General features: G+C 68.8%; 46 protein-coding genes and 10 pseudogenes. 26 read left to right on the top strand and 30 right to left on the bottom strand.

Translation table 11 applies throughout. The features are described 5' to 3' along the window. Positions 1 to 719: 719 nt before the first annotated feature. The 3 genes from ACFYY7_RS40410 (at position 720) to ACFYY7_RS40400 (ending at position 1,963) form a co-directional block, all read left to right on the top strand. Positions 720 to 995, top strand: a complete 276-nt coding sequence (locus ACFYY7_RS40410; RefSeq protein WP_388669839.1) for a hypothetical protein — start codon at positions 720 to 722, stop codon at positions 993 to 995. 235 nt (positions 996 to 1,230) lie between these two features. Beyond that, entirely contained in the window at positions 1,231 to 1,788 is a 558-nt protein-coding gene (locus ACFYY7_RS40405) for a DUF6193 family natural product biosynthesis protein (RefSeq protein ID WP_388669836.1), read from the top strand. Position 1,789: 1 nt separating this feature from the next. Then, complete coding sequence (locus ACFYY7_RS40400) at positions 1,790 to 1,963, top strand: DUF6193 family natural product biosynthesis protein (protein ID WP_388669833.1); 174 nt, start codon at positions 1,790 to 1,792, stop codon at positions 1,961 to 1,963. A 1,171-nt stretch (positions 1,964 to 3,134) separates the two neighbouring features. Here ACFYY7_RS40400 and ACFYY7_RS40395 read toward each other — a convergent pair. Genes ACFYY7_RS40395 through ACFYY7_RS40375 form a run of 5 tightly spaced genes read right to left on the bottom strand, consistent with a single transcriptional unit; the run spans position 3,135 to position 7,402 of the window. Next, entirely contained in the window at positions 3,135 to 3,983 is an 849-nt protein-coding gene (locus ACFYY7_RS40395; protein ID WP_388669830.1) for an MFS transporter, read from the bottom strand. Then, positions 3,920 to 4,309: a hypothetical protein gene (locus tag ACFYY7_RS40390; protein WP_388669827.1), complete on the bottom strand. Its 390-nt coding sequence runs from the start codon at positions 4,307 to 4,309 to the stop codon at positions 3,920 to 3,922. The genes ACFYY7_RS40395 and ACFYY7_RS40390 overlap by 64 nt, the downstream gene beginning before the upstream one ends. 44 nt (positions 4,310 to 4,353) lie before the next feature. After that, positions 4,354 to 5,247, bottom strand: a complete 894-nt coding sequence (locus tag ACFYY7_RS40385) for an ABC transporter ATP-binding protein (RefSeq protein ID WP_388669824.1) — start codon at positions 5,245 to 5,247, stop codon at positions 4,354 to 4,356. Then, positions 5,244 to 6,332, bottom strand: a complete 1,089-nt coding sequence (locus ACFYY7_RS40380; RefSeq protein ID WP_388669845.1) for a FecCD family ABC transporter permease — start codon at positions 6,330 to 6,332, stop codon at positions 5,244 to 5,246. The genes ACFYY7_RS40385 and ACFYY7_RS40380 overlap by 4 nt, the downstream gene beginning before the upstream one ends. Further along, entirely contained in the window at positions 6,329 to 7,402 is a 1,074-nt protein-coding gene (locus ACFYY7_RS40375) for an ABC transporter substrate-binding protein (RefSeq protein ID WP_388669821.1), read from the bottom strand. The genes ACFYY7_RS40380 and ACFYY7_RS40375 overlap by 4 nt, the downstream gene beginning before the upstream one ends. A gap of 1,057 nt (positions 7,403 to 8,459) precedes the next feature. Here ACFYY7_RS40375 and ACFYY7_RS40370 point away from each other — a divergent pair. Then, entirely contained in the window at positions 8,460 to 8,741 is a 282-nt protein-coding gene (locus ACFYY7_RS40370) for a hypothetical protein (protein WP_388669818.1), read from the top strand. Further along, positions 8,738 to 9,177: pseudogene (locus tag ACFYY7_RS40365) on the top strand (IS5 family transposase); the annotation flags it as partial. The gene ACFYY7_RS40370 and the pseudogene ACFYY7_RS40365, both read left to right, overlap by 4 nt. A gap of 51 nt (positions 9,178 to 9,228) precedes the next feature. Here the strand turns inward: ACFYY7_RS40365 and ACFYY7_RS40360 are convergent. The 3 genes and pseudogenes from ACFYY7_RS40360 to ACFYY7_RS40350 form a co-directional block, all read right to left on the bottom strand. After that, positions 9,229 to 9,831, bottom strand: coding sequence for a hypothetical protein (locus tag ACFYY7_RS40360; RefSeq protein WP_388669847.1), 603 nt, complete (start codon positions 9,829 to 9,831; stop codon positions 9,229 to 9,231). Positions 9,832 to 10,171: 340 nt separating this feature from the next. Then, positions 10,172 to 10,417, bottom strand: a pseudogene (locus ACFYY7_RS40355) (ISL3 family transposase); the annotation flags it as partial. 367 nt (positions 10,418 to 10,784) lie between these two features. Beyond that, positions 10,785 to 11,708 (bottom strand): AraC family transcriptional regulator, encoded by a 924-nt coding sequence (locus ACFYY7_RS40350; protein WP_388669815.1) that lies wholly within the window; start codon positions 11,706 to 11,708, stop codon positions 10,785 to 10,787. A gap of 80 nt (positions 11,709 to 11,788) precedes the next feature. Between ACFYY7_RS40350 and ACFYY7_RS40345 the strand changes: the two genes are divergently transcribed. Then, complete coding sequence (locus ACFYY7_RS40345) at positions 11,789 to 12,628, top strand: NAD(P)H-binding protein (RefSeq protein ID WP_388669812.1); 840 nt, start codon at positions 11,789 to 11,791, stop codon at positions 12,626 to 12,628. A 149-nt stretch (positions 12,629 to 12,777) separates the two neighbouring features. On the opposite strand, the gene ACFYY7_RS40340 is transcribed toward ACFYY7_RS40345, so the two are convergent. From ACFYY7_RS40340 to ACFYY7_RS40325, 4 genes and pseudogenes are all read right to left on the bottom strand, one after another. After that, complete coding sequence (locus tag ACFYY7_RS40340) at positions 12,778 to 13,968, bottom strand: ISAs1 family transposase (RefSeq protein WP_388669809.1); 1,191 nt, start codon at positions 13,966 to 13,968, stop codon at positions 12,778 to 12,780. A 497-nt stretch (positions 13,969 to 14,465) separates the two neighbouring features. Next, positions 14,466 to 14,903 (bottom strand): annotated as a pseudogene (locus ACFYY7_RS40335) (ATP-binding protein); the annotation flags it as partial. Positions 14,904 to 14,928: 25 nt separating this feature from the next. Beyond that, positions 14,929 to 15,492, bottom strand: a pseudogene (locus ACFYY7_RS40330) (transposase); the annotation flags it as partial. After that, on the bottom strand, positions 15,420 to 16,004 hold the full coding sequence (locus ACFYY7_RS40325) for a winged helix-turn-helix domain-containing protein (protein ID WP_388669806.1): 585 nt from the start codon (positions 16,002 to 16,004) through the stop codon (positions 15,420 to 15,422). The pseudogene ACFYY7_RS40330 and the gene ACFYY7_RS40325, both read right to left, overlap by 73 nt. Positions 16,005 to 16,199: 195 nt before the next feature. Between ACFYY7_RS40325 and ACFYY7_RS40320 the strand changes: the two genes are divergently transcribed. Beyond that, positions 16,200 to 16,817 (top strand): GNAT family N-acetyltransferase, encoded by a 618-nt coding sequence (locus ACFYY7_RS40320; protein ID WP_388669803.1) that lies wholly within the window; start codon positions 16,200 to 16,202, stop codon positions 16,815 to 16,817. A gap of 287 nt (positions 16,818 to 17,104) precedes the next feature. Here ACFYY7_RS40320 and ACFYY7_RS40315 read toward each other — a convergent pair whose 3' ends face one another. Next, positions 17,105 to 17,275, bottom strand: coding sequence for a hypothetical protein (locus ACFYY7_RS40315; RefSeq protein WP_388669800.1), 171 nt, complete (start codon positions 17,273 to 17,275; stop codon positions 17,105 to 17,107). A gap of 359 nt (positions 17,276 to 17,634) precedes the next feature. On the opposite strand from ACFYY7_RS40315, the pseudogene ACFYY7_RS40310 reads away from it, so the two are divergent. Continuing rightward, positions 17,635 to 17,883: pseudogene (locus tag ACFYY7_RS40310) on the top strand (hypothetical protein); the annotation flags it as partial. Positions 17,884 to 17,893: 10 nt separating this feature from the next. On the opposite strand, the gene ACFYY7_RS40305 reads toward ACFYY7_RS40310, so the two are convergent. The 4 genes from ACFYY7_RS40305 to ACFYY7_RS40290 all read right to left on the bottom strand — a co-directional run bounded on the left by ACFYY7_RS40305 (position 17,894) and on the right by ACFYY7_RS40290 (position 20,036). Further along, positions 17,894 to 18,268 (bottom strand): hypothetical protein, encoded by a 375-nt coding sequence (locus ACFYY7_RS40305; RefSeq protein WP_266501900.1) that lies wholly within the window; start codon positions 18,266 to 18,268, stop codon positions 17,894 to 17,896. Positions 18,269 to 18,337: 69 nt separating this feature from the next. Further along, on the bottom strand, positions 18,338 to 18,802 hold the full coding sequence (locus ACFYY7_RS40300) for a roadblock/LC7 domain-containing protein (protein WP_388669796.1): 465 nt from the start codon (positions 18,800 to 18,802) through the stop codon (positions 18,338 to 18,340). Between the two features lie 38 nt (positions 18,803 to 18,840). Then, entirely contained in the window at positions 18,841 to 19,617 is a 777-nt protein-coding gene (locus ACFYY7_RS40295) for a transcriptional regulator (protein WP_388669793.1), read from the bottom strand. Beyond that, positions 19,614 to 20,036, bottom strand: a complete 423-nt coding sequence (locus tag ACFYY7_RS40290; protein WP_266501908.1) for a hypothetical protein — start codon at positions 20,034 to 20,036, stop codon at positions 19,614 to 19,616. The genes ACFYY7_RS40295 and ACFYY7_RS40290 overlap by 4 nt, the downstream gene beginning before the upstream one ends. Before the next feature lie 56 nt (positions 20,037 to 20,092). Here ACFYY7_RS40290 and ACFYY7_RS40285 point away from each other — a divergent pair, with 56 nt between their 5' ends. Together ACFYY7_RS40285 and ACFYY7_RS40280 are read left to right on the top strand one after the other, a co-directional pair. Then, entirely contained in the window at positions 20,093 to 20,533 is a 441-nt protein-coding gene (locus ACFYY7_RS40285) for a hypothetical protein (RefSeq protein ID WP_388669790.1), read from the top strand. A 769-nt stretch (positions 20,534 to 21,302) separates the two neighbouring features. Continuing rightward, positions 21,303 to 21,800 (top strand): tyrosine-type recombinase/integrase, encoded by a 498-nt coding sequence (locus tag ACFYY7_RS40280; RefSeq protein WP_388669787.1) that lies wholly within the window; start codon positions 21,303 to 21,305, stop codon positions 21,798 to 21,800. 395 nt (positions 21,801 to 22,195) lie between these two features. Here ACFYY7_RS40280 and ACFYY7_RS40275 read toward each other — a convergent pair whose 3' ends face one another. Next, positions 22,196 to 22,948, bottom strand: coding sequence for a helicase associated domain-containing protein (locus ACFYY7_RS40275; protein WP_388669784.1), 753 nt, complete (start codon positions 22,946 to 22,948; stop codon positions 22,196 to 22,198). 411 nt (positions 22,949 to 23,359) lie between these two features. Between ACFYY7_RS40275 and ACFYY7_RS40270 the strand changes: the two genes are divergently transcribed. Continuing rightward, positions 23,360 to 24,517, top strand: a complete 1,158-nt coding sequence (locus ACFYY7_RS40270) for an MFS transporter (protein WP_388669781.1) — start codon at positions 23,360 to 23,362, stop codon at positions 24,515 to 24,517. Positions 24,518 to 24,618: 101 nt separating this feature from the next. On the opposite strand, the gene ACFYY7_RS40265 is transcribed toward ACFYY7_RS40270, so the two are convergent. Further along, positions 24,619 to 25,518: a LysR family transcriptional regulator gene (locus ACFYY7_RS40265; RefSeq protein WP_388669778.1), complete on the bottom strand. Its 900-nt coding sequence runs from the start codon at positions 25,516 to 25,518 to the stop codon at positions 24,619 to 24,621. Between the two features lie 404 nt (positions 25,519 to 25,922). After that, on the bottom strand, positions 25,923 to 26,312 hold the full coding sequence (locus ACFYY7_RS40260) for a hypothetical protein (RefSeq protein ID WP_388669775.1): 390 nt from the start codon (positions 26,310 to 26,312) through the stop codon (positions 25,923 to 25,925). Positions 26,313 to 26,382: 70 nt separating this feature from the next. On the opposite strand from ACFYY7_RS40260, the gene ACFYY7_RS40255 reads away from it, so the two are divergent. Then, entirely contained in the window at positions 26,383 to 27,297 is a 915-nt protein-coding gene (locus tag ACFYY7_RS40255; RefSeq protein ID WP_388669772.1) for an IS982 family transposase, read from the top strand. 105 nt (positions 27,298 to 27,402) lie between these two features. After that, positions 27,403 to 27,780: a nuclear transport factor 2 family protein gene (locus tag ACFYY7_RS40250; protein WP_279569481.1), complete on the top strand. Its 378-nt coding sequence runs from the start codon at positions 27,403 to 27,405 to the stop codon at positions 27,778 to 27,780. Between the two features lie 153 nt (positions 27,781 to 27,933). On the opposite strand, the gene ACFYY7_RS40245 is transcribed toward ACFYY7_RS40250, so the two are convergent. The 4 genes from ACFYY7_RS40245 to ACFYY7_RS40230 all read right to left on the bottom strand — a co-directional run bounded on the left by ACFYY7_RS40245 (position 27,934) and on the right by ACFYY7_RS40230 (position 31,354). Then, the gene (locus tag ACFYY7_RS40245) at positions 27,934 to 29,055 is read right to left on the bottom strand and encodes an IS630 family transposase (RefSeq protein WP_388669769.1); all 1,122 of its coding nucleotides are present in this window, start codon (positions 29,053 to 29,055) and stop codon (positions 27,934 to 27,936) included. Positions 29,056 to 29,218: 163 nt separating this feature from the next. Beyond that, a complete protein-coding gene (locus ACFYY7_RS40240) occupies positions 29,219 to 29,713 on the bottom strand; it encodes a hypothetical protein (RefSeq protein ID WP_388669766.1) in 495 nt (164 codons plus the stop codon). Between the two features lie 970 nt (positions 29,714 to 30,683). Beyond that, positions 30,684 to 31,238 (bottom strand): hypothetical protein, encoded by a 555-nt coding sequence (locus ACFYY7_RS40235; RefSeq protein ID WP_388669763.1) that lies wholly within the window; start codon positions 31,236 to 31,238, stop codon positions 30,684 to 30,686. 14 nt (positions 31,239 to 31,252) lie between these two features. Next, positions 31,253 to 31,354, bottom strand: coding sequence for a hypothetical protein (locus tag ACFYY7_RS40230; RefSeq protein WP_388669842.1), 102 nt, complete (start codon positions 31,352 to 31,354; stop codon positions 31,253 to 31,255). A 613-nt stretch (positions 31,355 to 31,967) separates the two neighbouring features. Between ACFYY7_RS40230 and ACFYY7_RS40225 the strand changes: the two genes are divergently transcribed. Continuing rightward, positions 31,968 to 33,593 carry an FGGY family carbohydrate kinase gene (locus ACFYY7_RS40225; protein WP_388669760.1) on the top strand — a complete coding sequence of 542 codons (1,626 nt, stop codon included), beginning with the start codon at positions 31,968 to 31,970 and terminating at the stop codon, positions 33,591 to 33,593. Then, positions 33,590 to 34,597: an NAD(P)-dependent oxidoreductase gene (locus ACFYY7_RS40220; RefSeq protein WP_388669757.1), complete on the top strand. Its 1,008-nt coding sequence runs from the start codon at positions 33,590 to 33,592 to the stop codon at positions 34,595 to 34,597. Before ACFYY7_RS40225 ends, ACFYY7_RS40220 begins: the two co-directional genes overlap by 4 nt. A 79-nt stretch (positions 34,598 to 34,676) precedes the next feature. Here the strand turns inward: ACFYY7_RS40220 and ACFYY7_RS40215 are convergent, their stop codons facing one another. Together ACFYY7_RS40215 and ACFYY7_RS40210 are read right to left on the bottom strand one after the other, a co-directional pair. After that, entirely contained in the window at positions 34,677 to 35,312 is a 636-nt protein-coding gene (locus ACFYY7_RS40215) for a class II aldolase/adducin family protein (RefSeq protein WP_388669754.1), read from the bottom strand. Between the two features lie 67 nt (positions 35,313 to 35,379). Continuing rightward, positions 35,380 to 36,351, bottom strand: a complete 972-nt coding sequence (locus ACFYY7_RS40210; protein ID WP_388669751.1) for a sugar-binding transcriptional regulator — start codon at positions 36,349 to 36,351, stop codon at positions 35,380 to 35,382. Positions 36,352 to 36,527: 176 nt separating this feature from the next. On the opposite strand from ACFYY7_RS40210, the gene ACFYY7_RS40205 reads away from it, so the two are divergent. From ACFYY7_RS40205 to ACFYY7_RS40175, 7 genes and pseudogenes are all read left to right on the top strand, one after another. Continuing rightward, on the top strand, positions 36,528 to 37,877 hold the full coding sequence (locus tag ACFYY7_RS40205) for an MFS transporter (RefSeq protein ID WP_388669748.1): 1,350 nt from the start codon (positions 36,528 to 36,530) through the stop codon (positions 37,875 to 37,877). A gap of 258 nt (positions 37,878 to 38,135) precedes the next feature. Further along, positions 38,136 to 38,660 carry a DUF1877 domain-containing protein gene (locus tag ACFYY7_RS40200; RefSeq protein ID WP_388669745.1) on the top strand — a complete coding sequence of 175 codons (525 nt, stop codon included), beginning with the start codon at positions 38,136 to 38,138 and terminating at the stop codon, positions 38,658 to 38,660. Between the two features lie 146 nt (positions 38,661 to 38,806). After that, positions 38,807 to 39,316: pseudogene (locus ACFYY7_RS40195) on the top strand (transposase); the annotation flags it as partial. A 90-nt stretch (positions 39,317 to 39,406) separates the two neighbouring features. Further along, positions 39,407 to 40,015 (top strand): annotated as a pseudogene (locus ACFYY7_RS40190) (IS3 family transposase); the annotation flags it as partial. Between the two features lie 198 nt (positions 40,016 to 40,213). After that, positions 40,214 to 42,451: pseudogene (locus ACFYY7_RS40185) on the top strand (hypothetical protein); the annotation flags it as partial. 334 nt (positions 42,452 to 42,785) lie between these two features. Then, on the top strand, positions 42,786 to 43,334 hold the full coding sequence (locus ACFYY7_RS40180) for a DUF2690 domain-containing protein (protein WP_388669742.1): 549 nt from the start codon (positions 42,786 to 42,788) through the stop codon (positions 43,332 to 43,334). Between the two features lie 181 nt (positions 43,335 to 43,515). Further along, positions 43,516 to 43,748, top strand: a pseudogene (locus ACFYY7_RS40175) (transposase); the annotation flags it as partial. 421 nt (positions 43,749 to 44,169) lie between these two features. On the opposite strand, the gene ACFYY7_RS40170 reads toward ACFYY7_RS40175, so the two are convergent. The 4 genes from ACFYY7_RS40170 to ACFYY7_RS40155 all read right to left on the bottom strand — a co-directional run bounded on the left by ACFYY7_RS40170 (position 44,170) and on the right by ACFYY7_RS40155 (position 48,578). Further along, on the bottom strand, positions 44,170 to 44,445 hold the full coding sequence (locus tag ACFYY7_RS40170; RefSeq protein WP_388669739.1) for a hypothetical protein: 276 nt from the start codon (positions 44,443 to 44,445) through the stop codon (positions 44,170 to 44,172). A 184-nt stretch (positions 44,446 to 44,629) separates the two neighbouring features. Continuing rightward, positions 44,630 to 45,571 (bottom strand): GNAT family N-acetyltransferase, encoded by a 942-nt coding sequence (locus ACFYY7_RS40165; protein ID WP_388669736.1) that lies wholly within the window; start codon positions 45,569 to 45,571, stop codon positions 44,630 to 44,632. A 4-nt stretch (positions 45,572 to 45,575) separates the two neighbouring features. Then, a complete protein-coding gene (locus ACFYY7_RS40160; protein WP_388669733.1) occupies positions 45,576 to 45,776 on the bottom strand; it encodes a hypothetical protein in 201 nt (66 codons plus the stop codon). 219 nt (positions 45,777 to 45,995) lie between these two features. After that, the gene (locus ACFYY7_RS40155; protein ID WP_388669730.1) at positions 45,996 to 48,578 is read right to left on the bottom strand and encodes a hypothetical protein; all 2,583 of its coding nucleotides are present in this window, start codon (positions 48,576 to 48,578) and stop codon (positions 45,996 to 45,998) included. A gap of 155 nt (positions 48,579 to 48,733) precedes the next feature. Between ACFYY7_RS40155 and ACFYY7_RS40150 the strand changes: the two genes are divergently transcribed. The 4 genes and pseudogenes from ACFYY7_RS40150 to ACFYY7_RS40135 all read left to right on the top strand — a co-directional run. Continuing rightward, complete coding sequence (locus tag ACFYY7_RS40150; protein ID WP_388669727.1) at positions 48,734 to 49,897, top strand: ROK family protein; 1,164 nt, start codon at positions 48,734 to 48,736, stop codon at positions 49,895 to 49,897. Between the two features lie 258 nt (positions 49,898 to 50,155). Then, complete coding sequence (locus ACFYY7_RS40145; RefSeq protein ID WP_388669724.1) at positions 50,156 to 51,415, top strand: Gfo/Idh/MocA family protein; 1,260 nt, start codon at positions 50,156 to 50,158, stop codon at positions 51,413 to 51,415. A 53-nt stretch (positions 51,416 to 51,468) separates the two neighbouring features. Continuing rightward, on the top strand, positions 51,469 to 52,722 hold the full coding sequence (locus tag ACFYY7_RS40140; protein ID WP_388669721.1) for an extracellular solute-binding protein: 1,254 nt from the start codon (positions 51,469 to 51,471) through the stop codon (positions 52,720 to 52,722). A gap of 93 nt (positions 52,723 to 52,815) precedes the next feature. Then, positions 52,816 to 53,135, top strand: a pseudogene (locus tag ACFYY7_RS40135) (sugar ABC transporter permease); the annotation flags it as partial.

Genomic DNA, 53,135 nt, shown 5'->3' with positions numbered 1-53,135 from the left:
GGCTGGTTTGCCCGGCAGCAGTAGCCGGCCGCGTGGCCAGCACCCCTACCCCAAGCCTCACTTCGAAACGGACATCAACCCACGAACCGCCCACTCAGACCGGTTTCGGGTGTGTCTCAGGCCGCCGAAGTAACCAGCGGTACCACGGGAGCGAGTTGGGCAGAATGCTCGGCATGGATCAAGCGTTAGCAGCCCTGCTTGGCGCCGTGGTCGGATCTGCCGGAACCGCTGCGGCAGCGGCCCTTACCGGAATCTCTGCCCGGTGGCAGGTGCGGACGCAGGGCGCCCTGCAGCACAGGCAGACGCAGCGACACCCGCCGGGAGGCGTACAGCGCTCTCCTGGCAGACGCGTCGTGTGCTCGGGACGATCTGTCGGCCGTTTGGCACCAGTTGCGTGACGAACCTGTCGACCTCACCGAGACCCAGCGACTGCTTGCCACCGCCAAGACCTCCGTTCATGCGGCACAACGGGCCAGTGCGACGGTGACAGTCGAAGGGCCTCCAGCCGTGGTCGAGGCCGCACGGGAGACACTGCTCAACCTAGCGGTGCTCTATGCCGCCCTAGGCGCCTACAGACGATGCCGGACCGAAGACGGGGACGCCTCCGAGCACATCGCGACCTGCGCCGAGCAGCGCCACCAAGTGCGCCTGGACATGGACGCCTTCGCCACAGCTGCACAAGCCGCGCTCAGCGACCCAGGACTGGAAGGACGAAGGCTATGACCCACGACCCAATTCTGGAGCATATGGCCTGGCTCCAGCGCGTCTTCATGGCAAAGCTCTACACGGAGGTTCAGGCCAGTGAAAGGCCCCGTGGGCATGGCATGGATTCCATCACGGCTGCAGCCGTGGGTGAGGAAATAAGCCGACACTACGAAATCCCGCTACGCGTTTCCTGGGAATGGCTCATGACCCTCACTGCAGGAGAAATTGCAGCCAAGCTTGCTTCGGCATCTGAAGAATCAGGAAAAGGATCGAATAACGCTGGAAATTGAGAGAGGCAGCCCAAGCCACGCTTGCTGCGTCTGGCCGATGCCGTAGGTGGTTTCACCGCTGGATTTGTTCGCGAGAACGGGTTCTGGCCCACTTTCCGTGGAGGGCTGACTGAGCGTGATGTCAATGGCTCGCCAGACCGTGAGCAACGGACATTCGGAGTCACGTGCCCACGGGCCCTCGCTGCGACGCCTGATCGCCGTTCTCTTGGTGGCGTCGCGACGGCAGACTATGGAGGTGGACTCTGACCTTTACCCTGATCTGGTTGCTGCGGGCAGCCTGGCCGCAGCGCTGGAACAGCTGGCGGCCGAACTCGGTGTCGATCTCACAGTGGTGCCCGGCGATTGGGGCCCGCTCGTTTCGGCCGGCATCGCCTCGTCGGTCCCTGAGTGCAAGCCGCTATCCGTTCACATCGGGGCCGAGAGCCGCTGGTTCGGTGTCTCTGGCTGGAGTCGCGGAGTCGGACTCATCACTGGAGCCACGCCCGACTTGGCGGATGTCGTCAGGGCCGGAGCGGCGTGGGGGCGGGGCAGGAGCCTGCGGGAGCTGCGGGCGGAGCTGTCGTTTCTGCGCTCCAGCGAGCGCGCCGAAGCTCACGAACGCGGGTCGGCCGCGGTGGTGGAGCTGCAGTGGCGCACGATGCGGGAGCAGGCGGCCGAGGAACCGGATTTCACAGGGCTCGGCGAACTCGTGGAAGCGGCTCATGCTGAAACCGCGGCTGCGACAGCTCTATGTATTCTCCAGCCACTGGACGCTCGGCTTCAGCTCCTGAACTGGATACCCGTTCCGCAATGAGGTGGCCATCGTCCCGTCACACAATGGCAGCCCATTCCGCCTGAAGAAGTATCCTCTCTCCGACGACGTTCTTGGCGAGGCTGCCACAGCCGAGGAAGCCGTCGCCCTGGTGGTGTGTCACCTCTCCACCGATCTCGGTCCGTCCGTCGCGGGAACCGCCGAACAAGATGGATGACGAGCGCGAACCAAGTCGTTGACCGTCACCGATCCCGTGCCCAGTTGGCTTCCCATCAGACGGCCGTGGACGGGGAAATCCAACTGGCTCCCCACAGTGGTCTGACCTCCGCTTCACGGGTAGAGCAGGACGCGCTTGCGGAGGAGATGAAAGCCGGCCCGGCCGAACATCTGGCGTTTGGTGTGTCCTGAACGTTGAGGGGAGTCGATGTAGGTCGAGTTCTTGATGCGGTGCTGCACGGATGATGAAGGTTTTGGCCCTTCGGAGTCGCCCTGCGGAGGGAGGCTCCAAACCACCTCATGCTGCGTTGGCTGAAGACCGTCGTGGTGAGCGATGAGGAAAAGGCGCCCGTGAGGCGTCAGGTGGGGATCAGGAAGACGAACGCAAGTGAATCGTTGCTGACGTGTCGAAACAGATACAGACGACATCAAAACCGGGGTGTCAAACGGATCCCGGGAAAAGTCTGGCGGGTGCTCCGCTTACTGGCCAGGCGGTGTCCGGCATGTAGACGACGTGAGCCTGATCTGCGGCTTCCGTGTGGAACAGGAGAAGGCGTGCCCGGACAATCCCTGCCTGTGCGGGCAGGGGAGAGGGAGTGTCCCAAGCGGTGACCCCGTGAGGGATTGAGTACCGTCGCCGGGCACGCCGGCGGACCGGCTCGTAGTAGCGGCGATGCCCCTGTAATGGCGGCGGAGCGAAGGGGCCGGGTTGTCCGTGGCTGGTTTGTTCGATCAACCGGAAGTGCTCCGGGAGGAGTCGCGTGAGCGAGCTGAAAGCGAACGCGGGCGGTGAGGTCGCACGGACGTGATGGGGCTGTGCTGCAGTCCCGCGTTCACGCACCCGTCCGCTGTCCACAGGCCTGCGCCCGCAGAGTGCTGAGCCATGACGACTCATACCCCAGCCACCGCCAGGCGCAAGGCCAAGAATGCCCACTGCATCGTGCACTGTCGATTCCTCACCCCTGCCCAGCAGGAAACGCTGATCACCCGCTACCCACACGGCCCCGGACCCAGATCAGGTTCCTCCTGGACCACTACGAAGAACGCCCCGACATCCTCGCGTCCCTGCTCGGCATGCGCCGCTGGGCCGTCCGCCGGCTCGCCCACGGCTGGGCGATCCCATTCAGCTACGCCCGGCGCGACCGGCTGCGCTCGCGAGTCCTGCGCCTGATCTACCCCCTGTGCCAGAAGCCGGCCACCGCCAGCCGCCAGGCCACGTCAGCCGACGACCAGCCGTCGCCCAGCGGGGCGAGCAGCAGCAGGCCGACGGCGGTGAGCGCGGCGCCGGTGAGGGCGACGGGCCTGGCCCCGTACCGGTCCGCGAGCCGTCCGCCGAGGGGGCCGGCCACCCCCATACCGAGCGGGAAGGCGAGCACCGCCAGACCGGTCGCGGTCGCGCTGATGCCCTCGTCCCGCTGGAGGTGCAGGGTGATCACGTAATGCGCGGCGGCGAAGCCCGCGGCCAGTGCCAGCACCGCGCCGTGCGCGCGCAGCAGGCCCGCCGCCCGCAGCACACCGGCCACGGGCCGGCCGCCCGCTCTGCGCAGCCACCACCACAGCGGCACCGCGGCGGCCGGGGCGAGCGCCAGCCACGCGGAGGTGTCGGCGGCCAGCGTCAGCGACAGCAGCAGGACCGCCACACCGGCGGCGACGAGCAGGGCGTCGGGGGCGTCGGCGAGCGCCCGCCGGCCGGCGGTGGACGCACGGCAGGCCGGACGCGGCGCCGGCACCCGGGCTCCCGTCGTCCCGCCGCGGGGCACCCGCGCCGCCACGACCAGAACGACCAGCAGGCAGAACGGGACCTTGACGAGGAAGATCCAGCGCCAGCCCAGATGGTCGAGAAGCAGTCCGCCGACCGCCGGGCCGGTGACCGCGCCCAGCGGGCCGAGGGTGGCGGGCACGCTCATGGCCCGACCGCGCAGTTCGGGCCGTACCGAACGGACGGCCCATACCGGCATCAGGACGAACAGCACGGCGCCGCAGGCACCCTGCGCGATCCGGGCGGCGACCAGCCAGGACATCCACGGGGAGACGGCGGCCAGCGCGCTGCACAACGCGAAGCCGCCGTGGCCAACAGCAGCGCCGTCCGGGTGTCCGTCGCGTCCAGTCGGCGGCCGGCCGGAAGCAGGAGCGCGACCACCGGGAGCTGGTAGCCGAGTACCGCCCACTGGGCCGTCTCGGCCGGCATACCCAGCCCCGCGGAGATGTCCGCGACAGCCACGTTCACGATGTTCATGTCGAGCATCGCCACGAACGACAGCACGCCCGCCACGGCCACCAGCAGCCAGCGGTCCCGCACCTCGGGTATGTCCCCAGGTCCCTCCGAACCGGAGCCATGGTCCGTCACTCGTTCCCTCCCCCACTCGGTGGCCGCCGGTGAGCGGTCTCGCATCAGGAGTCGGGGGACTCGGCGGCTGAGTTCCCGGGGTCTGCGTCACGGGCCGGGACACACGGTCGCTTTCCGGGAGCCGGTTCCCCGTCCCCCGCGTCCGGCGCCCGGAGTTCCTCCGGCCCCGCCGGCCGGCGGTGGTCGAAGGCGATCAGCGGGTCGCCGGTCAGCGGATGCTCCGTCACCGCCGCGCGCACGCCGAACACCTCGGCCAGCAGACCGGGGGTCAGGACGTCGCGGGGCGCACCGGAGGAGACCACGCGGCCGTCGTGCAGGACGTGCAACCGGTCGCACACGGAGGCGGCTGCGTTGAGGTCGTGCAGGGAGACCAGGGTCGTGCAGTTTTGGCCGCTCAGCAGGGCGAGGAGTTCGGCCTGATGACGTATGTCGAGGTGGTTGGTCGGCTCGTCCAGGACCAGGACGTCCGACCGCTGGGCGAACGCGCGGGCGAGCAGGACGCGTTGCCGCTCGCCGCCGGACAGCTCCGTGAAGCCGCGTCCGGCGTGGTCCGTCATGCCGACGTCGGCGAGAGCCCGGGCCACGATGTCCCGGTCGCCGGCGTCCTCGCCCGCGAAGGCCCGCTTGTAGGGCGTACGGCCCATCGTGACGACCTCGCGCACCGTCAGCTCGAAGTCCCCGCCGCGCTCCTGCGGGAGGGCGGCGATGTGCCGGGCGGACCGCGCCGGGCGCAGCCCGCTCAGGTCCGTGCCGTCGAGCAGGACGCGCCCGGCGACGGGCTTGAGATGCCGGTACACGGTCCGCAGCAGCGTGGACTTGCCACTGCCGTTGGGGCCGACCAGGCCGGTGATCTCGCCCTCGGCCGCGATCAGGTGCGCGCCGGCCACAACCGTGCGTCCGCTGTAGGCGACGTGCAGGTTCTCGATGTCGATCCTCAACTGCCACTCCCCAGACGTTTGTTCAGCAGATACAGCAGTGCTGGGGCGCCGATCAGCGAGGTGACGACGCCGACCGGCAGTTCTTGCGCGTCCATGGCCGTGCGGCACACGATGTCGACGACCACCAGCAGCAGCGCGCCGAACAGTGCCGACACCGGCAGCAGGCGGCGGTGGTCGCCGCCGACGACAAGTCGGCAGGCGTGCGGGACCATGAGCGCGACGAAGCCGATGGCGCCGGAGACCGCGACCAGGACGCCGGTGAGCAGGCTGGTGACCGCGAACAGTTCCCGGCGCAGCCGTGCGACATCGATGCCGAGGCCGGCGGCGGTCTCGTCGCCCATCAGCAGGGCGTTGAGTCCCCGCGCCCGTGCCTGGAGCAGCAGCCAGACCGCCGGAACCGTCACCGCGGGAGCGGCCAGCAGCGGCCAGCTCGCGCCGCTGAGGCTGCCCATGAGCCAGAACAGCACGCTGTGGGTCTGCTGTTCGTCCCCTGCCTGCAGCACGAGATAGCTGGTGAACCCGGACAGGAACTGCCCGATCGCCACTCCGGCGAGAACCAGTCTGAGCGGGGCGAAGCCGCCGCCGCGCCGGGCGACCGCCCAGACGAGGGCGAAGGTGGCCAAGGCGCCCGCGAACGCGGCGCCGGACAGGCCGAGGCCCAGCGCGCCCCCGCTGCCGAGCCCCAGCACGATGGCGACCACGGCCCCGAGGGAGGCACCGTTGGAGACACCGAGGAGGTACGGGTCGGCCAGCGGGTTGCGGACCAGGGCCTGCACCGCCGTGCCGACCAGGCCGAGTCCCGCGCCCACCAGGGCCGCCAGCAGCGCCCGGGGCAGGCGCAGTTGCCACACGATCAGGTCGTCGGTGCCGGGTCTGGGGGCCTCGCCGGTCAGTCTGCGCCAGACCACGCTCCACACCTCGCCCGGCGGGATCGGCGTGGAGCCCCGGGCGACCGCCGCCGTGACGGCCGCGACGAGCACGACGGCGAGGAGCAGCGACAGGGGACCGGCGGGTACGGAACGCCGCGACCGCGCGGGGGCGGCGTCCGTGCCCTTCCGGCTCACAGGTGCGTCGAGCACAGTCAGTCGACCTCGCCCGGGTAGAGGGTCTTCGCGATCTCCTCGACGGTGTCGGCGTTCTCGACACCTGCGATGGTGGTCCGCTCGGAGCCGATGCGCAGGAAGCGGCCTTCCTCGACGGCCTTCAGGCCCTTGGTGGCGGAGTTGTTCTCCAGCCACTTCTGGGCTTCGTCGAACGCCTTGTCGTTGGCGGCCTCACTGCCCCGGCTGCGCACGCCGAGCTGGATCCAGTCCGGGTTCCTGGAGATGACGTCCTCCCAGCCGACCTGCTTGTAGTCGCCGTCGCAGTCGGCGAAAACGTTGCGTGCCCCGGCCAGCGTGATGACCGCGTTGGCAACCTGGCGGTTGCAGACGGCGGTCGGCTGCTTGGTGCCAGCGTCGTAGTCGAAGAAGAAGTACGTCGGACGTTCGCTCTCGGGCGTCCGGCCGACGGCCGTCCGGACGACGTCCACCTTCTCCCTCATCCCGTCGACGAGTTCCTTCGCCTTGGCGCCGGTGCCGGTGACCTCGCCGAGGGAGACGATGTCGGCCTGTACGGCGGACAGATCGGTCACCGGGCGCTCGCTCTGCGCCGCGCAGGCGGTCGACTTGCGGTAGACGCGCTTGATCCCGGCCGCCTTGAACTCCTCCTCGGTCGGCGCGTCGCCCATGCCGCCGCCCATGTTCACGGAGGCGAAGGTGTCGATGTACAGGTCGGCGCCGGAGCCGAGGAGCTTCTCCTTCGGGATGACGGACTCGCTGAGCACCTTCACCTTCTGCGCCTGCGCGTCGAGTTCGCCGGGCAGGCCGCCCTTGCCGGGCGGGAAGCCGGTGCCGATCACCTTGTCCCCGGCACCGAGGCGGAGCAGCAATTCCATGCTGGAGGCGTTGCTCGTGACGATCTTCCCGGGTGCCTCGGAGAACGTGGTCCTGGCACCCGTGCAGTCCGTGACGGTGACCGGGTAGGTGCCTGCGGCCGGCTTCCCGGCGGCGGGGCTCGCCCCGTCGCCACCCCCGTCGCCGTCACCGCAGCCCGCCACGAGGAGGCTGCCCAGCACCAAAGCCGTCGTGCCGCCCCACCACATGCGAGAACGCATCATCACTCTCCCGGAAATGTTCACTCGGTGCACGGGTGGACCGTCCGCCACCCGGTCCAGTAGTCGCGGGGTACGGGGCCCGGGTTCCCGTCCTGCGAGAATTTGACGGCGGGACCCTCGGGTACGTGGGCGCGTCGTGCGGGGGGCCAGGAGAACGCCTCGTGGTGCAACCGGTGGACGTGGGCCGACTCGGGCGGCCACACACCGTCATACGACCCGGCTGCGATCTCTCGGTTTTGGGGCAGTGGTGTGAGCGACAGTGGGCCTGGGTGTGTTGATGCTGGTAGGTGGCTGTTTCGGGGTGTGGGGTCGCTGTCGTGGCGGTGAGAGATCGGTGTGGGGTCGCTGTCGTGGGGGTTTATCGCGTGTGGGGTGATGCTGTCTCAGTTTCGTGAGTCCTGATCCACCGGCCGGCGGGTGGTTGGTGTGATCGACGGGTGGAACGAGAAGAACAGGACCTGGCCACGGAGGGGTCGGGTGGCGGTTCGGCTGCTTTGCCTGCTGTGTCGGTGCGGGCGTTGCGGGGGCCGACGGTTCGCCGCCTGCTGGCTCTGCGCGGGGAGGGGAAGCCCACTACCCGGCATGTTCGGGTGGCGGTGGACGCTTTGGGGGTGCGGAAGCGGGCGGTGTGGCGATGGCTGGCCGCCGCCGAACAGGACGAGACCGCGGCTGCGGCGCCGGGGGAGCGGGCCCCCTACCGCGGGCGGTTCATGGTCATCGCGGAGGTTCGGGCTCTGCTTGGGCTGTGGAAGGGGAACGTCGCCGCTGTCCACCGTGAGTTGACCGCTCGCGCGGTCAGGGGCGAGGGTGATCTGCCGCCGTCGGATCCGACGCTGCATCGGGCGATCCGACGTGACCTGACTGCGGGGGAGCGGGCCGGGCTTGCCGGTGGTGAGCGTGCAGCCCGGAAGCACGATGTGTTCCTGGCCCGGCCTCGGGGTGGCGGAACCAGGTCTGGGAAGCCGATCACGTCCAGGCCCCGGTCCTGGTTGATGTCGAGGGCGCCGCCCGTCGGCCGTGGATCACCTGGTTCGTGGACTGCGCGTCGAACACAATCATGGGTGCGGCGGTCACCCCCGGGCATCCGTCGCGGGAGTCGGTCCTGGCCGCGCTGCGTGCGGCGGTGGTGTGTGAGGAGCCTTTCGGACCGCAGGGCGGTCTCCCGGAGAAAGGACGCGTGGACCGGGGCAAGGACTTCCTGTCGAAGACCGTTGCCGCCGCGTTCAACGCCCTCGACGTCACCGTCGAGGACCTGCCCCCGTACACCCCGCACCTGAAGGGCACGGTGGAGGGGCTGAACCGGGCCGTGGGGGACGGTGGAGTGATCACCGGCGGGTGATCAACGGGGTTCTCTACAGGGTGCGGACGGGTGTGCAGTGGCGGGATCTGCCGGAGCGGTTCGGGCCGTGGGAAACGGTCTATAAACGGCATCGTCGCTGGTCAGCTGATGGAACCTGGAAGATGCTGCTGTCTCGCATCCAGGCAGCCGAGGATGCCGCGGGCGGGATCGACTGGGACGTGTCGGTGGACTCGACAGCGGTGCGGGCTCACCAGCACGCCGCCGGAGCGAGGAAAGCGCCGCCTGCCGCGGTCCCTCAAAAGGGGGCCGCCCGGGGGACGAACCAGGTCGATCCGGCGCTGCGGAAACTGGCCGTCCGGCTGGAGGAGGTGGTCAGATCGGCGAGTGCCTGGGACGTTCCCGCGGAGGCTTCACCACCAAGATCCACCTCGCCGCCGAGGGACGATGCCGGCCTCTCGCGTTCGTCCTGACACCCGTGTCGGAGTACATGCCTATGTGGTTCTGGCAAGATTATCGTAGCCGGAGATCATCTCGGAGGGGCGGTCGGCCGGTCCGCGTAGTGGCGCCGGAGGTGGGCGAAGCGGTGGCGGAGAAGTGGGACGCCGGCGCGTCCGGCCATCAGGCGTTTCTGCAGCTTGACATCGGTGATGCGGCCTTCGTTGACCCCGGAGTTGTAAGGAGTGGTGATGCCCTGGGCGACGGCATGCCGGTCTTCGCGCAGGGCTCCGGCGAGGCCGGCGAGAGGGGCCAGTCCGATGTTGGCGAGGTCATCCAGCCAGCTTGGCAAGGGTGTCGCGTCGCGGTTGTCGAGCATGCTGGCGAATCGGCGGACCAGGTCGTGGGTGTGCCTGAGTTCAGGGCAGTGATCGAGGAGACGGGGCAGGCGGTCATTGATGTGTGGGCTGCGGCGGCCCGGATGGGTGGTGATCCAGCGGGCGGTTTCGCGTGGGGAGGGCGGCCGCTCGCGTGGCTCGTCCAGCGGCAGGCCCCGTCGTAGGGGTGCGACGGCCATCTTCACGCGCTGGTAGTGGCCGAGGTAGCCCTTGGTCCGGAGTTCCTCGTGCAGGATCTTCGCGCTGTGCTGTCCCTCGTCCCAGCGTTGTTGCAGGTAATTGAGGTAGGGGTCCAAGGTGGAGGGCTTGCAGGGCGGGCGGCGCATCACTTCCTGCCAGGTGCGGGCCCCGGGCGTACTTGCGTACGGTGCGGCGGTCCAAGCCGAGCTCCCGGGCCACGGAACTGTGGCTCCGGCCGGTGCGGGTCAGGGCATGCACTGCCTCGAACAGCCTGCGGGCATGCCGCCCGGCCCGGGTGTCCGCCGCGGTGTTCCCGGCAGTCTCCCCGACCGACGCGGGATCTGTCTCACTGACCGGGGGCAGTGCTGCGGCCAGGCAGCCGCGGTGGGCGGAGGCGATGTCCTGGACACGGCGGGAGAGTCCCTGCCAGAGGTGGAAACGATCGCTGACCTGCACGGCGTCGGGTGCGCCCGCCGTGATGCCCGGCCGGTAGGTGAGGGAGCCGTCGCGGCAGGCGACCTCGACACCTGAGTGCTCGCGAAGCCAGTGGCTGAGCTGTTCCGCGTCGCGCCCTTCCCAGAGTGTGAGCGGGAGCCGGGTGGTGGCGTCGACCAAGAGGGTGCCATAGGTGCCGCCGTAGAGCGCGAAGTCATCCACCCCCAGCACCCGGGGTGTCTCCAGTGGCGGAAGCGGCACCCGCATCAGCTGGGCCAGAACGGTGCATCGCGAGAGCGTGACGTTCAGGATCCGCAACATCCGGGCACCGCCCCGGCCGGCCAGCACCACACCGACGGCCTCCACCAGGCGCTGCAACTGTGGGGTGCGCCGCTGGTAGCGCACGGTCAGCCCCGGCACTTGCTCGGCGAAGGTCCCCTTCAGACAAGTCGGGCAGGGCTTCGGCGTAGTCGCGTGACGTCCGGTTTGTGATTGTGGCTGAGTGCTTCACCTGGCGGCTGCGAGCCCTTCATCTGGCGCGTTCCTGTGCCGGGCATCGAGCGCGAATGCCTACTTCTGTCTCATCGAGCACCAGGATCTTCGTGCCGTCGCAGGCGGCATCGGTTCCCTTGTCTCATTTCCCGAGCCCCGGGGTCGGCGCTGTGGCACGGTGCTCCGTCGGAGTGGTGCCGCGGAGGCGTTTGAAGGCGACGCTCAGCGCGAACGTGTTGGCGTAGCCGACCTTCCGGGCGATGGAGCCGACCGTGGCGTCCGTCTCGCGCAGCAGGTCGGCCGCCAAGTCGATGCGCCAAGAGGCGAGGTAGGTCATCGGCGGTTCGCCGACCTGTGCGGTGAAGCGGCGGGCGAGTGCAGCGCGGGACAGTCCCGATTTGGCCGCCAGGTCCGCCACGGTCCATGGGTGGGCCGGATCGTTGTGGAGCAGCCGCAGAGCGTGGCCCACCGCCGGGTCGTCCATCGCGCGGTACCACGTGGGTGCATGTGCCTCGGACTGGTCGAACCAGATCCGCAAGGTGGAGAGGAGCATCAGGTCCAGCAGTCGGTCGCGCATCACCTGCTGTCCGGGTTTGTCCCTGACGATTTCCTCGACCATCAGACCCAGCAGCGGGCGGTGATAGTCGGCGTCGGGGATCACTAGGACGTCGGGCAGCGCGTGGAGCAGCCGTTCGCTGATCTCGCCCCGGCCGGTGTAGGCGCCGCTGAGAAGGAGGGCTGAGCCGTCCGGACCTTCGCCGGTCTCGCCGTCGTAGGTGCCGCGAAGACAGTAATCGGTGTTGTTGACCACGACCTGCGGTGGGGTGGCCGGGTCGTCCGCGACCGTATATGGCGCTCGGCCGCGGATGATCGCGATGTCTCCGGTGCCGACCGGCACCGGCTCGCCCTCCGCGGGGACGATCCATGCCCGGCCGCGCAGCATCGTGGCCAGCGTCAGGGGTGAGCCGCTGGCGAACCGCAGGGACCACGGCCGGTTCATGACTGTCCGCCGGAACAGGGCACCCCGTGCCCTCACCCCGTCCAGCAGTTCGGAGAGCACATCCACGCCCTTAGTGTAGACGTGTAGACATCGAAGTGAGCCTCCGAGCCATGGATCGTCTCGCGAGAAGCGTCTTGACTGGCCTCATGACCAAGCATCCGATTTTGGTAACTGGCGGCACGGGCAAGTCCGGCAGCCGGGTCGTGTCCCGACTGCGAGCGCAGGGGGCTCCGGTCCGCGTGGCATCGCGCTCCGGCGAGCCGCAATTCGACTGGCTCGACCGCGCCACATGGGACTCCGCGCTGGAGGGCGTGAAGGCGGTGTACCTCGTGCCGATCGATGGGGAGCTTCTCACCCGCCCCTTCATCGAGCGCGCCGTCGAGCTCGGTGTCGAGCGCGTCGTACTGTTGTCGGGGCGCGGTGTGGATGTGCCGGGATACTCCGGCGAGGCCAGCATCGCCGGCGCCACACACGTGGACGGTGAGCGCGCGGTGCGCGACAGCGGTATCACGTGGACGATCCTGCGACCCGCCTGGTTTGCACAGAACTTCAGCGAGGGCATCTTCCTGGACGCGATCCTCGCCGGTGAGCTGAGGCTGCCGGCCGGGGACGGCGCGGCCTCCTTTATCGATGCCGAGGACATCGCCGCAGTCGCGGTCGCAGCACTCGCCGAGGACGGCCACGGCGGGCAGACCTACGAACTCTCCGGGCCTCGGGCCCTGACCATCGCCGAAGCCATCGCCGAGATCTCCCAGGCCACCGGCCGTGACATCCGCTACGTCCCGCTGTCCCCCGAAGCGTTCGTCGCTGAACTCACCGGACAGGGATGGCCGGCCGCCGAGGCGGAAGACTACGCGGAGGCGGTGAGCCCGATCCGGCGCGGAATGGACAGCTACATCTCTGACGGAGTACAGCGCGCACTGGGCCGGCAGCCGCGTGACTTCTCCGACTACGTGAAAGCGTCCGTCGGAGCGTGGAGCGACTGAGCACAGACCCGCATCGCCAGCAACAAAGTGATCCGCTGACCGCCTGCCGCCCGGGAACGTCCTCCTGGTTCATCCCTCATACGAGAGCCCGGAGAAAACGAGAGCGACGACATCAGCATCTACGAGTCGAACCCGAAGAACCACACTGATCATCCGAGGCCGAGGAGTGCGAGGGGGCGACGGGGGTCGCGGGCGTTGTGGCGGAGGCCGGCTGCGATGTTCTTCGCTCCGGCTGCTCGTAGGGCTCCTATGGCGAGGTTGCGCCAGGTGGCCATGGCGCGGGGTGCGTTGCCGGTCCGCACCTGCGAGGCGTCCTCGGCGAAGGTGGTGTCGCGGATGTGGTGCAGGGCCTCGATCATCCAGTGGTCGCGGACGAGTCGGGCGAGCTGGGCCGGGGTGGCCTGCTCGGTGGACAGGCTGGTGACGGCGTAGACGGTCTTGACGGTGGTCTTGCCGGTCTTGCGGTCGGTGCGGCGGCGCTTTATCTGGACGGCTTGGCAGGCGCCGGGAAAGAGGAGGTTGTTCACGGTGGCGACCTTGATCCGACGGATCTCCGAGCGGCCGTGGCCGACGCCCTGGACGCGGCCCTGAAGCGGGATGTCCTTCCAGGGAAGGGACTTGAGCTGTCTGCGCAGCTTCTTCTGGTTGCCCTTGGCGATCACGATGTAGTGGGCACCCCGGCCCAGGAGGTAGTCGGCGTGCTCGCGCTGGGTGTGCATCGCGTCGCTGGTGACCACGACTCCGGCCAGGTCGGCGACGGTGTCCAGCAGCGGCTGAAAGCAGGCGATTTCGTTGGTCCTCTCGCCGACGTCCAGCTGGGCCAGGACCAGGCCGGTGGTGTGCTCCAGCGCGGCAAGCAGGTGGATCTTGCGGCCTTTCGCCTTCGCCGCACCGCGCAGGCTCTTGCCGTCCACAGCCAGGCCGCGCAGCCCGGCGGTCCCCGTCGGCTTCGGGCGGCGATCGGCGAGCCAGCGCCCGACCGCTCGGTCCAGGGCGTCGCCGTCGATGCGGGCCAGCAGTCGGCGGACGGTTGTCTCAGCGGGCAGGGCCCGCTTGGGCAGGAGCGGATCGGGACGGGCGTCGACCTGTCTTAGCACGTGCGCCGGGGCGTCGGCGATCCACTCGCCGACCGCCAGCAGCGATGTCGCTCCGGCCAGCACGGCACACGCGGTCAGCGCAAGCACGACGGCCAGGCGGTGGCGCACTCCGCGCGGATCACGCGGGTCGGGCACCTCGGCCAACCGCTCCATCAGCCCCGGGACCTCCTCGGACCGCACCTCGGAGTGCTTGTGGAGCTGGTCAAGTGCAAGCGGGATCAGCGATGGCGTGTCAGCAGGCACGGTCTTCCACTCGGATCACGGGACGTCAAGAACTCCATGATCTTGGAAGCTCGGCCTGTCACGTTCGGGGAACTGGCAGATCGCCAGGAACCGGACGTGACGCAACTGCGCCGAAGCCCTGACAAGTCGGGCTCTCGCAGTACAAGCGGTGTACGGACAAGTCGATGCGCAGAGGCCGGCCTCCAAGAGTGATGTCGGCGAGGCGCCGTACATAACGGCTGTGACACTACGTGCTGGGCTGGCCGCATCCCGTACATCCCTCTGGAACACCGGACCTCGTGCGGGCGCGGACCGTCACGACAGCATCGGAGACATCGGTCGAGACCACCAGCACATTGACCAACTGCGGTAACAGGCTTGCCATTTCAAAAGAGCACAGCTGCAGTCTGCCCACTACGCGGACCGGCCGACCGTCCCTCCGAGATGATCTCCGGCTACGAAAATCTTGCCAGAGCCACGTTCCTCCCCAGTTGCTTACGGGCGAACGTCCCCAGCTGTCAGGCCACGTCGTTCTCTCGCTCGATGGCCTTGAGGCGGTTCTTGAGCCGGTAGCTGGGGCCGTTGATGGAGATCACTTCGCAGTGGTGGAGGAGGCGGTCGAGGATGGCTGTGGCGAGGACCTCGTCACCGAAGACCTGGCTCCATTCGCTGAAGGTCTTGTTCGAGGTCAGGATGATCGAGCCCTTCTCGTAACGCTTGGAGATGACCTGGAAGACCAGGTTCGCCTCGGCTCGTTCGAGGGGCTGGTAGCCGACCTCGTCGAGCACGAGAACGCTGGGCCGCAGGTAGGTGCCGAGCTTGTTCGTCAGCTGGCCGGCGGCCTCGGCGGCTTTGAGGTTGCGGACCATGTCGTCGAGGCTGGTGAAGTAGATCGAGTAGCCGGCCCGGCAGGCCGCGACCGCGAGAGCGACGGCGATGTGGGTCTTGCCGACCCCGCCCGTTACTGACTTCGGATCGGCAAGGTGACGCTGGTTTGTCGAGGGTCAGGCCGGTGCCCGCTATGAAGCCGTCGAGCGTGTCGGGCCGGTACTGGAGGCGTTTGAGCCGGTTGCGGACGAGCGTTTCCAGGCGGTCGAGGGCGACGACGGCGAGGTTGGCCAGGCTGCGTTTGACGTGTGCCCAGACCCACTCGACGGGGTTGAGGTCGGGCGAGTAGGCGGGCAGCAGGAACACCGTCAGCCATGCACGCTCGGCGATCAGCTCACGCATGGCGTGGGAGACGTGGGTGTTCAGGCGGTCCCAGACGAGCACGATCGGCGCTTTGACGAGTTGGTGGACACCGTCGATCAGTGCGATGAAGTCACGCTCGCTCATGCTGCGGCGCTTGCCTCTGCCGGCGGGGTGGGTACGCAGGCGGTGGCACAGACGGGTGCGGGAACCGGGCCGCATGGCAAGCAGTCCGGCCACCGGCAGCCGTCCCGAGCGTCGCCCGCTCACCGTCACCTGCGGAGTCACTCCGCGCCGGCCCCAGGTGCGTCCTTTGGGCGGCCTGCGGGTGAAGCCTGCCTCGTCCTCGAAGCAGATGTAGCCCCCGCAGGCCGCCCGGGTTCTTTTACCTCGTCCCAGGTCGCCTCCTTCCAGACGGTGACGGCCTGCTCGTCGCGCTCGGCGACCCGTCGCGCGGGGACCTGTGGGCTGAAGCCGAGTCGGTGCATCAGCCTCGTTGCGCCGGAGACGCTGTAGGAGATGTGGAACTTCCTGCCGATCAGCGTGGCGACGCTTGCCGCGGTCCACACCTGGTCCTCCACCCAGCCGTGCGCGGCCGGGCCCTGCTCGAGATACGCGGCCAGCTTGTCCAGACAGCGCTCGGACAGACGGCATCGGGATCCGCTCGGGCCATGGGAGGCCAGAGACCGCACACCACCCTCCCGCCACAACTGGTGCCACTGATAGGCCGACTTCCGGCTCACCCGTAGACGCTGTGCCACCTCCAGCGGCTTGATGCCGTGCTCGAACAGCTCAGCCGCCTGCAGTCGTACCGACTCCCGGCGCAGCCGACCCGCAGCAGTCAGCCCGCCCCTATCCGCATACCTCATCCACCACCGAATACAGCCACCACACCAGGCCCCTCCGGGACTTCGAGAAAGTTCACCCCAACGAGCCGAAGTCAGTATCGCTGGTTTGATTACTGATACCGCTCAACATGGCTGGCCATGACGTTCCTTCGTTTGATGTGAGGTGGCCCGAGGAACTCGTTTGCCGAGACACCCAGCTGCGTTGAGAATCGCTTCGTGAGTGATCATGCGCAGGCAGACTTTTCCGTCAAACCCACGATTGTTGGGGAGAGGGTGCTCCTGCGCCCGTTCCTCATGGACCAGGACGCTTCCGTGCTTCGCTCGTTGCTCCAGGATCCGGAGGTGGGCCGCCTGACCGGCAGCAACCATGGATCGGCAGATCGTGAGCCTTGGGACGAGGCCGCTGAGGAACGGATGCATGCGTGGTATGGCACCCGCCACGAGCAAGCGGACCGGCTGGACCTGGCCGTCGTCGAGCGGGCGACCGGCGCCTGCGTGGGCGAGGCGGTGCTCAACGAGTGGGACAGCGGCAACCACAGCTGCAACTTCCGGATCGCGCTGGCTGCGGCGGGCCAAGGCCGGGGGTTCGGGACCGAAGCGGCGCGGTTGATCGTCGGTTATGGCTTCGAGGACCTCGGTCTGCACCGGATCTCGCTTGGGGTGTTCGCCTTCAACCCGCGTGCCCGACGCGTCTATGAGAAGGCGGGGTTCGTCGTGGAGGGCGTCCGACGCGACGCGCTGCTGTATGAAGGTGCGTGGGTGGACGACATCGTGATGTCGATCCTCGCTCCCGAATGGGAGCGTCACCGCGGCCATCCGAAGGCTGCCCAGTGATGACGCCGTATTCTGCTGGGCAGGGCATCAGCAGGGTCCGATGACTCGGGCTTGTGGCGGTGGGGTGTCTCTGCCGCGGCGGGCGAGTTCGCGGCGGAGGTCGAGGTTCTCGGCGTGGGCCGCCAGACGTGCTACCAGTGCCGAAAGCGCCACCCGGCCCCCTGCGCCCAGTGCGGCACCCTCCGCACGCTCGTCGGAGGGACGGGGGACGGGAAGAACATCTGCGGTCCGTGCTCCGGCACTGAAATCGACTTCGCCTGCCGCCGCTGCGGCTACCCCGGCAACATCTACGCCGACGGCTCCTGCGCACGCTGCGTGGCCAAGGACCGGGTCCGCGACCTCCTCGCCGCATCGTCCCGCCCGCCCACCAGCCACGCCCGCGTCTTCAGCAGCCGGGCCAGCTGCCAGACCACTTCCTCCTCGTCCTCCCCCTGCCCCCAGCCTCCGTACGTGCTCACGCCACCACCTCCACACGCACCGCCGCCTCCGCACGCCTGCCACGCATCGCGGCGACCTTTCCTCCCCCAGGCAGGCCAGCCGCCTGAGGATGGAAGGCCACCTGTCTTCCCGGAACCAGCACGGACCACTCCACCCCGTCGACGCGCCCCACCACCCCCTGCGCCGCCGTCAGCGTGCAGCCCACGCCCCCCCAATGCCCCACACGCACCCCGCCGCCTCCGCACCCCGGGCGGCCGCCATCACCGCTCTCAACGCCAGCCGGCACGCACGGTCCGACAGCGGAAACACCCCGCCCAGGACCTCAGCCGCCGCCGTTCGCCTCTCCGCTTCGACCCGCTCCCGCTCGCACGCCACCCCCCTGGCGGCGGTGGCGAGCGCGTTCCTGCTGCCCGGGGCCGGCGGGCTGGTGCTCGCGGGTGCGGGGGCCGGACTCTGGATCAAGGCCATCCGGATCGGGCAGCGCGAGCGCCGGGACGACGCCCTGTACTGGGTGCGGACCGACTGGGGGGAGCGCGGCCGGCCCGCGGGCAAGCGGGTGAAGGGGTATCGGACGACCGGGCCGATGGCGGGTGACGCCGCGCCCGGCGGGGCGCGGCGTCGGCGCTGAGGCCGCCGGGTCAGACCTCCAGTTCGGCCTCGATCCGCTTCAGCTGGTGGCGGGCCATCGCCAGGTTGGCGCGGCCCTTGTCCAGCACCAGGTACAGGAAAAGGCCGTTGCTGCCTCGGGCCTTGAGCAGCCGGATCAGGTGGTACTGGCCGCCGAGTGTGATCAGGATGTCCTCGATCTCGTCCTGGAGGCCGAGGTGTTCCATGGTGCGGAGCTTGGCGCGTACGACATCGGTGTTGCCCGCGGCCGCGACCTCCAGATTGAAGTCCTTGCCGCCGCCGAGGGTGCCCAGCGCCATTCCGCTGGTGTAGTCGACGAGGGCGACACCGAGGGTGCCCTCGATCGACGTCATCGCTTCCTTGAGTGACGCTTCGGTGTTCGACATGCGTGCTCGTTTCCTTTCCTGGCCGGCCGGGTCGACCGGATCCTTGGGTTGTCTGCGGGGCATGTGGTGTTACGTGCGGCGCGGCAGCGGGCCGGGCCGCGGGGTGGGCGGCTCGGGGGCGTGGGCCTGGGGTGCCGGGTGTGCGGCGCGTTCCAGCGCGGCGTCTATCAGTTCGCCGATGCGGGTGCCTGCCCGGCGGCCCTCCAGATGGAGCCTGCCGACGTTGATCCGGTCCTCGGCCAGCAGCGTGAGGACGGCCGAGGAGCCTGCGGCGTACGTCGCGATGTAGCCGGTCCCGCCCCGTACGAGAAGTTCGCGGAAGCCGCTCCGGCCGGTCGCGTCCGTCATCCGGATCGCGACGCCGAGCGCGGCCGCGGTCAGTGCGGCGACGCCCTCCGCCTCCACGCCCGGCGTGTCATGGGCCAGGACGAGACCATCGGTGCTGGCCGCCAGAGCACCGGAGAGGAGCGGGACCCGGGCCCGTAGTCTTTGGAGTTCGGCCAGCACATCCTGCGCTTCGGCCTCGGGCACCATCAGCTGTCTCCTCCCGGCACGCTGTCTGAGCGCGCGTATCACAGGGCCTCCAATGCGTCTCGGAGCTGGCGCAGCAGCGCGACGTCGGGGTCGGCCGTGACCTCCGGAAGCGCGATCCGGCCGGGGGCGGCCGCGGCCGACAGCTCCCGTACCGCTTCGACCAGTCCGGCCGCGGCCAGGCGGTGCAGATCGACCAGGACATGGAACGCCGGCCTGCCCAGCTCCTGGGCGATGTCCGATGCGGTGCGTGCCCCGTCCACGAGATCGAGCACGCGGCGCCGGCCCGGCGGAACGGGTGCGTCGACGGCGCGGCCCGTCCGTACGAGCGGTGCGCTGTCGGTCACCGCGTCGGGCCAGATCCGTTCCAGCAGCTCCCGGCGCCGGAGCGTCTCGCGCTGCACGGCATCGACGGGGACGGGGCGGACGGGGCCGATCCAGTGGGAGACCCCGTAGCGGAATCGGGCCGGGGTCCGGGTGGGGGCGAGTGCGAAGAACGCCGCGTCGTACAGCGCGCCCAGGTGGCACAGCTCCAGCGCCCCGCCCGGCACCCGCCCGCTGTCCACCAGATAGCGGCCGACCCGTTGCCCGGCGCCCGCCCTGGCGACCGCCTCCCACCAGCCGTCGCGGTGCAGGGCGCCGCCCGTGGTGAGCAGGACGTCGATACCGGGTGTCGCGGGGCTTTCGGCGTGCACCACCTGGCCCTCGGCGAGGTACAGGGTGCCGCGGTCGCGCATCAGGGCGCCGGTGGCGCGTTCGGCGGCGAGGCGCTGCAGCATGGGGGAGAGGGGCGCGACCGGGGCGGGGGCGGTTCTCATGCCAGGACCAGACGCTGGGCCATCTCGCCCAGCCGTATCCGGGCGAGGGCCAGATTGCCCTCCGCGCGGTCGAGCCAGAGATGGACGAAGACGCTGCTGTCGAAGGCCGTCTCGACGAAACGGAGGATGTGGTACCCGGCCCGGGTGGTGACGATGACGTCTTCGACCGGGGGCGGCGCTCCCTCGACTGCCCCTTCGGGTAACGCGGTGGGCGGTTCGGTGGCCTCCCGTGCGAAGGCGGGCTGCTCGGCCGCCATCCGCGCGACCTCGGCCGTCTCCGCGGCGGTCGCCTCGTGGTCGCCGTTGGGCGATTCGCCGATGGTGCCGAGGGCGAGGCCGCTCGTCCAGTCGACCACCGCGGCGCCGCGGGCGCCGGGCAGCCTCATGACTTCGAGCAGGCACTCGTCGATTCCGGGCACGCGCAATCCCCTCCCGACATGGCGTACGGCTGTGACCCAGAGGCTACGCAACGTGCTTGCCCCAGGTGGCGGTTCTGGCATTTTCCATGGGTACATGCGCAAGAGATCTTCGGAGGGCGGGCCGGACCCGCCGCTCGGGCCGGATCGGCTGGGAAGCGATCCGGGACGACACCCAGGTTGCGGTCCAGGCCCCACAATCGTTCACCGGCCCGCCCGACTTCTGGACTGCCGTGAAAGCGGCTGCGGACGGCTACCGGGCCGACCGGCAGGCGGGGCAGCCGGTCCGGCTGGAGCTGTGGTGCGAGACAGCCGGCATGGTGCCGCAACTCGCACGGCTCGGCTCCGGCTTCGGAATCGCCTGCTTCTCCGGCGGAGGGTTCGACGGCCTCGTCGGCAAACACAACGCGGCGCAGCGTGCGGTGGCCGGGGGCAGGAGAACGAGGATTCTGCACGTCGTTCTCTCGGGCTTCTCTGCGTGTGGTGTGATGTCGCACTAATGGTGTGACCAAGGGTCTTCTCTAGTATCTCTCGGGCTGTCGCGGTTGTTGCGACACGTTGCACATGAGATCGGAGGAGACCCGTGCGGGCCTTTCCTGTTCAACTCCCATCCGGTGTCCGCTATTGGACCGTGCTGGATGACGACCTGGCCGTGGTCCCGGAGGCAGACGCCTTCCTGCGGTACGTGCGGTTCGGCAGAGACCAGGCCGAGTTGACGACCCGTACGTATGCCGGGCACATTGCGCTCTACTTGCGGTGGTTCATACGGACAGGCCGTGACTGGCGGGTGGCAGCTGAAGAGCTGGGGCTGTTCATCGTCTGGCTGAAGTTCGGCTCGAAGACGGTCACGGGCATCGAGCGGCCGATGGGGAACGGGCTGGTGTATCCGGGGCCGGGGGCTGAGGTCGTGCGCGAGCCGGCCCGGATCCGGAACGTGCTCACGGGGGTACGGCAGTTCCTGCTGCACGGCATCACGGCCAAGACGGTGCCCTCGTCCGTGATGGCCCAGCTCTACGAGGTGGCGGAGTCATGGGACCTGCCCGAAGAGGCTCGCGGGGAGGAGCTGACCGGCTACCGGATGCGGCCGCGACATCGGGTGCAGGTCCCGCGCAAGAAGGGCGAGCGGGCCACTGACCGGGAGATCGTGGAGTTGTTCCTTGCCTGCCGCACCGCCCGGGACCGGTTCATCGTGCTGCTGCTGCTCGGCCGGGCCGGGCCGGGCTGCGGCCGGGAGGCGCGGCCGGTCTGCGCCGGGAGGACATGCACTTCATGCCGGAATCGACACCGCTCGGCTGTCCGAAACGGGGCTCTTACCTGCACACGCTGCGGCGGGACAACGTCAACGGGGCCTGGGCCAAGCGGCAGACGTCCGCCGCGCCGGGCCGTTGGAAGCCCGTCGACCGCCTGGTGGTCCTCGCCTATGACCAGTACGTGATGGAGCGGATGGCGCTGCCGCATGGCCCAGGCAGCGACTTCGTGCTGGTGAACCTGTTCGCCGAGCCCCTCGGCGCCCCGATGACCACCGACTCGATCACCGAGTTGTTCGGGCGGCTGTCTAAGCGCGCTGGGCTGAGCCGGAACATGCTGCGCCGGGCGGCTGGCAGCAACCTCGCGGACGCGGGCGGCGGCCAGGACGAGATCGCCGCTCTGTTGGACCACTCTCGGCTGTCCAGTGCGGAGCCATACCTGACACCGGCTCCGGACCGCCTGCGGGACGCGGTGGACGCGGTGCCCTCGCCTCGCGAGCTGACCGGCGGTGTCCGATGAGGGGCCTGCTCACGCCCGTGGTCACAGCTCCGGCCCCGGGGTCGGACGCCTCCGACGCCGAGCTGACCGCCTTCCTGTGGTCCATGATCGGCGAGGACTTCCTGACCGAGGCGGGCTGGAATTGGCGCCGTCGTCCGCCCCGGTTACGTCCTCGCTCAGCGTCACGAATCCGGCACGCTGCCCGCTGCGGCGGACACTGAGCGGCCTACTCAGGACCGGCCAGTCCATCTCGAGATTGAATGTGATGTGCCGCAGCGCCTTGTTCATGGCGAGCGCGGTGTTTGTCGCCCGCGCCCCGAGCAGAAAGTGGATCAGTTCGATCAGGCTGGATCTGCTGGCACTGTTGCGGCTGTCCGTGTCTGCCGACGAGGCGGTGGTGGACGCAACGATCAGGTTCAGGCCCGCGACTCCTGACGGCCTGTCGGGACCGCCACCGCCTCCAGTTCCTCAACATGCTTCCGAGGCACCCGAAGATGCCCCTCACGTGCATGGAACTGCCGTGCCGCTGCCAGATTGACCGCCCACATGTCGTCCTGCGTCCGTTTCACCGGCCGTTCTGCTTGCTCGGCGGGTTCGATCCCGATCACGTTCTCCATCAACCACTGCTGCGCGGGCAGGAGCTGTTCCCACCCGTGTCGCTGCGCCGCGACCCACCTCCCGAGGTTCTCGCCCTGCACGATCACTTTGCCGACCACCACCGGCAGGGCCCCGCCGTCCTGGAGCAGGTTCTGCACGAGGCGGAAGCAGCGTTGCCATCCCGTGTCCCAGACCGGGCACCATCCCGGGTCGATCTCTTCCAGCGCCGCGCGCCGCGCCTCGGTCAACGCACCCGCACTGCTCTCGACAGCCAGGCCGGCCTGCCGCCGCTGCGCAATCTGATCCGCTGCCCGGGCGGCGAAGCGCTGGTTCTTGACCCAGGTCCCGACGGGGTATCCGCCCCGGATCGCGGTCGCGGGCGTCAACAGGTGCCCGTGCACCTTCGCCCAGGCGCGGGCGGCTGTGGGGCCTTCCTCGAACGCGATGTCCTGGTGCGACCAGACCATGCCCAGCCCGTCGAGCTGTTCGACCCGCCCCGGATCCAGGCGCCCTGCTTTGTGGGTTCTCCGTTGGGCGGCGAGCCAGGTCCCGAGCGGGAACCCGGCCGGCACCCAGGTGTCCCGGGAATGGACGACCGGAGCCCGCTGAAGCGTCCTGGTCCTGTTCGATGTAGTGGACGACGGCTTCGCAGGCTGGCGTGGGACCGGCGGTGAGCGCGTGCGAGGCGCCTGAAGGGTGGAGCAGTTTCGGCAGCATCTCCTGATGAGGGGGGCAAGCCCGAATGGCCGCGGTGGTGGACTTGTGACTGGTCAGGCGTTCGGACGGTACTGCTGCTGCACAGGTCGGCGATGCTCGAGCAGGCCCGGTTCCCCCGATCGATGAGTCGGGGTAATGAGTGGATGAGATCATCGATCTTGTTCGGCCACGAAAGGGGGTGGTGAGCTGGCCATATGAAAAATACGGAAGCTCTCACACCCCCCACAGCGGACAGTGGGACACCTCGCTGGTCACCGGTCATCGCCGTGGCACTCAGCACGTTCACCGTGGTGTCCTCCGAAATGATGCCGGTGGGTCTGCTGACACCCATGTCGGAGGCCCTTTCCGTCTCCGACGGTGTCGCCGGCCTTTCCTTGACAATTAGCGGGATCATTGCCGCGGCCGTCTCCCCCTTCGCACCCGCGCTCATCGGGCTCCGTGATCGCAAAGGGGTACTTGTCACCTTCATGGTTCTGCTGTCATTGGCGAATGCGCTGACCGCGATCGCGCCCAATTTCCTGGTCCTGGCTTCTAGCAGGATCCTTCTCGGCATTGCGATGGGCGTCGTGTGGGGACTCGCCGCAGGACTGGGCCCGCGACTCGTCGACGGACCACGAATCGCGCTTGCCACCACGCTGATCTTCTCGGGGGTCTCCATCGCCTCGGTTCTCGGCGTGCCGCTGGGGACCCTCATTGCGGCGCTCCTCGGATGGCGTGCCACGTTCTGGGCACTCGCACTCGTCGGTGCGGTGGCCACCGGCGTCCTGGTCCTCACGCTTCCGTCTCTCCCGGTTCACCATCGGAGCCGCCTCGACGGAATCGTCGACGCGCTGAGAAACCGCGGCGTCGCGGTCGGGTTGGTCATCACGGGGCTGGCCGTGCTCGGCCACTTCACCGGCTACACGTACGTGCGCCCGGTCCTTGAGCTGGACGCGGGCATGAGCGCCGGCCTGATCGCGAGCTGCCTGCTCGTCTACGGCCTGGCCGGCGTCGCCGGAAACTTCACCCTCGGCCCCATGGCCGGCCGGTACACGAAGGAGGCTGTGACGATCGCCCTGGCGGGCGTCGCGCTGGCCGCAGCACTGCTGCCGTTCGCCACCGCGAGCACCGTCGCTGTGCTGATGGCGCTAGTCATCTGGGGCGCCTCGTACGGCGGGGTCTCGGTCTCGACGCAGACCTGGGTCCGCACGGCCGGCCTCGCGCGTACTGAGGTATCGGCCGCGCTGTGGGCCGGCGTGTTCAACGCAAGCATCGCTCTCGGTGCGTTCGCGGGCGGGCTCGTCATCGACCGTGCGGGAAACCGAGCTGTCCTGCTCTCGGCGGCGCTGATCACGGCGGCCGGGCTGATCGTCGCCGCCGTCTCGCGGCCTCGCCCGACGGCTCCACGCGCGCGGCGGCCGGAGCTGGATGCCGCTGGCCATTGACGGTCTGTCTGTTGCCCTGAACGGACAACTGCCAATCCGAAGGTACGTCCCTCCGACGGGCGGAGACCTGCTCCGCTTACGGCCGACACGGCAACGGCGTTTCAGTCCACGTTCTTCACCAAGAGCTCGACGAACCTGTCGGCCAGGCCGTGCTGCTTCCGTTCGCTCTGCAGGACGAGCAGCGTGGTCGGCTCCAGGTCGGGAGCCGGCAGGTAGCGGATGTCTGGCCGCGGGGCGTACCTCGTGCTCGCTTCACACAGCAGCAGACCGAGGCGGGTGCTGGCTACGGTCGAGAGCCCCTCCTGAATCGTGCTGGCGCCTGCCGGGTAGGTCAGCTCGAACCCGTTCCGCGTCCGCGTCGGCGCATTCACCTGGCGCCAGTAGTCGGGGGCGGGGCCGCGCGGCTCGATCAGCGGCAGTTCCGACAGTTCGCCGGCGGAGACGCTCGTCTCAGCGGCCAGGCGGTGTGTGGTGGAGACGGCAAGGTACATCGGCTGTCGCGAGAACTCCAGCATGAGCCGGAGGCCTTTCTCGCGGCAGGGCGAGAGCACGATGGCCACGTCAATCTCGGCCCGGTTCAGGCAGGAGAACGGGTCCCCCCACGAAAGTTCGACGAGTTCGGCGGAACCCTCGGGAAGGTTTGCGATCGCCTTGGCGACCGGCTCGTACACGGCGCACTGGAATCCCACACGCATGGGCCGGTCCGTCGCCGCAGCCCGGGCGGCGTCGAAACCCTCGCGAAGCTGGCGGAAGGCGGGAACTACCTGCTCGGCCAGCCCTCGCCCCAGATCGGTCAGCTCGACCCGGCGGCTGGTCCGTTCGAACACCGGAGCACCCACCCGATTCTCCAGGCGCTTGATCAGCTGGGAGACGCGTCCCTGGGTCACGCCCAGGATTTCGGCCGTGCGGCCGAAATGGAGTTGGTGAACCAGCACGGAGAAACACTCAAGCTCCTGGAGCGGAAGCTCCGGAATTACGGGCCATGGGGGTGTGCGATCCACCTCCGCATTCTACGCCGGTGTCGCACGGCACCCGGTCCGGGGAGAGGCGATCCGCCCCACGAGGTGCCAGGGGTGGGATAGCTGGGTTAACGCGGCAAATGCCGTGTCCGCCTTCCTCGGCGTCTCGCCGATACGTACGTTCACTGCCGCGCTCGATCTACCAGCGCATCCCGAGTTGGTCGAGGTCCGCGCGGCGTTGTTCGGGGAGTTTGGCTGCGCCTTTGCAGACGTTGTCGAGCCAGGTGCCGAGCTTGACCACCAGGGGGCCCGACAGCGCCTCCGCCTCTAGATGATCAATTCCAAGGGATGCCTGCGGAAGGTGTGGGGTGGGCGGCGGCCGAAGCCACCGCGAGACGGTCAGGCGGCGGGCTGCCGGCCCTGGTTGTCGAGGTGGCAGCGGGCGGTCAGGCGTCAGGGTCGACTTCGGGGTGCGTGAACCGCACGGGCTTGCCCAGTGAACGGGCGTAGGCGATTTCGGCTCGGGTGCTGTCTCCGATGTAGTCGCCGACTACGAGCACCTCATCAGCGAGCCGGATCTTCGCCCGGTGCAGATCGTCGAGTCGAACCTTCAGCGCCGCGGCCTCGACAGGATCGGACCAAAGTTCGTGCGGCGACTTCATGTCACAGCCCGGTTTGACGACAATTTTTCCGGCTTTGGTCTCCCGCAGATCGACCTCGTTCATCTCGGTCATGAAGCGGGTGGAGCCGCAGATCACGACGATACGCGGGAGGCTCAACAGCTTCTTCGCGTCGGCGAGCTTCTCCTCGGGGCTGAGCAGCTGCGGGTACGACACTGGTTCCTCCTGGTGGTGTGGTCCAAGGGGTGCCTGCGAAGACGAGAACGAGGGTGTCCAAGATCGTTTTGTGACGAACGACGTGGACACCCTCGCGACAGCACTCTATGCGACGACCGACGACATGCTGAAGGAGCATCCCGACCTGGCGCCGTGGCGCCCGCCGGTCGGCATTACGCCCCGCCTGAGCGATGCCGAACTGGTCACCCTCGCCACGATGCAGGCCATACTCGGCTACACCTCCGAGGCCAAATGGCTCCGCCATGCCCGTGCCCACCTGCGCCACCTTTTCCCCTACCTGCCCCAGCAGCCCGGCTACAACAAACGGCTGCGCAAGGCCGCCGGTCTGATGCGAAGCGTCAACCGGATCCTGGCCACCACCACCTCGGTGTGGAGCGACGACGTATGGGTCGTGGACTCCACCCCGGTGGAATGCGGCCGCTCCCGCGAGACCGTCAAACGCTCCGACCTGGCAGGTTGGGCCGAATACGGCTACTGCGCCAGCCACAGCCGCTTCTTCTGGGGCCTGCGCCTGTACCTGGTCTGCACCCTTCAGGGCCTGCCCATCGCCTTCGCCCTGACCGGGGCCAAGGCCGACGAACGCGAGACCCTCCTTGACCTCCTGGCAGCCGAATGCGAGCTTCTGCGAGAGCGCCCCCTACAGACTCTCATCGGCGACAAGAACTACTTCGGCCGTGGTTTCGAACGCGAACTGTCCGAGCATGGAGTCCAGTTGCTACGGCCTGCCCGTAAAGGTGAACGGGAACGGTCTGGCGCAGCCCTGTTCAAGCCGCTGCGAGAGGTCATCGAATCGATCAGCGAGACCTTCAAGGGACAGCTTGACCTCGAACGGCACCGAGGGCGCACACCCGGAGGTGTCATAGCCCGCGTCATGCAACGCATCCTCGCGCTGACCGCCGCGATCTGGCACAACGACGCCACCGGACAAACCGTCCTACGCTCACTGATCGCCTACGGTCACTGACCCCTTGGACTAGATCACTAGTGCTGTGACCGGGATGGTTCACCGTGGTCGGGCGACGGCTCACGGGACGAGCGCGGTCCGCGAGGCGAGTGGTATTACTGGTGCATGCAAGAAGAGACCGCGCGGTCCGCGATCGACACGTTCATCTCCGCGTTCAACGCCTCGGACGACAGCTATGTGACTGCGCTGCTCTCCCAGGCCCTAACCTCGGACGTGGTCTTCTGGGGACCGTTGGGCCGCAGTGAGGGGATCGAGGCGGTCGAGCGGTTCGTGCTGGACATCCGGCGCCACCCCGCGGGGACCGGCACGATGGTGCGCTGTTCGGCGGTGGACATGCCGGACGAGTGGGCCCGGTACCAGTGGGTCTTCACGACGCCGGATGGAGGCCCCCGCCTGGCGGGAACGGACGTCGTCCATCTGCGGCGGAGCCTCATCGACCAGGTCATCGTTTTCGCGGGGCAGATCGAGCCGTCCGCCTCCTGAGTCATTCTCCTCTGGCGCCGTCCTTCTCCTGAACCGGCCCCGTTCGGGGCTCCGGGTCTGCCCAGCCGAGATCATCTTCACAACGCTTCGGTCGTCCGCGCTTGGCCACGAGCGGACCGATGATGCGCTGTGGCTGTGTAAGTTCGCGGTTGGTCAGGCTGCGGTGTTGAGGGGGCGTCCGCCCCGACGGATGCCCTTCTCGCTTCGGATGGGGGCGCGTTCCTTGCGTTCGGCGGCCAGGACGTCGCGGTGGCGGGCGTTGGCGTTGCGCCAGCGTAGACAGGCGTGCAGGGCTCGTGTCTGCACGGTGTGGTTGGGGTGGTTGGAGTTGGCGATGGTGAACTGCCTCAGCGGTCCGAAGTGGGCCTCGATGGGGTTGGCCCAAGAGGCGTAGGTCGGGGTGAAGCACAGCTCGACCTTGTGCTTTGTAGCCCAGCGGCGGATGTCGGTGCCTTTGTGGGCGGACAGGTTGTCCAGGATCACGTAGATGGGGGCGCCGTCGGGCCGGGCGGCGCGGATCGACTTGAGTGCGGCCAGCGTGTTCGCGGCACCTTTCTTGCGGCGGTTGACGCCCCACAACATGTCGTCGCCGACCGAGTAGCAGCTGTGGAAGTACCGGACTCCATGGGTGCGGTGGTAGGTGGCCGGCAACCGGTCGGAGTGCTTCCGTTCGGCCCAGCCCGAGCCTGCGGTGGGCCGGATCCCGAGTGGGCCGAACTCGTCGAACGCGAAGACCCGGTCGGGGAAACGGTCCAGGACGTGCTCGATCCGGTCCAGCTTCGCCTCGCGGTCGGGGTCGGTGGATTCCTTCCAGGTCTTGGTGCGCTGGAAGGTGACTCCACGGCGGGCGAGCAGGCCGCGTAACGCCTCGCGGCCGATACGGATCACTCGGCCGTGGACTGTGCGCAGGTAGGCGACGAGTTTGCGTAGCGACCAGCGAGTGAAGGGCTGGCCGAGCTTGGTGGGGCGGGTGGTGGCCGTCTGGACGACGAAGTCCTCGTCGTCATCGCTGAGCAGGCGGGGACGGCCTCCCGCCCACCGAGGGTCCAGGCAGGCCAGGCCGATCTCGTTGAACCGGTGGATCACATCGCGCACGGTGTCCTCGTCGGCCGCCACCAGCTGGGCGATCACCGGCACCCGATTCCCGCCGGCCGAGGCCAGCAGCATCATCGCGCGCCGATAGCGCACCGAGTTGGTGCTGCCCCGGCGCACGATCTGCTGCAGCCGCTGCCCCTCCTGGTCGGTCAGTCTGCGCACACGGACAGGCTCGGCCACCGCGCCTCCAGCGGTCGGATCGGACGTCACCGCACATCCAACCGCCACGACGACCAACCCGGCGAACCTATGCGGTCACAGCACTAGGCGGCCACGAGAACACCTGAGGCCAGGATGGTCCGCTGATGCGGAGGATGGGAAAGAAAGAAGGAGGGGGCGAGCGTCAGACAGAGGCTGACGTCGGGCATGCCGACTGGACCGACAGGCGGCGCAGGGCGGCTTCGGCGAGGAGCACTACGGAGGCGATGGCCACCATCGGCTGCAGTGGCGCCCAGTAGCTGAGGGCTCCGGAGGTTCCGAGGAGGAGCAGCACAGCCTTGTTGCAGACTGGACAGCCGACCGCCATGAACGACAGGAATCCGCCGAGCCACCCGAGACGTCGAGGGCCGGACGGGTTCGGTGCCGCAAGGGCGGAGGGGGCGCGCACGTAGGTGGCCAGAACAAGTCCAGCCAGAGCGGCCGTGCCGGCGAGTGCCGGATAGTTCCACCACTGCACAGGAACCGACCGGGAGAAGAACGGGTTGGGGACCACGTCCGTCGGTGTACCGACGGCCAAAGCGGTCAGCAGCGCACCGGCACCAGCCGTAGCCCATTGCCGAAGCCGCCATTCACGCAGGGCGAGACCCGCCTGGCTCAGTGAGCGCGGGGAGGAAGACATGTACGAGTACTCCGTTTCTGAGGATTCATGACACGACACAGAGGTCGTCTAAATCCGCAGAACGCAGAGCAGGTCAGCAGGTGGAGGCGGGGCGGGCCCCGTGGGGAGGGTGCGGGCGGGAAGCGCCGCCCCGGGTGAGGACAGTGCAGGGGTGACGGCCGCCCCATGATCGGGGCCGGGGTGCGGAGCGCTGTGGTCGGCGCGTTTCGAACTCGGTTCCACCATGGCCTTTTTGGTGCACGGGGGAGTGGACTGGTCAGGGGCGGCCACGGGATCCAGACGCTGGTTCGCTGTTGTCCGGGGGTCGCTCACCGTACGCTGGCCCACTCCGTCACCGGATCCGCCCCGCGCAGCATGACCGGCGACACAGATCATGGCGACTACCGCAAGGACCGCGGCCAGGATGCCCTGGACGCTGCGCAGAGCCGCCCCGTGCCTTCCTGGCTTCATACTGTGCCATCCCCGAGTCGTCCACGTGAGCCCCCATGATAGTTCACGGTCCCGAGGCGTCTCCTCCCTGGCTACGGGCGTTCCGTACTTCTCCCACAAGGGCGACCGACCCCGACCGCGTTACTCGCGCAGAGTCGACGCGGACGCCCTCTGGCCCCTGGACGGCGCTGCGATCCGTCAGGGGGTGGGCGGTGACCTCGCCGTCTGCCGGAGCGGCGCCGCTGAATGACGACAAGGCCGATCCCTGCCATGACCGCAAGGATCGCAAGCGACGCACAGTCCGAAGAGGACAGCCGAATCGGGTGAGTCACCGGCAGGCTTGATCGCACCACCGTGCAAGCCCAACGGCAGCCGCTGCGATAGTAGGGAGAGCCACCGACGCGATGAGCAGCCGCAGTTTCAGTGCGCTACACACGTTCGTCGGCTCAGTGTCTGATCGTTCGCGGCGGGGGCAGGGAGCCTCGGAGCCTGGTCTCGCTGTGTCAGGTCGGTCATAAGCCCTCTTCTGGGACTCACCGCCTCAGTGGGTGCGCGCCTGCCAAGCCACTGGGCAGTAGGAGATGGGTCGGGGAATCCACCTCAGGCGAAGGGCCTGGCCGTCGTTCGTGGCGGCCGAGGTGGTGGCCACGTTCGTGATCACGTTGGTGCTGTCGGAGGCACACGTCTCGGTGACATGTGCGGCGAACCCCTTCCAACTGATGATGTGCCCGTGACGGGCATAGCGCGCCGTGGTGTCGTAGGGGGAGACGACGATCCGCCGCAGGGCCTCGGCCTGTGGGCCGGGCCGGGAACCCGGTCCGTGCCGGTGGAGGCGTTCCAGCAGTCGGCAGGCGTCGTCGCCGGCGGTGAGGATCCTGGTCTTGGGCCGGGTGTAGTTCTTGCCCAGACGGACCGGTCGGCCGTAGCGGCGCCCCCAGTCCTCGTCGACCAGGCCGGTCAGCAGGTGCGAAGCGGTGCGGGCCACTTCTTCCAGCCCGGCACGGATGGCCTCAGTGACCAGTTCCAGCCGGGTCAGATCGCGCACCGCGGCCAGGACGTGGATGGAGTCGGTGCGCGGCATGGTGCGCTCGCGCACGAGTCCGGCCTCCTTCAGGCGCGCGAGCGCCAGATCGATCGGCGCGGTCGCCTGCGCTCGCGGAAGTCGGCCAGCACACTGTGATGGAAGCCGGGATCATCCAGCTCCATGGCCAGGGCGTACTTGAAATCGATCAGGCAGCGGACCGCTTCCGCTGCCTGACAGTCCGACAGACGAGCAGGAACTGCAGCACACAGACGGTGGCCAACTGGGCGGGCGAGACGCCCGGGCGTCCGTCGCGCGGGTACCAGCCCGCGAAGTCCTCGTCACACCACAGCCCGTCCAGCCGGTCTCTCACCCACATCGCCGTCGTACCGCCCGGATTACTCGCCCGCGCGACCTGCACAGTCAGGGATGGGACCTGCTCACCGGAACGGGGACGGACAGACAACGGACACCGCGACAACTGCATCGGCCTTCGAAACAGCCCCAAGCATGCCCACTGATCATGCTGGAGCACCGGGAAACACCAAGATCTCCGACAGAGTCAAGCTAACCCCGAGGGCTCCATCGATCCCGAGGGGCTCCCCTGGTCCCACGGACTCCCTTGAGCCCCTGGGCTTCGCCGATCCCACGGGCCTCGGCGCCGCCGCCCGGACATGCCAAAGGGGCCGGCCAGGTCCGCCCGGGCGGGGGCGGTTGACTGCGGCAGTCTGCCCGCCTAAATTTGCTGCACTTTAGATCGTTCGATGAACCAATGTTCATAATGCGGTTGCGGGAGGTTCATCAGTGACTCGGCAGGCAGTGGTCGGTATCGACGCGGGCACCACCGCGGTCAAGGCCGTCGTCCTCGCGTGGGACGGCAGGCAACTCGGCTGGGCGCGCGCGCCGCTGGGGGTGACACACCACGGCGACCGGGTCGAACAGGACATGGACGAGGTGTGGTCCGCCGTCCGCGACACCGTCCGCTCGGCGGTCCGGCAGGCGGGCGACAGCGTCGAGATTGCCGCCGTCGGGGTCACCGGACAGGGCGACGGCGCGTGGCTCGTGGACGCTGACGGCCGCCCCTGCGGCCCCGCGCGGATCTGGATGGACGGCGCCGCCGCCGACCGGGGCGCGCGCTGGGAGGCCGACGGCCGGGGCGCGCTGGTCCACGAGGTCACCGGCTCGTCCCTGTTCCCCGGAGCGCTGCCGGTGCTCCTGGAACAGCTGGAGGCGGACTACCCCGAGCGGCTCGCACAGGCCGCCCACCACCTCAACTGCAAGGACTGGATCCGCTTCCGGCTCACGGGCGAGGTCGCCACCGACGCCTCCGAGGCATCCCGCACCTATCTCGACGTGGCCGCCGGGAAATACTCCGATGCCCTGATCGAAGGGCTGGGGCACCAGCGCTTCCGCCGGCTGCTCGCCCCGGTGCTGCCCCCCGCGTCCCCGGCGGGCCGCATCACCGCCGAGGCTGCCGCCGCCACCGGTCTGCCGGTCGGTGTCCCGGTCTCCGCCGGTCTGGTCGACGCCGCCGCGGGCGGGGTCGGCCTCGGGGCGGTCCGGCCGGGCGACGCCTACCTCATCGTGGGCACCACCGCGTTCACCGCTACCGTGCACCGCGACAGCCGGGACCGCCGAGCCCAGGGCCAGATCACCCTGGCGACCGGCCTGGACGGACAGGCCCTCGCCTGCCTCGCCCCCATGACGGGCGCGCCCAACCTCGACTGGGTGCGCCGGGTGACCGGGCTGGAGGACAGCGACTGGCCCGAGGTGGAGCAGGTCGCGCGCACCGCGGGCCCCGGCGCGGGCGGTGTCGTCTATCTCCCCTACGGCTCGCCCAGCGGGGAACGTGCCCCCTTCATCGACAGCGCGGCCTCCGCGTCCTGGGTGGGGATGAGCGTCCGCACCACGGCCGGGCAACTGCTGCGCGCCGTCTATGAGGGCATTGCCTTCACCTTGCGCGAGTGCCTCGGCGCGCCCGTTCCCGGGCGGGTGCTGCGGATCGCGGGCGGCTCGGCCTCCTCGGATCTGCTCTGTCAGGTGCTCGCCGACGTCACCGGCGAGCCCGTGGTGCGCTCCACCGCGCCCGAGCTGGGAGCCCGGGGCGTGGCCGCCCTCGCCATGGTGACCGGCGGGGTGGCCGAGGACCTCGACGCAGCGCTCACGGCGCTGGCCCGCTCCACTGACGCCTTCCGCCCCGACCCCGCCCTGCGGGAACCGTACGACCGGCAGGCGCGGGTGTTCGCCGCCGCCCGGGACGCGCTGCGACCCGTCTGGCCCGCGCTGCGGGAATTGCGGACCGAGGCCGAGGCCCCGCCGTCCGTCTCCCCTGCCACAAACACCTCCAGCACCTGTGACCTCTCTGACACCTCTGACACCTCTGACAAGGCTGAGTCGGCGTATGACGCCGATGGATGGGAAACCCTGTGACCAGTGCGTCGCCGCGACCGCGGCTGCTCATCACCGCACCGTTCGATGCCGCCGCCGCCGCGCGGCTGGCCGATCTCTTCGACATCGAGACCGTGGAGCCGTCCATGGCGGGCGACTCCCTCGCCCGGCCCCGGCTCGCCGACCGGCTCGCGGCGGCCGACGCGGTGGTCTGTGAGGTCGACCGGGTCGACCAGGCGGCCCTGGACGCCGCTCCGGCGCTGAAGTTCGTGGTCACCTGCCGGGCCAGCCCGGTCAACGTCGATCTCGCCGCATGCACCCGCCGGGGCATACCGGTGGCCACCACTCCGGCGCGCAACGCGGAGATCACCGCCGACCTGGCCTTCACCCTGATCCTCTCCACCGTCCGTCACACCAGCGCCGCCGAGCGGTGGACGCGCGCGGGCAACTGGACGGCGGACGACGTCTTCGAGCCGTACGCCCGGTTCCGCGGGATCGGTCTGGGCGGCCGGACCCTGGGCATCGTCGGCGGCGGCGCGATCGGCCGCCGGGTGCTGCGCCGGGCGCTGGCGTTCGGCATGGACGTCCTGGTCTACGACCCCTATCTGGAGCCGGGCGCGCTGGGTGTCGACGCCGAGATCGTCGCCCTGGACGAACTCATGAGCCGCTCCGACGTCATCACCGTTCATGTGCCCCTCAACGACGCGACGGTGGGGCTGATCGGAGCGCCCGAGATCTCCTTGATGCGTCCCGACGCCTATGTCGTCAACGCGGGGCGGGCCGCCGTCGTGGACGAGACGGCGCTGCTGTCGGCCCTGCGGGAGAAGCGGATCGCCGGGGCGGGCCTTGACGTCTTCTGGACCGAGCCGCCGCCCGCCGACCACGAGCTGTTCCGGCTCGACAACGTCACCCTCACCCCGCATATCGGCGGCGCGTCCGACGATGTGGTCACCGAGCACTCCCGCATCGCCGAACGGGCGCTGCGGGCCTGGGCGACGGGTGCGGAGCCCGCCGCGGTGGCCAACGCGAGGGAACTGGCCTCCTGAACACCCCTCCGCACAGACTGTGGGCGGGCCCCGACGGGGCCCGCCCACAGTCTGTGCGGAGGTGAGAAGGAAGCAGAGGTCACACGTGGTGCAGCGCGGCCAGGGCCGAGGACGGGAAAGCGGCGGTCGCGTTGCCCAGCGTCAGCGCGCGATAGGTCGCCACGGCGGCCTCCTCCAGGTTCATCGCGCGGCGGAACGCCATACCCACATCCGCACCCAGCGAGGAACTGCCGTGGTGGGACAGGACGACGCAGTCGTGCGTCAGCGCCTGCTCGGCCGAGGCGTCGGCGAGTTCGTCCGACCCGTTGGGGTGGTACGGCACCGTGCCGATGGAGCGGACGTAGTAGGCGTGGTCGAGGGTGATCAGCCGTATCGGCTCGCCGACGGCGTCGAGCAGCACCGCGTGCTGCGGGTGCAGATGGACCACGCAGTTCACATCCGGCCGCACCTGGTACGTCCGCTGGTGCAGCTTCCACTCGCTGGACGGCCGATCCGCGCCCCCGGTCCGCTCCCCGGCGAGGTTCATCACGGTGAAGTCCGCGACCTCCAGACGGTCCAGCCAGGTCCCCGCGCCGGTGACCACGTACTCGTCGGAGCCGGGCAGCCGCGCCGACAGATTCCCGCCGCTGGCGAGCACCAGTCCGCGCTCCACGGCGAGCCGGCCGACCTCGGCCAGTTGCTCACACAGCTCATCGCGCGTTTGTGCAGGCTTCACATTGTGTCCTTTCGTAGCGTCGCTCGGGTGCCCCTGAGAGCGTCGCCGCGGAGCTCCCGGCGGCGGCTCATGAAGGGGCCCCCTCGGGGGCGTCGGCGTCGGCCAGCAGCGCCTCGGCGGTGCTGACATCGGTCACCAGCACATTGATCAGGCCGTGGCGCAGCGCGACCGCCAGGGCCCGCCGCTTGTCGGCCCCGCGCGCCACGCCGATGCGGACGGGGACCGCTCGCAACTGCTCCAGGCTCGGCCCGATGAGCCGCTCGTCCACCTCGCCCGGCACGGCGGCGCCGTCCGCGTCGAAAAAGCGCCCGGAGATGTCGCCGACCGCGCCCCGCTTCCGGATGCCCGCGAGTTCCGCGGCGCTCAGACCCTGGACGAGCAGTCCGGCGTCGGCGGCGGTGCCGCCGATTCCGGCGATCAGCACATCCGCCGATACGGCTCGCTCCAGCGTCTCCTGGACCGCCGGGTCCTCCCGCCACACCCGTGCGGCCTGCGCGTTGCGCGCGAGCAGCGGAGCGGGCAGGTGGTAGGCCCGCCCGTCCACGGCGGCGGCGAAGGAGAGGGCCAGCTCATGGGGGCTGGCCGCGCGGGAGATGCCGCCCTTGCTCCCGGTGAGCGGGACGATGCTCAGATCCAGTCCGGTCGCCTCCCGCAGATGCCCGGGGATCGCCGCGACCGACCCCGACAGGCCCACGGCGACGGTGGTGCCCTTCGTTAGGAAGGCGGTGACGCAGTCGGCGGCCACCGCCCCCAGGGAGTGGAGCGCGCGGCCCTCGTCCTCGAACGCGGGGCCCACCCACGCCTGGCGGAGCGGATAGGCGTGTCCGAGGGCCGATTCCAGGCCCACGAACAAATGGTCGTCGCTGTGCACCGTGATCTCGACGATCCCGACCAGGCGGGCCTCCGCCAGCAGCCGGGTGACCTTGATCCGGGACAGCCCACAGAGATCGGCGATCTCCTGGTGGGTCAGACCATGCTCGTAGTACAGCCGCGCGATCTTGCCCAGCGGCGGTTGCTTCTGACCATTTGTTCTCTCCATTGATCCTCCGTTCGGATCCTGTCCTCGCCGCCCTCCGCCGGTCAAGGCCCGGCGGACCGGAGAACGCGCCCCCCGGCCAAGGGTTGACACCCGCAGAGGCGCCACTCATATTACATGCACTTTGGTTCGAATTTTGATCAGATGTTCACGCGTCTGTTGTGTACGCCGGAGGACACATGCCCACCTCGCCTCACACCGCGGCCGACGCCGCCGTGCCCCGCCCCGGACTGCTCGAACGGCAGGGGATCGTCCGCCCGCTCGCCTTCGGCTACCTCGCCGTCATGCTCTTCATGGTCGGCGACGGCATCGAAGTCGGATTCCTCTCGCCCTACCTGGAGTCGCGCGGGCTCTCCGGCAGCGAGGTCGCCCTGCTGTGGAGCGTCTACGGCTTCGTGGTCGCCATCGCCGCCTGGCTCTCCGGCGCGCTCGCAGAAGCCTGGGGCCCCCGTCGGGTGATGCTGCTGGGCCTGGGGATCTGGGGCGTCTTCGAGGTCCTCTTCCTGACCGTCGGCGTGGCCGCCGGGAACTACCCGCTGATGCTGCTGACGTTCGGCATCCGGGGCCTGGGCTACCCCTTCTTCGCCTACGGCTTCCTGGTCTGGATCGCCATGGAGACCCCGAGCGAGAAACTCAGCCGGGCCGTCAGCTGGTACTGGTTCGCCTCCACCGCCGGACTCGGCGTCATCAGCTCCTACTTCGCGGGCGCGGTCATCCCCGTCATCGGCGAGATGGCCACCCTCTGGCTCTCCCTCGCCTTCGTCGCCACCGGCGGCGCGCTGGTGCTCTTCCTCGTCCGGGCCCGGGTCACCAAGGGGCCTCCGGCATCGATGAAGGAATCCATGTCCCAGATGGTCAAGGCGCTCACCATCGTCAAGACGCACCCCCGCGTGGGCGTCGGAGGCGTGGTCCGACTGATCAACACCTTGTCCTTCTACGCCTTCGTGGTCTTCCTGACGACCCATATGGTCAACGAGGTCGGCTTCTCCACGGCGCAGTGGCAGACCATCTGGGGCACGATGCTGCTGGCCAATGTTGTGGCCAACCTCCTCTCCGGCTACGTCGCGGACTGGATCGGCGGCGTCAACACCGTCGCCTGGGTGGGCGGGCTCGGCTGTTTCGTGACCGTGCTCGCGCTCTACTACGTGCCCGAGGCGGTCGGCCCCAGCTTCGGCATCACGCTCGCCGTCGCTGTCGTCTACGGGCTGGCCCTCGGGGCGTTCGTACCGCTCTCCGCGATCATGCCGCTGCTCGCGCCCCGTCATATCGCCAGCGCGGTCGCCATCCTCAATCTGGGCGCCGGCCTCAGCCAGTTCGTCGGCTCGGCCGTGGCCGGACTGGTCGGCCCGATCGGCATCGAAGGCACCGTCTGGGTGATCGCCTCCGTCTATCTGGTGGGTCTGGTGCTTACCTTCACCCTCAAGGAGCCGAAGTCCGACGCGGACGACGCGGTGGCGGACGGGCTGCTTCCTCCGTCGCCGGTCAAGGAGCCCGCCGGGGCGGCGGTCGTCGCGCGATCGGGGGAGTGAGCGGGACGCAGACCGGGCCACCGACGCCCGCCTCGCCGCCGCGACGGTCGGCGGGCGTCGGCCGTGGATGACGCGGTGTGGCTATCTACGGCTACTTCGGCAGCAAGGAGAACCTCTTTGCCGCTGTCGTCTCCGAGGCCCTTGTCGGCGTACTCCTCTGAGTGCTCCGCCAAGTACAGACGAACGGGCTCTGTCGCTGATCTTGTGACGCTCGGACGTCCGACAAAAGGGGTGGATGCAACCGGGATACTGCTTGTCATGGCCGTTACCCAGCAGCTTGCCCGAGTCTCTGCGGAGTATCTCGCCTCTTGTCGAACGCGTGCCGCGGAGTCATCCGATGGTGACCACCAGTGGGACCTGTCGGCGGCTGACAGCCTCGACCTGGACTGGGCTCCGGGCATGCTGGCCCGCGTCTGCGAGATCGCCGGAGTCGACGATTCACACCTTGCCGCGCTCAGACAGGCCACTGACGGCGGCGTGGTGCTGGACGTCGGCTTCCTCAACGCTCACCCTCATGCCATCGGATTTTTCGGTCCCACGCCGACAGGCCTTGAAACAAAGGAGGTTGAGCGAGTCTCCGATCTGCTTGGAGACATCGACTTCCGGGCCGCACTGGCGGCGCTGCCGTCCGACGACCACGTGGCCGGGATGCTGATCGGCCACGGCGCCGAAGGCCTTACCCGCGGGCCCGGAACGTATCTGAGGGTTCATTTCGACGCGCTTCGCGAGTTCTACGAGGGAGCCTCGAAGCGAGGCCTTGTCATCGTCTCGTGGTGGGACTGACCTCCCCGGGTCGACCGGTGATCGATCGCTGACCTGGCTGATGGTCGGGGTGAGTCAGTCTGCAAGGAGTATGCCTCGGCTGAGGCTGACCCTTTGGAGTGGACACCCTGACAATGGATCTTGATGGTCCAAGGAGGGATGTCCAGGTGGGACGGAAGTCTCCGTATCCGGAGGAGTTCAGGAAGGACGCTGTCGCGCTATACCGCGCCGCGGCCGGGAAGCGGACGTACGCGGCGGTGGCCACGGATCTCGGTATCACCGCGGAGTCGCTACGGACGTGGGTCCGCAAGGACGAGGCCCAGGCCACGCCCGAAGGCCGCGACGGCAGCGTCAGTGCGGCAGAGGAAATGGCCCGGCTGCGGGCTGAGAACGCCAGGCTGCTCAAGGCCGAGCAGGAGTGGCGGCTGGAGTGCGAGATCCTGCGCCGGGCAGCCGCCTATTTCGCTCGGGAGGTGAAGTGAGCCCCGGCCGCTGGGCCTTCATCTCCGACAACCGCACCGACTTCGGCGTCAAGCGGATCTGCCGGGTGCTCGGTGCGTCCCGGGTCGGCTACTACCGGCACCTGGCCACCGAGCAGACCCGCGCCGAGCACCAGGCAGAGGAGAAGCGGACCGTGAGCGAGATCCGCGCCGTCCACACCGAGCACCGCCGACGATGTGGTTGGTCCGCATCAGCCGGGTGACGCGCTTGAGGTTGATCCTGCGCCCTCTCGCCCGCAGCTCGGCATGGACGCGCGGGCACCGTAGGCGCCCCGTCACCTGCGGAAGAAGAAGCGGACGACGATCGCGGACAGGACCACGCCGCCCGCGCCGGACCTGGTGATGCGCGACTTCACCGCGGACGCCCTGAACACCAGGTGGTGCGGCGACATCACCTACATAGCCGTCGGCCCGTCCTGGCTCTACCTCGCCACGGTGATCGACATCTGCTCAAGGAAGGTCGTGGGCTGGTCGATCGCGGACCACATGCGTACCTCGCTGGTCACCGACGCAATCGAGGATGGCCGTGGCCTCCCGCAGCGGCCGGGTTCACGGCGTCGTTCTCCACACCGACAAAAGCGCCCAGTACAACGCGGCCGCCTTCGCCGACGTCTGCCGCCGGCACGGCATCCGCCGAGCATGGGCCGGGTCGGCTCGAGCTACGACAACGCCCTCGCCGAGTCGTTCTTCCAGGGCCTCAAGCGCGAGTTGCTCCACGGACGCTGCTGGACCTCGAAGGCACAGGCCCGGCTCGAGCTATTCCGCTGACTTTCGTACTACAACCGGCGCCGTCGCCACTCCGCGCTCGGCTACCTCACACCAGCCGAGTTCGAACAACGACTGATCACGTCACGTACGCTGTCACTCGTCGCATGAAACCCGGTGTCCACTCCCCGGGATCAACCTCAAGCAGTGAGCACGCCTGGCGCACTGTCTTCCCCGCAACGCCGGGAAGACAGTGCGCCCGTTCGCCGACCACCGTCGCATCATCGACGGGATCATCTACCAGTACCGAACCGGGCTCCCATGAAGAGATCTGCCCCGCGAGACGTTCGGCCCTTGGCAGACAGCGAGGCACAACGGGACTCCTGGTGCCAGCAGGCGTGGCGCTGGAACCTCGATGTGGTCATCGACATGCACGACGACGCGATGGTCTATTACTGGGACAAGGAGTCCAACTCCTACGGCCGGAACGTGAACCCCGAGACGGGCACCTCCACCGCGACCCCTTACGACCAGGGCGGATATCTCAAGCGCATCGAATACGGGCTGCGCTCCAACACCATGTACTCGGCCAAGGCCGCGGCCAAGATCGACCTCACCCACTCCGAGCGCTGCCTGAGCGACTGCGGCACCTTCGACAAGGCACATGCGAAGAACTGGCCGGACGTACCGTTCGACCGGTACTGCGACTCCGGCACGGAGTGCAAGGACCGCTACACCCCGTCCTTCTGGAGCCGCAAACGGCTGACGGGGATTGCCACGTCGGTCCTGACTGGCGGTGCCTACAAGCCGGTCGACACCTGGAAGCTGGGTCACTCCTTCCCCGCCACCGGTGACGGCAGCGACCCGGCCCTTTGGCTGACCTCCGTCACCCGCACCGGACACACCGGCACTGGCGATGTCAGCCTGCCGGCTGTGAACTTCAAGGGCCTCACCCTCCCCAACCGGGTCGAGGGCGCCACCACCGGCGGCCAGCCCGACCCCATACCCCCCATGTGGCGCTACCGCATCTACGGCATAGACACCGAGAGCGGCGGATCCCTCGGCATCACCTACTCGCCGACGGACTGCAAAGCAGGCAGCGTGCCCACCCCAGAGTCCAACAACCGGCGCTGCTACCCGGTGAAGTGGTCGCCGCCGGACGCTCCGGGCGCGGAGTACGAGCCCTACCTGGACTGGTTCCACTCCTACGTGGTTACACAGATCCTGGAGAACCCGAACACCACGGGCGCCGTCGCCAAGCAGACGGAGTACTCCTACCTGGACGGCATGGCCTGGGCCAAGTCCAAGGACGACGAGTTCACCGACGCCAAGCACCTCACCTACAGCGACCGCAAGGGATACGGCCGCGTACAGGTACGCACCGGAGCCGCACCCGAGAAGCGCACCCTGCAGGAATTCCGCTACTTCCGCGGCATCGACGGCGCCTCGGTCAAGGACCAGGAAGGTGTCTCGGTCACCGACAAGGAACCCTTCGCCGGCATGACCCGCGAACTGGCGGTGTACAACGGTGACGGCGGCAAGCTGGAGTCCACCACCAGCTACGAACCCTGGCTGTCCGCCGCAACGGCCACCGAGAAGCGGCCGGAGAACCTGCCCGACCGCAAGGCGTACGCCACCGGTGGAAAGAGCGAACAGACCAGGACCGCAGTCGGAGCAGGCTGGCGCACCACCAAGGTCGAGCGGACCCTCGACGATGTCGGCCAGGTCCTGACCGAATCCGCTCTCGGATACGTGGCCAAGAGCGGCGACGAGGAGTGCACCACAACCACCTACGCCCGCAACACAGGCAACAACATTCTCAACCTGGTCGCCGAGTCCAAGACCGTTGCCAAGCCTTGCGGTACAGCCCCGAAGCTTCCCGACGACCTGGTCTCGGCCGAACGTCACTACTACGACAACGCGACCAGTCCGACCGCCGCGCCAGTTCGTCGGCCCACTCGGTGGGGAGGGGCTGCTGCTTTCCCTCGCCGCCCAGCTCGAGGTCGAACGCCCATGGGCCCAGGAGGAGCCGCCGCTCTAGGACGGATGAGTCCGAAGTCAGGGCTTCAGCGGTGGTCACTGAGGTTGGCAACCACGGTGGCCGTCCTCCTATGGGAAGGCAGGCTGCCTCTCCTCTACGGAGTATCCGGGCGGCAGCTGCTTCTCCACTGGCAGGGGCTCGGTGGATGTTGCACGAATCGGCCGGATATCACCGCAGATGAAGGACCTTCCGGCAGTAGACTCTTTGGTCATGGCAGCTGTCAAACGAATCGCTGCTGTGGCCACGTCCGTCGCTGTTTCGCTGGCACCGCGCTCGCCGTGGCACCCAGCGCCTCGGCCACCAGCTACAACGGGTGTGACTACCCGAGGGTCTGCTTCAACCAGACCCAGCCCGACTGGTCCATCGGCATGCCCAACGCCGCGTACCAGAACCTCAGTTCCAGGGCCGACTGGGCGTACAACAGCCGCAATGACGACCGCGCGATGCTCTGCTTCACGTACGGCGGCAGCACGTACTACAAGTGCCTCCCGCCCAACGGAACCATCCAGTTCTCCTCGGCTTCCACCGTCACAGGAATCCGGATCGACACGGCGTCCGCCTGCTGATCCCGTCCGTGCGAACACACCAGTTCCGCGGCTCACCCGACCGAGACAGACATATGACCCACTAACCCGTCATGCCCTGACGGCGTCCAGGCTCACGCGGTGCTGTCGGTGGCGGCTTCCCGCCGGCATGGGAGGCCGCGCTCACGGTATGCGAGGAGGAACCGGGGAACTGAGCACCCGTTGCCCGCGACTGGCGCCGTCGTTGGCCTGACTGAGAGGCGCACGCAAGGACAAGGAAGGGTCGTCATGCCTCTCTGCCCCGCGCTGCGCCTTTCCTCTGCCCCAACAGGAAGCGACCCTGGCCTTCAGGACCGGTCAATCAAGGCGGACCCTCATGACCACGAGCAACACCGACGACAACTCCACCGCAGCAGCCGACCCTTCACCGCAACGGGCTGCAAGAAGGTGGCTCAGCGGCCCTGCGGCGCTGGCGTATGCGGTTGCCATCGTCGGCGCAGTGGTGGCAGCCGTGGCGACTCCGCTCTGGGACCATGTGACGAAGTCGTTCTTCGACGAGCCGACCTGTCCGGGAGCGGCGTGCGAGGGCAAGAACCCGCAGAATCAGGGCTGCGGTGAGGACGCCCGCACCTTCAAACCTGCTGTGAACAACCCGGCCCTTCTTCAGATCCGCTATAGCGAGGACTGCACGGCGGTGTGGGCGAGGATCGAACACGGCCGCCCTGGGGACATGGTCACGGTGAAGGTGTCCGGTGGCACCATGCGAAGTGCCGACGTTGAGTACGGTGACGACAAGTTCACAAGTATGGCTGTTGTTCCGGACGGTGATTTCCAAGTCGCGGCCTGCGTGATCCCTAAGCCTGGTGGCGGCAGCACATTCGAGCGGTACTGCATCCAGGCGACCGAGGCCACCGCCTGGCGCTGACGGCTCGGGCCCTTCAGGGCCTCAAGATCAATTCATTGTCCCCAAACCGCCATCCCTCATGTCCCAGACGACCGCCAGCGTGGCCCGGCCTCGTCCAGGCGGAAGCCAACCGCGGTGCCGTCTCTTGCTGACGGCGCCACTCGTGTGTCGTCCCACGATGCAGCTCTCCCACCGGCAAGGTCCCGTCACAGCCGACCACTCTTGGCAACTGGCCGAATTCGCCGGGCACTCCACCCCTGACGGGCTGCAGCACCTCCTGGCGAAGTGCCGCTGGGAGGCCGACGAGATACGCGACGACCTGCAGGGTTACGTCGCCGAACACCTCGGCGCCGACGACGGCATCCTGATCATGGATGACACCGGCTTCGTCAAGAAGGCATCACCTCGGCCGGGGTGCAACGGCAGTACTCCGGGGCTTGTGTCTGAATAACTGTCAGAGTTGATCTGTGCATGTGTCGTCGCGTGATGGTAGGCGTGCTTGCAATCGGGCGAGGGTGCGGGCCGGGGTCCCGGGTAGCGGATTTACCGCGACGCGGTGCAGGTCCAGGAGGCGGTGGCCGTCTTGGAACTGGTTGGACAGGTTGGTGCGGCCGACATTCAGGAGCTGGGCCAGAAGTGTGCTGGTGACGGCTCTGCGGCGGCGTAACAGGGCGGTCAGTAGGCGGTGGTAGTGCGAGGCTGCTGGTCTGCGGGTGGAGGTAGCTGCGTGGGCGGTGGAAGCGTCGTTGGAATGCCGCCTTGGCCAGGGCGTCCCAGTACGGTTCCGAGATGGCGACGAGGTGGTCGAAGGCGGGGCGTGACATGCCGGTCAGAGCCGGGTCGGTGAGCATCGAGGTCAGGGCGGGATCGACAGGGTCTCCCAGGCGTTGTAGACCGTGGCGCCGTCGGACCGCTTCCGGCCGTCCGACTCTCTGGTGACCGACCATTCCGAGTCGCCGCGCTGGAAGCTGTACTCCTCGTCGCCGCTGACGATCGTGACGTCGCAGTCGCAGTCGCAGTCGCACCCGTAGCCGTCGTCGGGGTCGTCCTCGTACGTGCCGTCCTCGTGACGGGTGTTCAGCGTCACCGCTCCGTCGTGCTGCTGGGTGAGCAGGGCCGCCACTGCCACCACGGTTTGGTGAGCGTCAGGGGGCATTGGGGCGGAGCTGGGGCGGCGTGCAGGGCGCGCATGGTGGTGGAGGCGTGCCGCCCTCGCAGCGTGACTGAACCGTGTCCGAGATCACGGGGAAACTTCACCCGGTGACGTGCCCTGCTGAGTGGACAGCAGGCAAACGCATCGGGCCCTGGGTGTTGGCTCAGAACGAGTCGCCATGCCAGTGGGTTGCTCCCGTGGCCTGCAGCGTGGCGCGTATCGACTCCGGCGGGGCAAGGAGCGGGCGGGCCATACCCACCGTCTGCGTCCGCTCCCGGGCCTGATCCTGGGCGAGTAGCCGGGACAGGGCAGCGCGGACGGCTGGGTCCTCGGGGAGGTGAGCCCGGCCCACTGCGGCGCCCGCCGCACGGGCCCGGCGGGCCACCGCAGCGAGCAACTCACCAAGGGCCGCCGGTGCGGCTTCCGTCACCGCGCACTCGCGGACCTCGACGGCCTCGCCGATGTGCTGGGTCACGGTGTAGCCGACCGCCGTCCCCCCGTTGTCCTCGGCGATCAGCCATTCGGCGCCGGGGCCGTACCAGGCGGGCACGCGGTGGATCCAGTCGTTGGCCGTCCGCACCGCGGTCAGTGGGCGTGCGGCGTTGAATCCGGCGTGCAGTTCTGCCAGCTGCGGGGCGTCGGTCGGGGTGGCCACACGGATGCGGAAGCGGGGCTCGGGTGGGCCAACAGTGGTGAGCGGGCCCTCAGCCCAGGAGGTGCGGAAGCCGGTCCAGCCCGAGCGCTCGTAGACCCCGGGAGTGGCCGTGAACAGCAGGGACCATGCGCAGGACTCGGCGGCCATCGCCTCGGCGGCAATGGTGAGCAGTCGGCGAACCAGGCCCTGGCCCCGTGCCTCGGGGCGGGTGGCGACATTGCCGATACCGCCCACCCGTTCGACCCGGCCGTGGGCGTCGCGGAGCTGCCGCGGCACGTAGCAGACGACGGCGTCGACCGTGTCACCGCGCGCGGCCACGAAGGTCCGACGGTGGCGGTCGGGGTCCAGGGCGTGCAGCGCCGGGAGGTGCGGGGCGTCGAAGCAGATCGCCCATAGCGCGTGCACGGCTGCCTCGTCGGCCGGGGCGAGGGTGCGCAAGGTGTGTGTCATGGCGTCAAGTTTCCTTCTTTGCTGACCCGGTCACCAAAGGGTGGCAGAGCTGAGCGTCGTACGCCGCGTACGCGGCGGGGCAGATGTAGCGCATCCGGTGCATCTGTTCGGCGAGCACGCCGTCGTCCACGACGATCCGGGCCCCGTTGATGTACGCCCCGGCGTCCGAGGCGAGCAGCAGCGTGCCCACGTTCTCGTCGGGCACCGAGTAGCAGCCAATAGGAATACGCTCCCGGTAGGCCGTCTCGAACGCATCGCGGTTCGAAGGGGAACGCGCCGTCGATCGGGGTCCGGACCGTGCCGAGTGCGAGGGCGTTGGCGGTGATGCCGTGCGGTGCGAGTTCGACGGCGAGGGCTGAGCGCCGCATCGACGACACCGGGCCACGGCGTACGGTCGCCGTGGCCCGGTGTCCGCGCGCGGGTGTCACCCGCGCCTGGTCCGTTGAAGGCTCACCGCGTCGACGTATCCGGTCATGAGGTTCCACGCGGACGAGTACAGCGAGACGCGGACCGACGCCGTACCAGGCGGAGCCGTACCATTCGCCTGCGCGTCGATCCAGCGCCGCTGGTCCGCGCTGCGGAGCGGTGCGCTCGCCATCCGACCGACCGGCCGGCCGGCCCCGTCGAGGAAGCTCAGCAGCAGCACCGAATCATCGGTGCTTCCGTCCTCGATGTATACCTTGGCACGGGCCCGGTAGTGCGCCCCCGCGGCAGCCGGCACCGGCTCACTGGTCAGATCCGCCGACGCTTCGGGGCCGCTCCGGGCCGCATCGACGATCTTCATGCTGCGTCTGCCGGTGTACGCCCGCTCTTGGGAGAGGGTGAACAGGGTGCCACCGCCCTGCCACCCTGGGACGGCGCCGTCGTCCAGCGGCGCCACCTCGAAGCCGGCGTTGCCGACGGCCACGGCGCCGGCAACGCCGTGGCGCACCGGGATCATCCGCAGCCGGGACTCCGCCGTCTTGCCGAGGAAGTAGATGCTCTCGTGGCCGTCGGCGTCCCGGGCCAGGGTCATGAAGGCGACTTCCTCGTCGTAGTCGCCGAGTGTCACGTGGTCCATGGTCTTGGGGTCCACAACGGTGAGCTTGCTGGCCAGGGTGGTGTACAGCAGGCCGTCGGCGCCCCAGCGGAGGTAGACCGGCCGCCACATGCCGTAGTTCTTCACCTCGGGGTAGACGTTCTTGTACTTGACGACCCGGAGGGTGTCCGGGGCCATCGCGAACAGGAATCCGTCGGCCGCGCCCCACAGCAGGCCGTCGCGGCCGAAGCTGAGACCGCTGATCATCTTCGGGCTGTCGAGGCCGGGGAGGTCGAGGGTGAACTCCTTGACCTTGCGTTCGCCGGCGACATCCCAGACGAACATCTTGGCCTCGGACTCGGTGACGTCGGTCCCCAGACCGCCGTAGACGGTGGTGGAACCGTAGATCCGTCCGCCGCGCTGGGCGAGCCCGGCGACGCTCTGGTTGCGGACGATGTCGGGGTAGGTCTTCTTCTCCCCGTCGTCGGGGTCGTAGATGGTCAGCGCGCCGCCGAGCTTTCCGTAGTCGGGGATGGAGCCGATGAGCAGCTTGCCGTCGTGGGCCTTCATCACGTACGGCCGGTCCTGTTCGGAGCCGAGACGGAACTTCTCGGAGACGGCCGGGATTGCCGCGTCCAGCTTCGCCGAGGAGATGATGCCTCCGGGGTAGATACCGAAGTACATCGTGTCGCCCAGGCCCGCCATACCCTCGGCCTGGCCCATCGGGAAGCGGGTGGTGCGGCCGGTGCGGGGGTCGAAGCGGGATCCGGTGCCGCCGGGGTAGCCGCTCATGAACAGCGTGCCGTCCGGCGCCGCCTCCAGGTTGTGCAGCGGGTTCGGCGCGCCCTGCACCACCGAGGGCAGAGCCTTGCTCCGCCGTGACGCGATGTCGAAAGCGGTGATCCTGCCGCCCGACTGCAGGGTGACGAGCGAGGTTCCGGGAAGGTCCGGATCATTGAGCGGTATCCAGGCGGCACCGCGCAGCGAGGTACCGAAGGCGATTTGGGTCGAGCGGGACTCCAGCGTCGCCGTGTCGATCTCGTACAGCTCGCGGTTGTTGGCGACGTACACCTTCCCGTCCAGCGACTGAAGCTGGTTGAAGGAGAAGGCCCCCGAGTCCGAAGGCGTGTTCTTGCCGACGGACTTGTCGCTCCACTTGCCGGCGCCGAGGTCGTAGAAGAGCAGCTTCATCTGCGGGTCGGCGAACTTGACGAACAGCCAGCCGTCGACGACCGCCATGTCGTAGGCGAAGGGCACCTCCTGGGGCTCCACTCCGAGGAGCGCCGGGACCTGGTCGGAGATCTTCGTCTTCGTACCGGTGGCGGTGTCGAGCCGGATGACATCACCGACGGAGCCCACGCCCGCGTAGACGGATCCGTCGTGGTACGCGATGGAGCGCACGTACTGCTGGCCCGGCACCATCTGCCCGTAGTCGTGGAAGTCCTCGCTCTGCGGGTCGTATCTGAACACCTTGCCGTTGGGGAAGGTGCCGATCCAGACATTGCCCTCCGGGTCCGTGGTCATCGACCACAGCGACTTCTCGCCCGGAATGGTGCCGAGTTTGCGCACTTCCTTGTCGGCCGGGCTGTAGCTCCACAGCTCTCCCGTCTGGCCGCCGGTGATGGCGGCGATGTAGACGGTGCCGTCGGGGCCGATCGCATGCCGCCAGGACTGCTGCACGCCAGGCAGCGTGAACGAGCGCAGCAGCCGGTTGTCCCGGATGTCGATGACGTTGAAGATCGCGTTCTCGGCGGAGACCGTCGCGTACATCGTGGGCCGGCCGTCCTCCGTGCCCACCACGGCGTCGTTGATGGAGACCGTTTCCTGCTGGACGCCGAGGTCGGCCTCGGGGCCGAACCACGTCCGGTCCAGTGCCGATTTACCGGTGCCGCCACCTCCCCGGGCCGCGGCCAAGGGCGCAGGACCCGCGACCAGAACGGTCAGGGCGAGCAGCAGGATGAGGAGCGGTCTAGGGCGTTTTCGGGGCACCGTGGTCCCTCCAGATTATGAGAGTCTTCCCAATAAGTGGGCGTTTTGTTCGCGGACTTGAGCGACCTCAGCGTCCTCATGGCGCTTGACCATCGCAATGTTTTCGTGGACTCTCTGATTAATCCCTATGGCCGAAACGACGTCAAGAGGAGTACATGAACGCATCCCGACCCGCCGGCGGTGACTTGGCGCAGCTGCGTCGGCTCAACGCGTTCGGCGCGCTGCGGGCGCTGAGAAGTGCCAGCGCGCCGGTGACGCTGACCGAGCTGGCCACGCTCACCGGCCTCTCCCGTGCCTCGGCGGAGGACCTCGCCACCGAGCTGACCGACCAGGAGTGGGCGGCTGAAGTCCCGCCCGCGCCCGGCGCGGTGGGGCGGCCGGCCCGCCGTTACCGGTTCCGGGCCGAGTCCGGTTACGTCTTCGGGCTGGACATCGGCGCCCACAGCGTCCTCGCCGTGCTCGCCGACCTCTGCGGCACGGTCGTCACCACGGCCCGCCGAACGGTGCCGCCGGACATCCGGCGCGCCGACCGGCTTGCCGTCATCGGCGACGTGATGACCGAGTGCCTGGACGACGCGGGAATCGACGCCCACCGGATCTGGACGATCAGCGCCGGCACCACCGGCGTCGTCGGCCCGGAGGGAGACGTCGTACTCGCGGGAGCGGCCGCTGACTGGACCGGTGTACGGCTCGCCGAGCACCTGAACGAACGCTGCGCCGGGACGGTCCTGGTGGACAACGACACCCGGCTGGCCGCACTCGCCGAGCAACGCCTCGGTGCGGCACGGGACATCGAGGACGCCGTCTACATCCACGCCGGCCTCGGCCTCAGCGCGGCGCTGATCATCGGCGGCCGGGTGCACCGGGGATACGGAGGCGCGGCGGGCGAGATCGGCAGCTTCCCCGTCACCCCCTGGTCGACCGCCGCCACCCGCCTGGCGTGTTGTCCTGCCGTCCCGTCCGACGTACCCCCGCGGAACGCCGCCGCCCATGTGCTATCCGCCGCCCGCCGGGGCGACACCGTCGCCGTGCGCGCCGTCGACCGCTACGCCAGCGACGTGGCCCTCGGCCTCGCGGCCATGGTGCTGACCGTCGACCCGCAACGGGTCGTGCTGGGTGGGGGACTGGCCCAGTCCGCCGATGTCCTGCTCCCCCGCCTCCGTAACCGTCTGGAGCCACTGTGTATCCGGGTCCCCGATCTCCAGCCGTCCTCGCTCGGCGACGACCGGGTCGCGCTCGGTGCGATCTGGCGAGCCCTCGAGCACGTCGAGACGACGTACCTCGCGCACAACCGGCGGCCCACGGCAACGAGCCCGTGAACGGCCGTTCCGGACCTCCCGCCATCGACCCGGGCAACCCGTGCTCCGGTTCGCAGAGACCACTGCGCGGTCCGCCTTCCGGCTTTCAGGCGACCCCGGTACACGCCGTATGCATCGGCAGCCGTCCCCTGTCAGCTCTCCGCACCCGGTAACCGTTGACGGCTCCACGTCCAGGCATCGCCGCGGGAGACGCCTCCCGGCCCCACCGTACGCCTTGTCCTCGCGTGCCTCTCCTTCACCTCTAGGGAGCTCTTGGGAATGTCCATGCACCTTCCGATATCCGATCGGCCCGTCCGCGTGGCTCTCGTCGGCGCAGGCAACCGCGGCCTCACCTATGCCGCGTGGATCAAAGCCCACCCCGAACGCGCTTGCCTCGTGGCCGTGGCCGATCCCCGGCCGGCGGCCCGCGCCGCGGCCGGGGCGGAACTCGAGTTCGACGACTGGCGGCCGCTCGTCGAGGCAAACGCCATCGCCGACGCCGTCATCGTCGCCACCCAGGACCGCAATCACGTCGAGCCCGTCCTGGCGCTGGCGCGGGCCGGGTACGCGATCCTCGCCGAGAAGCCACTGGCGCCCAGCGAGGCCGAGACACGCACCCTCATCGAGGGCGTGGAGAAGACGGGCGTGCTCTTCGCCGTCTGCCACGTCCTGCGCTACACCCCCTACACCGACCTGGTGAAGGAGGTTGTCGGCTCGGGCGTGCTGGGCGAACTCGTCAGCGTCGAGCACCTGGAGCCCGTCGGCTGGTGGCACTACGCGCACTCCTACGTCCGCGGGCCCTGGCGCAGTGAGCGGGCGTCCTCGCCGATGCTGCTCGCCAAGTCCTGCCACGACCTGGACTGGATCTCCTACGTCACCGGGGAGCGCATCGAGCAGGTCGCCAGCTTCGGTGGGCTCAAGCACTTCCGGCCCGAGAACGCCCCGTCCGGTGCCGCGGAGCGCTGCCTGGACTGCGTCGTCGAGGACGGCTGCCCCTACTCCGCACTCAAGCTGTACGTGCCGACGCTGCGCGAGCACGGCTCCGTCTGGCCGGTCACCCACGTCACGGACTCCACGGACGAGACCGAGTTGCTGACCGCGCTGCGCGAAGGCCCGTACGGCCTGTGCGCCTACCGCGTCGACAACGACGTGGTCGACCACCAGGTCCTCGCCATGCAGCTGTCCGGCGGCATGACCGCGACGTTCACCATGGTCGCCTTCACCGAACAGACCGACCGTCAGACACGGATCTTCGGCTCGCACGGCTGGCTGCGCGGCGACGGCAAGCGCGTCACCGTCCACGACTTCCGCACCGACGAGGTCACCGTCCACGAGGTCGACACGAGCGGTTCCAATGCAGCCGAGGGACACGGCGGCGGAGACACGGCGTTGGTTGATGCCTTCGTCCACGCCGTCGCCACCGGCGACCCGGCCGCGGTCCGCTCCGGCACCAAGGCCACGCTCGGCAGCCATCTGGCGGCCTTCGCCGCCGAACGCGCCCGCCTCACCGGCTCCGTACAGAGCGTGCCGGTGCGCTGATCCACATCCCCGAACAACACCGTTCCCCGCTCATCCCCAGGAGGTTTCCGCTCATGTTCCGTATCGCCCGTCGCCGGCCGAGACCCCGTGCCGTCACCGTGCCGCTGCTCTCAGCTGCCCTCGCCACCACCGTCCTCGCCGGCTGCGGATCCGGGGACGACGGCAGCACCATCACCATGTGGACCTACCCGGTCATCTTCGACGAGGCCAAGAACCAGGCTTACTGGGACGGTCTGGTCAAGGAGTTCGAGAAGAAGCACACCGGCACCAAGGTGAAGGTCGAGACCTACCCGTGGGCCAATCGCGACACCGCACTCGCCACCGCCATCGGCGCGGGAAAGGGGCCGGACGTCGTCTACCTCATCCCGGACCAACTGCCGAAGTACGAGCGGAGCATCGTGCCCGCGGACCAGTACATGCCGGCCAAGGCCAAGGCGGACTACACCAAGTTTGCCCTCGACTCCGTGACCGTCGACAGCAAGGTGCTCGGCACCCCCGTCCTCACCAGCGCCAACCCGCTCATCTGCGACAAGCGCGTCTTCAAGGCCATCGGCGAGAGCGAATACCCCACCACCTGGGACGAATTGGCCGGCCTCGCTCCCAAGCTGAAGGAGAAGGGGTACTACGCCACCAGCTACAGCGGTGACACCCAGCAGACCCTGAACATGACCTTCTACCCGCTGCTGTGGCAGGCCGGCGGCGACGTGTTCTCCGAGGACGGCAAGAACGTGACCTTCAACGACGCGGCCGGCGTCAAGGCGCTGACGTACCTGAAGAAGCTGGTCGACGGCGGCTACACCGACAAGGACCTGATCACCATCACGCCGAAGGTGGAGCAGACCCCGGTCGCCCGGGGCAAGGTGGCCTGCACCTGGCAGAACACCCCGGCCGACGTCGAACCGTTCTGGGGCAAGGAGAACATCGCAGTCCAGCCGCCGCTGAAGGAGACGGCATCGGTCGGGTACGGCACGGTCGGCGCGCTGTCGATGCTCAAGGGGGCCGATGTCAAGGCGGCTGGAGAGTGGATCTCGTTCGTCGCCGAGGCAAAGAACGCCGCCGGACTGGAGAAGCAGTCCGGTACCTTCCCGGCCCGCACCTCCGCCGGGAAGCTCTATCCCGACGACAAGATCCTCACCGCCGTCGCCGACACACTCCCGGCCATGGAGGCCGGGCCGCTGGAAGAGAAGTCCCGTGAGGTGATGGGCGTCCTCGCGCCGGAGATCCAGGCCGCGATGCTCGGCAAGAAGTCTCCCCGGCAGGCCCTCGACGACGCTGCCAAGGCGGCCGGTCCGCTGCTCGGTCGCTGACACCGGCGCCCCCGCCCGTCCGCCGAACCACACGCCCGGCGGACGGGGGACCACCGCTCACCGCTCCCCGCTCCCCGCACAGAGGAGGTCACCGTGGCAGTCGTCGCGGAACCCACCCGCCCAGGTCGCCGCAGCGGGCCGCAGGCGCGCCATGAGGCCCGTATCGGTCTGCTCTTCGTCCTCCCCTGCCTGTTGCTCTTCCTTGCCTTCCGCTTCGGCCCCGCCGTGGCCGGGGTGCTGATGAGCTTCACCGACTACACGCTCACCGGCGGCGGGCATTTCACCGGTACCGCCAACTTCCGTCGGCTGTGGGCCGATCCGCTGTTCTGGCAGGCGCTCAAGGTCACGGTCCTCTACACCGTGCTCGCGGTGCCGGGCACGCTGATCGCCTCGGTGTCCCTGGCCCTGATCAC

It is taken from the genome of Streptomyces sp. NPDC001933, from assembly GCF_042890955.1.
Taxonomy (GTDB): Bacteria; Actinomycetota; Actinomycetes; order Streptomycetales; family Streptomycetaceae; genus Streptomyces.
Note: the sequence above shows the minus strand (reverse complement) of the source record. Positions and strands in the feature narration are given on the sequence as shown.

Excerpts from the sequence above, each read along its gene's own strand:
- ACFYY7_RS40205 (WP_388669748.1), top strand. The coding sequence starts at position 36,528 with ATGCCCACCTCGCCTCACACCGCGGCCGACGCCGCCGTGCCCCGCCCC.
- ACFYY7_RS40395 (WP_388669830.1), bottom strand. The coding sequence starts at position 3,983 with ATGTCCTGGCTGGTCGCCGCCCGGATCGCGCAGGGTGCCTGCGGCGCC.
- ACFYY7_RS40295 (WP_388669793.1), bottom strand. The coding sequence starts at position 19,617 with ATGAGAACCGCCCCCGCCCCGGTCGCGCCCCTCTCCCCCATGCTGCAG.
- ACFYY7_RS40240 (WP_388669766.1), bottom strand. The coding sequence starts at position 29,713 with ATGTCTTCCTCCCCGCGCTCACTGAGCCAGGCGGGTCTCGCCCTGCGT.
- ACFYY7_RS40210 (WP_388669751.1), bottom strand. The coding sequence starts at position 36,351 with ATGGAGAGAACAAATGGTCAGAAGCAACCGCCGCTGGGCAAGATCGCG.
- ACFYY7_RS40180 (WP_388669742.1), top strand. The coding sequence starts at position 42,786 with ATGACCACGAGCAACACCGACGACAACTCCACCGCAGCAGCCGACCCT.
- ACFYY7_RS40150 (WP_388669727.1), top strand. The coding sequence starts at position 48,734 with ATGAACGCATCCCGACCCGCCGGCGGTGACTTGGCGCAGCTGCGTCGG.
- ACFYY7_RS40370 (WP_388669818.1), top strand. The coding sequence starts at position 8,460 with ATGGGTGCGGCGGTCACCCCCGGGCATCCGTCGCGGGAGTCGGTCCTG.
- ACFYY7_RS40250 (WP_279569481.1), top strand. The coding sequence starts at position 27,403 with ATGCAAGAAGAGACCGCGCGGTCCGCGATCGACACGTTCATCTCCGCG.
- ACFYY7_RS40410 (WP_388669839.1), top strand. The coding sequence starts at position 720 with ATGACCCACGACCCAATTCTGGAGCATATGGCCTGGCTCCAGCGCGTC.
- ACFYY7_RS40300 (WP_388669796.1), bottom strand. The coding sequence starts at position 18,802 with ATGGTGCCCGAGGCCGAAGCGCAGGATGTGCTGGCCGAACTCCAAAGA.
- ACFYY7_RS40325 (WP_388669806.1), bottom strand. The coding sequence starts at position 16,004 with ATGAGGTATGCGGATAGGGGCGGGCTGACTGCTGCGGGTCGGCTGCGC.
- ACFYY7_RS40200 (WP_388669745.1), top strand. The coding sequence starts at position 38,136 with ATGGCCGTTACCCAGCAGCTTGCCCGAGTCTCTGCGGAGTATCTCGCC.
- ACFYY7_RS40145 (WP_388669724.1), top strand. The coding sequence starts at position 50,156 with ATGTCCATGCACCTTCCGATATCCGATCGGCCCGTCCGCGTGGCTCTC.
- ACFYY7_RS40345 (WP_388669812.1), top strand. The coding sequence starts at position 11,789 with ATGACCAAGCATCCGATTTTGGTAACTGGCGGCACGGGCAAGTCCGGC.
- ACFYY7_RS40375 (WP_388669821.1), bottom strand. The coding sequence starts at position 7,402 with ATGCGTTCTCGCATGTGGTGGGGCGGCACGACGGCTTTGGTGCTGGGC.
- ACFYY7_RS40165 (WP_388669736.1), bottom strand. The coding sequence starts at position 45,571 with ATGACACACACCTTGCGCACCCTCGCCCCGGCCGACGAGGCAGCCGTG.
- ACFYY7_RS40305 (WP_266501900.1), bottom strand. The coding sequence starts at position 18,268 with ATGTCGAACACCGAAGCGTCACTCAAGGAAGCGATGACGTCGATCGAG.
- ACFYY7_RS40140 (WP_388669721.1), top strand. The coding sequence starts at position 51,469 with ATGTTCCGTATCGCCCGTCGCCGGCCGAGACCCCGTGCCGTCACCGTG.
- ACFYY7_RS40280 (WP_388669787.1), top strand. The coding sequence starts at position 21,303 with ATGCCGGAATCGACACCGCTCGGCTGTCCGAAACGGGGCTCTTACCTG.